The organism is Alcanivorax xiamenensis (assembly GCF_009846745.1).
Taxonomy (GTDB): domain Bacteria; phylum Pseudomonadota; class Gammaproteobacteria; order Pseudomonadales; family Alcanivoracaceae; genus Alloalcanivorax; species Alloalcanivorax xiamenensis.
Genome location: NZ_AQPF01000003.1, coordinates 172,278 through 229,777, shown reverse-complemented (window position 1 = coordinate 229,777; position 57,500 = coordinate 172,278). Strand labels below are relative to the sequence as shown.

General features: G+C 61.4%; 49 protein-coding genes, 1 tRNA gene and 1 riboswitch (2 of these 51 cut by a window edge). Of the genes, 23 read left to right on the top strand and 27 right to left on the bottom strand.

Features of this window, described 5'->3' with window-relative positions:
* The 4 genes from A6D6_RS03860 to A6D6_RS03845 all read right to left on the bottom strand — a co-directional run.
* Positions 1-231 carry the 5' portion of an ElaB/YgaM/YqjD family protein gene (locus A6D6_RS03860; RefSeq protein ID WP_133491693.1) on the bottom strand. It extends 39 nt beyond the left edge of the window, so 231 of the gene's 270 nt are visible here — the first part of the coding sequence; it begins with the start codon at positions 229-231; the stop codon falls past the left edge of the window.
* A gap of 356 nt (positions 232-587) precedes the next feature.
* A complete protein-coding gene (locus tag A6D6_RS03855; protein WP_133491694.1) occupies positions 588-1,601 on the bottom strand; it encodes an isocitrate dehydrogenase in 1,014 nt (337 codons plus the stop codon).
* Positions 1,602-1,941: 340 nt separating this feature from the next.
* Positions 1,942-3,036 (bottom strand): NADH:flavin oxidoreductase/NADH oxidase, encoded by a 1,095-nt coding sequence (locus tag A6D6_RS03850; protein WP_133491695.1) that lies wholly within the window; start codon positions 3,034-3,036, stop codon positions 1,942-1,944.
* A gap of 68 nt (positions 3,037-3,104) precedes the next feature.
* Positions 3,105-4,070 (bottom strand): AraC family transcriptional regulator, encoded by a 966-nt coding sequence (locus A6D6_RS03845; RefSeq protein WP_166643040.1) that lies wholly within the window; start codon positions 4,068-4,070, stop codon positions 3,105-3,107.
* A gap of 845 nt (positions 4,071-4,915) precedes the next feature.
* Between A6D6_RS03845 and A6D6_RS03840 the strand changes: the two genes are divergently transcribed.
* The 6 genes from A6D6_RS03840 to A6D6_RS03815 all read left to right on the top strand — a co-directional run bounded on the left by A6D6_RS03840 (position 4,916) and on the right by A6D6_RS03815 (position 13,994).
* Positions 4,916-6,034 carry an efflux RND transporter periplasmic adaptor subunit gene (locus A6D6_RS03840; protein WP_439647235.1) on the top strand — a complete coding sequence of 373 codons (1,119 nt, stop codon included), beginning with the start codon at positions 4,916-4,918 and terminating at the stop codon, positions 6,032-6,034.
* Between the two features lie 334 nt (positions 6,035-6,368).
* Positions 6,369-9,554, top strand: coding sequence for an efflux RND transporter permease subunit (locus A6D6_RS03835; RefSeq protein ID WP_159659985.1), 3,186 nt, complete (start codon positions 6,369-6,371; stop codon positions 9,552-9,554).
* A complete protein-coding gene (locus A6D6_RS03830) occupies positions 9,547-10,983 on the top strand; it encodes an efflux transporter outer membrane subunit (protein WP_159659984.1) in 1,437 nt (478 codons plus the stop codon). The genes A6D6_RS03835 and A6D6_RS03830 overlap by 8 nt, the downstream gene beginning before the upstream one ends.
* 103 nt (positions 10,984-11,086) lie before the next feature.
* Positions 11,087-11,980 carry a hypothetical protein gene (locus tag A6D6_RS03825; protein ID WP_133491699.1) on the top strand — a complete coding sequence of 298 codons (894 nt, stop codon included), beginning with the start codon at positions 11,087-11,089 and terminating at the stop codon, positions 11,978-11,980.
* A gap of 399 nt (positions 11,981-12,379) precedes the next feature.
* Positions 12,380-13,306: a bestrophin family protein gene (locus A6D6_RS03820; protein ID WP_159659983.1), complete on the top strand. Its 927-nt coding sequence runs from the start codon at positions 12,380-12,382 to the stop codon at positions 13,304-13,306.
* A 70-nt stretch (positions 13,307-13,376) separates the two neighbouring features.
* Complete coding sequence (locus A6D6_RS03815) at positions 13,377-13,994, top strand: flavin reductase family protein (protein WP_201303695.1); 618 nt, start codon at positions 13,377-13,379, stop codon at positions 13,992-13,994.
* A 143-nt stretch (positions 13,995-14,137) separates the two neighbouring features.
* On the opposite strand, the gene A6D6_RS03810 is transcribed toward A6D6_RS03815, so the two are convergent.
* Positions 14,138-14,923: a siderophore-interacting protein gene (locus A6D6_RS03810; protein WP_133491702.1), complete on the bottom strand. Its 786-nt coding sequence runs from the start codon at positions 14,921-14,923 to the stop codon at positions 14,138-14,140.
* Between the two features lie 92 nt (positions 14,924-15,015).
* On the opposite strand from A6D6_RS03810, the gene A6D6_RS03805 reads away from it, so the two are divergent.
* Positions 15,016-15,447, top strand: coding sequence for a MarR family winged helix-turn-helix transcriptional regulator (locus A6D6_RS03805; protein WP_236563967.1), 432 nt, complete (start codon positions 15,016-15,018; stop codon positions 15,445-15,447).
* Between the two features lie 410 nt (positions 15,448-15,857).
* On the opposite strand, the gene A6D6_RS03800 is transcribed toward A6D6_RS03805, so the two are convergent.
* Positions 15,858-17,054, bottom strand: a complete 1,197-nt coding sequence (locus A6D6_RS03800) for an alkane 1-monooxygenase (protein WP_159659982.1) — start codon at positions 17,052-17,054, stop codon at positions 15,858-15,860.
* 163 nt (positions 17,055-17,217) lie between these two features.
* Here A6D6_RS03800 and A6D6_RS03795 point away from each other — a divergent pair, with 163 nt between their 5' ends.
* A complete protein-coding gene (locus A6D6_RS03795; RefSeq protein WP_159659981.1) occupies positions 17,218-18,240 on the top strand; it encodes an AraC family transcriptional regulator in 1,023 nt (340 codons plus the stop codon).
* A gap of 24 nt (positions 18,241-18,264) precedes the next feature.
* On the opposite strand, the gene A6D6_RS03790 is transcribed toward A6D6_RS03795, so the two are convergent.
* Both A6D6_RS03790 and hemH read right to left on the bottom strand, forming a co-directional pair.
* Positions 18,265-18,846, bottom strand: a complete 582-nt coding sequence (locus A6D6_RS03790) for a gamma-glutamylcyclotransferase (RefSeq protein ID WP_159659980.1) — start codon at positions 18,844-18,846, stop codon at positions 18,265-18,267.
* Entirely contained in the window at positions 18,843-19,928 is a 1,086-nt protein-coding gene (gene hemH / locus A6D6_RS03785) for a ferrochelatase (RefSeq protein ID WP_159659979.1), read from the bottom strand. Before hemH ends, A6D6_RS03790 begins: the two co-directional genes overlap by 4 nt.
* 494 nt (positions 19,929-20,422) lie before the next feature.
* Here hemH and pdxH point away from each other — a divergent pair, with 494 nt between their 5' ends.
* From pdxH to A6D6_RS03735, 10 genes are all read left to right on the top strand, one after another.
* The gene (gene pdxH, locus A6D6_RS03780) at positions 20,423-21,052 is read left to right on the top strand and encodes a pyridoxamine 5'-phosphate oxidase (protein ID WP_159659978.1); all 630 of its coding nucleotides are present in this window, start codon (positions 20,423-20,425) and stop codon (positions 21,050-21,052) included.
* A gap of 123 nt (positions 21,053-21,175) precedes the next feature.
* A complete protein-coding gene (locus A6D6_RS03775) occupies positions 21,176-21,769 on the top strand; it encodes a class I SAM-dependent methyltransferase (protein ID WP_097057516.1) in 594 nt (197 codons plus the stop codon).
* A gap of 1,011 nt (positions 21,770-22,780) precedes the next feature.
* Complete coding sequence (locus tag A6D6_RS03770) at positions 22,781-23,347, top strand: DUF1993 domain-containing protein (protein ID WP_159659977.1); 567 nt, start codon at positions 22,781-22,783, stop codon at positions 23,345-23,347.
* Between the two features lie 157 nt (positions 23,348-23,504).
* Positions 23,505-23,783 carry a hypothetical protein gene (locus A6D6_RS03765; RefSeq protein WP_133491709.1) on the top strand — a complete coding sequence of 93 codons (279 nt, stop codon included), beginning with the start codon at positions 23,505-23,507 and terminating at the stop codon, positions 23,781-23,783.
* A 55-nt stretch (positions 23,784-23,838) separates the two neighbouring features.
* Positions 23,839-24,294, top strand: coding sequence for a GFA family protein (locus A6D6_RS03760; RefSeq protein ID WP_159659976.1), 456 nt, complete (start codon positions 23,839-23,841; stop codon positions 24,292-24,294).
* Positions 24,295-24,418: 124 nt separating this feature from the next.
* A complete protein-coding gene (locus A6D6_RS03755; protein WP_159659975.1) occupies positions 24,419-24,892 on the top strand; it encodes a GNAT family N-acetyltransferase in 474 nt (157 codons plus the stop codon).
* A 342-nt stretch (positions 24,893-25,234) separates the two neighbouring features.
* Positions 25,235-25,477, top strand: a complete 243-nt coding sequence (locus tag A6D6_RS03750; protein WP_133491712.1) for a type II toxin-antitoxin system Phd/YefM family antitoxin — start codon at positions 25,235-25,237, stop codon at positions 25,475-25,477.
* Positions 25,474-25,737, top strand: a complete 264-nt coding sequence (locus tag A6D6_RS03745) for a Txe/YoeB family addiction module toxin (protein WP_133491713.1) — start codon at positions 25,474-25,476, stop codon at positions 25,735-25,737. Before A6D6_RS03750 ends, A6D6_RS03745 begins: the two co-directional genes overlap by 4 nt.
* A gap of 148 nt (positions 25,738-25,885) precedes the next feature.
* Positions 25,886-26,401, top strand: coding sequence for a GNAT family N-acetyltransferase (locus A6D6_RS03740; RefSeq protein WP_159659974.1), 516 nt, complete (start codon positions 25,886-25,888; stop codon positions 26,399-26,401).
* 59 nt (positions 26,402-26,460) lie between these two features.
* Complete coding sequence (locus A6D6_RS03735) at positions 26,461-26,826, top strand: NIPSNAP family protein (RefSeq protein ID WP_439647234.1); 366 nt, start codon at positions 26,461-26,463, stop codon at positions 26,824-26,826.
* Between the two features lie 101 nt (positions 26,827-26,927).
* On the opposite strand, the gene urtE is transcribed toward A6D6_RS03735, so the two are convergent.
* The 10 genes from urtE to A6D6_RS03685 form a co-directional block, all read right to left on the bottom strand.
* Positions 26,928-27,623, bottom strand: a complete 696-nt coding sequence (urtE, locus tag A6D6_RS03730; protein WP_159659973.1) for an urea ABC transporter ATP-binding subunit UrtE — start codon at positions 27,621-27,623, stop codon at positions 26,928-26,930.
* A 33-nt stretch (positions 27,624-27,656) separates the two neighbouring features.
* Complete coding sequence (urtD, locus tag A6D6_RS03725; RefSeq protein ID WP_159659972.1) at positions 27,657-28,487, bottom strand: urea ABC transporter ATP-binding protein UrtD; 831 nt, start codon at positions 28,485-28,487, stop codon at positions 27,657-27,659.
* Positions 28,474-29,646 (bottom strand): urea ABC transporter permease subunit UrtC, encoded by a 1,173-nt coding sequence (gene urtC / locus A6D6_RS03720; protein ID WP_159659971.1) that lies wholly within the window; start codon positions 29,644-29,646, stop codon positions 28,474-28,476. The genes urtD and urtC overlap by 14 nt, the downstream gene beginning before the upstream one ends.
* On the bottom strand, positions 29,646-31,262 hold the full coding sequence (gene urtB, locus A6D6_RS03715; RefSeq protein ID WP_236563965.1) for an urea ABC transporter permease subunit UrtB: 1,617 nt from the start codon (positions 31,260-31,262) through the stop codon (positions 29,646-29,648). Before urtB ends, urtC begins: the two co-directional genes overlap by 1 nt.
* 94 nt (positions 31,263-31,356) lie before the next feature.
* Positions 31,357-32,655 (bottom strand): urea ABC transporter substrate-binding protein, encoded by a 1,299-nt coding sequence (gene urtA / locus A6D6_RS03710; protein WP_159659970.1) that lies wholly within the window; start codon positions 32,653-32,655, stop codon positions 31,357-31,359.
* A gap of 60 nt (positions 32,656-32,715) precedes the next feature.
* A complete protein-coding gene (locus A6D6_RS03705; RefSeq protein ID WP_159659969.1) occupies positions 32,716-33,444 on the bottom strand; it encodes a GntR family transcriptional regulator in 729 nt (242 codons plus the stop codon).
* Positions 33,441-37,109, bottom strand: a complete 3,669-nt coding sequence (uca, locus tag A6D6_RS03700; RefSeq protein ID WP_159659968.1) for an urea carboxylase — start codon at positions 37,107-37,109, stop codon at positions 33,441-33,443. Before uca ends, A6D6_RS03705 begins: the two co-directional genes overlap by 4 nt.
* Positions 37,110-37,123: 14 nt before the next feature.
* Complete coding sequence (gene atzF, locus A6D6_RS03695; protein ID WP_159659967.1) at positions 37,124-38,905, bottom strand: allophanate hydrolase; 1,782 nt, start codon at positions 38,903-38,905, stop codon at positions 37,124-37,126.
* Positions 38,906-39,116: 211 nt separating this feature from the next.
* On the bottom strand, positions 39,117-41,531 hold the full coding sequence (locus tag A6D6_RS03690) for a glycerophosphodiester phosphodiesterase family protein (protein ID WP_159659966.1): 2,415 nt from the start codon (positions 41,529-41,531) through the stop codon (positions 39,117-39,119).
* Positions 41,532-41,680: 149 nt separating this feature from the next.
* On the bottom strand, positions 41,681-42,172 hold the full coding sequence (locus tag A6D6_RS03685) for a 6,7-dimethyl-8-ribityllumazine synthase (protein WP_133491723.1): 492 nt from the start codon (positions 42,170-42,172) through the stop codon (positions 41,681-41,683).
* Positions 42,173-42,273: 101 nt separating this feature from the next.
* Positions 42,274-42,464, bottom strand: a riboswitch (FMN riboswitch).
* 280 nt (positions 42,465-42,744) lie between these two features.
* Between A6D6_RS03685 and A6D6_RS03680 the strand changes: the two genes are divergently transcribed.
* Positions 42,745-44,055 (top strand): peptidoglycan DD-metalloendopeptidase family protein, encoded by a 1,311-nt coding sequence (locus A6D6_RS03680; RefSeq protein ID WP_133491724.1) that lies wholly within the window; start codon positions 42,745-42,747, stop codon positions 44,053-44,055.
* Positions 44,056-44,135: 80 nt separating this feature from the next.
* On the opposite strand, the gene A6D6_RS03675 is transcribed toward A6D6_RS03680, so the two are convergent.
* The 4 genes from A6D6_RS03675 to A6D6_RS03660 form a co-directional block, all read right to left on the bottom strand.
* A tRNA-Phe gene (locus tag A6D6_RS03675) sits at positions 44,136-44,211 on the bottom strand.
* A gap of 51 nt (positions 44,212-44,262) precedes the next feature.
* A complete protein-coding gene (locus A6D6_RS03670) occupies positions 44,263-44,547 on the bottom strand; it encodes an oxidative damage protection protein (RefSeq protein WP_133491725.1) in 285 nt (94 codons plus the stop codon).
* Positions 44,548-44,578: 31 nt separating this feature from the next.
* Positions 44,579-45,649 (bottom strand): A/G-specific adenine glycosylase, encoded by a 1,071-nt coding sequence (mutY, locus tag A6D6_RS03665; RefSeq protein ID WP_159660019.1) that lies wholly within the window; start codon positions 45,647-45,649, stop codon positions 44,579-44,581.
* The gene (locus A6D6_RS03660; RefSeq protein WP_159659965.1) at positions 45,646-47,886 is read right to left on the bottom strand and encodes an AsmA family protein; all 2,241 of its coding nucleotides are present in this window, start codon (positions 47,884-47,886) and stop codon (positions 45,646-45,648) included. The genes mutY and A6D6_RS03660 overlap by 4 nt, the downstream gene beginning before the upstream one ends.
* 309 nt (positions 47,887-48,195) lie before the next feature.
* On the opposite strand from A6D6_RS03660, the gene A6D6_RS03655 reads away from it, so the two are divergent.
* Positions 48,196-50,106, top strand: coding sequence for a sensor histidine kinase (locus A6D6_RS03655; protein WP_159659964.1), 1,911 nt, complete (start codon positions 48,196-48,198; stop codon positions 50,104-50,106).
* 15 nt (positions 50,107-50,121) lie between these two features.
* Here A6D6_RS03655 and asd read toward each other — a convergent pair whose 3' ends face one another.
* From asd to rsgA, 3 genes are all read right to left on the bottom strand, one after another.
* Positions 50,122-50,982 carry an archaetidylserine decarboxylase gene (gene asd, locus A6D6_RS03650; protein WP_159659963.1) on the bottom strand — a complete coding sequence of 287 codons (861 nt, stop codon included), beginning with the start codon at positions 50,980-50,982 and terminating at the stop codon, positions 50,122-50,124.
* Positions 50,983-51,007: 25 nt separating this feature from the next.
* Positions 51,008-51,826, bottom strand: coding sequence for a sulfurtransferase (locus tag A6D6_RS03645; RefSeq protein ID WP_133491729.1), 819 nt, complete (start codon positions 51,824-51,826; stop codon positions 51,008-51,010).
* 125 nt (positions 51,827-51,951) lie between these two features.
* Positions 51,952-52,977, bottom strand: coding sequence for a small ribosomal subunit biogenesis GTPase RsgA (gene rsgA / locus A6D6_RS03640; RefSeq protein WP_159659962.1), 1,026 nt, complete (start codon positions 52,975-52,977; stop codon positions 51,952-51,954).
* Positions 52,978-53,278: 301 nt separating this feature from the next.
* Here rsgA and orn point away from each other — a divergent pair, with 301 nt between their 5' ends.
* Both orn and A6D6_RS03630 read left to right on the top strand, forming a co-directional pair.
* The gene (gene orn, locus A6D6_RS03635; protein WP_159659961.1) at positions 53,279-53,821 is read left to right on the top strand and encodes an oligoribonuclease; all 543 of its coding nucleotides are present in this window, start codon (positions 53,279-53,281) and stop codon (positions 53,819-53,821) included.
* A gap of 60 nt (positions 53,822-53,881) precedes the next feature.
* Positions 53,882-54,532, top strand: coding sequence for a cytochrome b/b6 domain-containing protein (locus tag A6D6_RS03630; protein WP_159659960.1), 651 nt, complete (start codon positions 53,882-53,884; stop codon positions 54,530-54,532).
* Between the two features lie 47 nt (positions 54,533-54,579).
* On the opposite strand, the gene A6D6_RS03625 is transcribed toward A6D6_RS03630, so the two are convergent.
* The gene (locus A6D6_RS03625) at positions 54,580-55,020 is read right to left on the bottom strand and encodes a c-type cytochrome (RefSeq protein ID WP_133491733.1); all 441 of its coding nucleotides are present in this window, start codon (positions 55,018-55,020) and stop codon (positions 54,580-54,582) included.
* A 113-nt stretch (positions 55,021-55,133) separates the two neighbouring features.
* A complete protein-coding gene (queG, locus tag A6D6_RS03620) occupies positions 55,134-56,222 on the bottom strand; it encodes a tRNA epoxyqueuosine(34) reductase QueG (RefSeq protein WP_159659959.1) in 1,089 nt (362 codons plus the stop codon).
* A gap of 64 nt (positions 56,223-56,286) precedes the next feature.
* Between queG and A6D6_RS03615 the strand changes: the two genes are divergently transcribed.
* A protein-coding gene (locus tag A6D6_RS03615) for an NAD(P)H-hydrate dehydratase (RefSeq protein ID WP_133491735.1) crosses the window boundary here: on the top strand, positions 56,287-57,500 show its 5' portion. It continues 277 nt past the right edge of the window; the window shows 1,214 of its 1,491 coding nt (coding positions 1-1,214); its start codon is at positions 56,287-56,289; the stop codon falls past the right edge of the window.

The following is a 57,500-nucleotide window of genomic DNA, read 5'->3' as shown; positions in this document are numbered from 1 at the left end:
GAACGCCGTGAGCACGCTGGTAAAAGGGCGGGCCTTGATCTCCTCTCCCAGATGCTCGGCTTGCCGGGACGCGCTTTGGCGGGCACCTTCGAAGGTCTCGCGGGCGCTGTTGAGATGTTCCTGCGCGTGTTCCTGAGTGGATTGCTTGACTGCGTCGGCCAGGGCTTTGAGGTCCCGGCGCAACTGCTCAAGGTCTTTTTTCAGGGCTTCGGTTTCCGCTGATTGGCTCATGACGCCTCCTTGGTATCTACCGTGTTCCGACATGAACAACGAAGCTTCAGCATATAGAGCACATGGCCATGGCGCCTAGAGGGCAGGCCGTTAAAAATGCAAAACCATCGGGTTTCTTGATCCGGCTCACGAGCGGGCCGGGAATGGCGGGTCGTGAGCCGCTGCCTCACCGTTTCCCTCAAACCGAACTACGAAGCCGCTGTGGGAGCTTTTATGGTGCCCTGCAATGCTTCCTTGCAAGCGAATAGGCTTTCGGGCCCAAGAGATTCGCTTGCAAGCAAGCTTCCCACAGCGGCTTCGTGGCAGGCTTTGGATTTGGCGTGCCGGCGTGGTCCGTGTAAGCAGACAGTCCCTTATTACAGCGCCAGCTTGCGAATCACCTCATCGGTGAATTCCGTGGTGCTGCTGCGTCCACCCAGATCGGGGGTGACTTTGTCCCCTTCGCCTACCACCGTGCGCAGGGCATTGCGCAGGCGTTCGGCCTCGCTGTTGAGATCCAGATAGTCGAGCATCATGGCGGCGCCGAGCATCAGGGCGGTGGGGTTGGCGACCCCCTTGCCGGCGATGTCCGGGGCGCTGCCGTGCACCGCTTCAAAGATGCCCTTGTCTTCTCCGACGTTGGCGCCCGGTGCCAGTCCGAGGCCGCCCACCAGGCCGGCGCAGAGATCGGAAAGAATATCACCGAACAGGTTGGTGGTGACGATGACGTCGAAACGGTGAGGGTTCATCACCAGTTGCATGGCGCAGTTGTCGACGATCATTTCCTCGTGCTCGATATCGTCGTATTCCTTGGCCACGCTGCGTGCCACATCCAGGAACAGCCCGGAGGTGGACTTCATGATGTTGGCTTTGTGCACCACGGTGACTTTTTTGCGGCCCAGCCGGCGCGCGGCTTCGTAAGCGAAGCGGATCAGACGCTTGGATTCCTTGCGGGTGATCACGCTGCGCAACTCGGCCCGTTCGCCGTCGTCGCTGACCATCTGGCCTTCACCGGAGTAAATGCCTTCGATGTTTTCACGCACGGTGAGGATATCGACATTGTCGTAGCGGGAGCGGACACCGGGGATGGAGAGGGCGGGGCGGACGTTGGCGAACAGGTCGAAATATTTGCGCAGGGTAACGTTGACCGAGCGGAACCCCTTGCCCACCGGGGTGGTGATCGGCCCTTTCAGTGCCACCGGGTTCTTGCCGATCATGTCGAGGGTTTCCTGGGGGACCAGGTCCAGGCCCTTGTCCAGGGCGGTTTGCCCGGCGATGGCGTAGTCATAGGCCAGGCCGCAGTCCAGAGCATCCAGGACTCGAACGGTGGCATCGACGATGTCCGGGCCGATGCCGTCGCCCGGGATGATGGTCACGCGTGTTTCCGCCATGGTTTCCTCTCCTTCTGGTCTTTTGGAATGCAGAAAAGTTGTGGTGGGTCCATTGCCACGTTGTGGGTGGGAGGACCTTCGTGGTCGGACACCGGGGTGGGTATCCGGCCGAGCTGTCCGGGCCGATAGGCGGGAAGCTTAATTCGCGCCCTATATGGGGGCGGGATGGTTCTGATTCAAGCAGAGGCCCGCCGGGGGGCCGGCAAGCGGACCGCCTAGTGTATTCAAGTTCCGTGCCGTGACGAAACCGTGTCAGCATGGACAATGGTGCAGGGCGGGGGCGCTGGAATGGGGCGGGCACGGCGGGTGGCCCGGTGAGTGTGCACCGGGCCGGGGCGGTTTACTGTTTGAACAATCCCCGCGCGCCGTAAGGCTCGCTGCGCAGATACTGCGGGGAGGCCTGGGCCGTGGCGCCGAGACGGGCGGCGGCGTGCCACGGCCAGCGCGGGTTATACAAGATGCCGCGGGCCAGGCCGACGGCATCCGCCTGACCGGACGCCAGCAGCGTTTCCGCCTGTTCCGGTTCGGTGATCAGGCCCACCGCGATGGTGGTCAAACCGCTTTCAGCCTTGATGCGCGCGGCCAGGGCGGTTTGATAGCCGGGGCCGACGGGAATCTTCTGCGCCGGTGTCAGGCCACCGCTGGAAACATGGATGAAATGGCAGCCGCGTGCTTTGAGGGCTTTGGCCAGTGCCACGGTTTGCTCCAGGTCCCAGCCGTCCGCAGCCCAGTCGGTGGCGGAGACCCGCACCCCCACGGCCATTTCCGGCACCGCGTCGCGTACCGCCTCGAACACCTCAAGCAGCAACCGCATGCGGTTCTCAAGGCTGCCGCCATAGCGGTCCTGGCGCTGGTTGGAGAGCGGCGACAGGAACTCGTGCAGCAGGTAGCCATGGGCGCCATGAATCTCGATCAGATCCAGACCCAGACGGTGCGCCCGCTTGGCGGCGGTGACGAACGCTTCGATCAACTCGCCGATGTCATCTTCGGTGAGCGGCTCCGGCGCTTCTTCACCGGCCTGGAAAGGCAGATCGGAAGGCGCGCGGGTGCGCCAGCCGTGGTCCTGATCCGGTTTGATCTGGGCACCGCCTTGCCAGGGGCGCAGGGTGGACGCTTTGCGGCCGGCGTGGGCCAACTGAATACCCACCGGCATCGTGGACCAGGCACGCACCTGGTCGAGCACGGTTTTCAGTGCGGCCTCGTTGTCATCGTTCCATAACCCCAGATCCTCGGGGCTGATGCGCCCTTCCGGTCGCACCGCGGTGGCTTCCAGAATCAATAGCCCGGCACCGGACTGCGTCAGCGTGCCCAGGTGGATGGTGTGCCAGCTGCTGGCGTTGCCGTGTTCCGCCGAGTATTGGCACATCGGCGCAATGATGATGCGGTTGTCCAGGGTCAGAGGGCCCAGGCCAAGCGGTGTGAACAGATGATTCATCAACCTCTCCGGGAACAAAACGGGACGGGGCAGGGGCGGCGTGGCGCCCCTGCCCACAAAAAACGGACTCAGGCGGGGGCGCCAACGGCTTCGCCGCTCAGCAGGCTCTGCACATGGGCCCGTGGCGGCGCGCCGAACATGCGGCTGTATTCGCGGCTGAACTGGGACGGGCTTTCGTAGCCCACCCGGTAGCTGGCGGTGGCCGCTTCCAGGCCTTCGCTGAGCATCAGACGACGCGCCTCGTGCAGACGCAGCTTCTTCTGGAACTGCAGCGGCGACATGCGCGTCACCTGTTTGAAACTGTGGAACAGGGACGACTCGCTCATATTGACCTGGTCGGCGAGATCGCGAACCCGCAGCGGTTGGGTATAGCGATCCTTGAGCAGGGCGATGACCTTGGAAACCCGGTGGGACTGGCTGTCCGCGGCGGCGAACTTGCGCATGCGCGCGCCCATCTCGCCGATCAGGGCGCGATACAGGATCTCACGCCGGATCAGTGGCGCCATGATTGGCACATCGGCGGGCTTGTCCAGCAATTCCACCAGCCGGGTGGTGGCGTCCAGCATGGCGGTGTCGATGGGGGCCATGCACAGGCCGCAATTGATCTCCGGGCAATGATCCTCGTCACTCAGCGCCTCGCCCAGTTCGAACACCAGATCCGCCACTTCCTGGGAATCCACATCCAGGCGAATGGACAGAAACGGCTCTCCGGGGCTGGCCACGTTGATTTGCCCGAGCACCGGCAGATGGACCGAGGACACCAGGTAACTCAAGGGGCCATAGACGATCTCCCGGTCACCAAGCCAGATCGTCTTGCTGCCCTGGACGATGACGCACAGGCAGGGTTCATAGATGGCTGAGGTGCATTGCGTGGGTGTGTCGGCCCGGCCCAGATGCAGACCCGACAACGAGGACTCCTCGATGCCATCCTCCGGGGAGTGCCGCAGCACGGTTCGGGTCAACCGGGAACGGAGCTGATCGAGTTCGTTGTCCTGCCCGGACGATGCAAAAGAAGAAAAGGAGTGATGCGCCACGATAGTGCCCTCCGTGTGTTTGCCCGCAGTATACGCACTGCCCGTGACCGGGTAAGCGTGGCCTCCGGAATGCTGCAGGATCGTGCAATTACTGTGGAGTAACAAGCAATTTCAGGCAAGCCGGAGGGATTGTCATGGTGATCCGCGACAATCCGGAATCTAGCCTGATCCGGGTTGGGGCAGGGCCTGCATGACATCGAGCCAGTGTCGGTTTTATGACGCGGCAATATGGTGCAAAGCCCTTTGTTTCAACAGCCTTGTCCTTTTTTCGGTGTGAGGGGTGGGCTGCGTGATGCTGTTCTCACTTGCCGGATAGTGGGGCGTCGGCTCAGTCCGGGGTCTGTCCTGTCTGACTGCCTGATTCTGTGCGCCTCACAGAATCAGGCAATTATTCCGCAGTAAACGGATATCACCTGCTGGCCGTGGCGCCCTATGGTATTGGCCGTGGAAGGGACCCGCCGCCAAGGGCTGGCATGGCCCCGTCAGGCGGCAAGCGGGGGCCGCCGACCCGCGTCGCTGTCGAATAGGCCGTGCCTATGTCGACCATCGGTAAACCCATCAAGAAACGCCGTTGACCTCAACATTGGTTGAGGAATTAATGTTCGCGGCCAGGGGAAGAACGAGCCTGATGCCCGGGGCATTGCCCGTTTGACCTCTCTTGGTGGTGCCTCGTTATTGACTGACGGTCAGTCAGTTTTATAGTTTTGAAAATGGGAACCATTATCAATTGAGAGCAGGCGTATTGCCTGCAAGGCCCGAACAGCAGGAGCGAGCGCAACATGGATTCAATCAATACCCATTACGCCAGCGGGGGAGAGCTGATCATCGGGCTCGCCCTCCTACTCATGGTGGCCGTTGGATTGGCCGGCTGCGATGCTCGTGGCGAGCAGGAGCAGGCGCAAATGCCGCCGCCGGCGGTCAAGGTGGCGAAGGTGCTGGACGATCCGGTGACCCTCTGGGATGACTTCACCGGCCGGGTGGCAGCGCCGGAAACCGTGGACCTGCGTCCCCGTGTCAGCGGCTACATCGATAAGGTGAGCTTCGAGGAAGGGGAACTGGTGGAACAGGGCGATGTGCTGTTCGTCATTGACCAGCGCCCTTACCGTGCCCGTGAACGGGCCGCCGCCGCCGACCTGGCCCAGGCCCGCAGCCAGTATCAATTGGCCAGGAGCGAGGCCTCCCGGGCGGAACGGCTGGGGGGCAGCCGCGCCATCTCCCGCGAGGAATACGACCGCCGCGCGTCGGCGATGGTGTCGGCGCGTGCGGCCATGAATGCCGCCGAAGCGGCGCTGGAAACCGCCCGTCTTGATCTGGAGTACACCGAGGTGCGCTCTCCGATCACCGGCCGTGCCGGCCGCGCCATGGTCACTCGCGGCAACCTGGCCAACGCCGATCAGACTCTGCTGACCACACTGGTGTCGGTGGATCCGGTGTACGTGTACTTCGAGAGCGACAGCGATTCCTACCTGCGCGGCCGGGAGCTGCTGGGCAGTGGCGAGGACACCGAAGTGCGTATCGGCCTGAGCGGTGAAAACGGCTATCCGCATCGCGGCAAGGTGGATTTCATCGACAACCGCCTCAACGCCGGCACCGGCACCTTGCAGTTCCGCGCCGTGGTGCCGAACCCGGACGGCTATTTCAAACCGGGGCAATTCGCTCGGGTGGAACTGCCCGCCGAGCGTCTCGACACCGCGTTGCTGATTGACAGCAAAGCGCTGCTTACCGATCAGGATCGCCGTTACGTCTACGTGGTGGACGATGAGAACAAAGCCTCTCGCCGTAACGTCGACGCTGGCCGCACCGTGGATGGCCTGGTGGTGATCCGCGACGGCCTGAAGCCCGGTGAGCGGGTCATCGTCAACGGCGTGCAGAAAGTGTTCATGTCCGGCATGCCGGTGGCGCCGACCCTGGTGGAAATGCGCGTGGCGGCCACCCAGGAGCCCGAGGTGGCGGCGGCGCCCTGATCAACTGACACCGGTATAACTCAAGTCCATGGATCGAGCGCGCTCAGCGGAGCGCGCCAAGAGGGCATTGCTGTCCCATAAATTTTGATGGTTCTGACGTTTGACCGCGGAATCCATGGCCGTGGCCAGTCTATTGGTCTTGGAGATATGAAGTCGCGCTGCATTCGCTGCCAAGGCAGTTTCCCACAAAGGAAGCTACGGAGCCGCTGTGGGAAGCTGCCTTGGCAGCGAATCAGCGAATCAGCGAATCAGCGTGTAGGCGTGCCAGCGTGTTGCGTGTAAACCGCCTGTTCCACATCTGTGGGACACTAGTGGCCAAGAGGGTACTTTTGTCATGAATTTCTCTCGTTTCTTTGTCGACCGCCCGATTTTTGCCGCGGTGCTGTCGATCATCATCCTCGCGGTGGGCGCGATCTCGATCCCGCTTTTGCCGATCAGCGAGTATCCGGAAGTGGTGCCGCCTTCGGTGGTGGTGCGCACGGTATATCCCGGTGCCAACCCCAAGGTGATCGCCGAAACCGTGGCGACGCCATTGGAAGAAGCGATCAACGGCGTCGAGGGCATGATTTACATCAAGTCGGTGGCCGGCTCCGACGGCGTGTTGCAGATGACCGTGACGTTCAGTCCCGGTACCGACGCCGACGACGCCACGGTACGGGTGCAGAACCGGGTCAGCCAGGCGCTGGCGCGGTTGCCCGAGGACGTGCGACGCCAGGGGGTGACCACCCAGAAACAGTCTCCCACCTTCCTGATGGTGGTGCATTTGACTTCGCCGGACGGTCGTTACGATACGCTCTACCTGCGAAACTATGTGCGGCTGCACGTGAAGGACGTGCTGGCAAGGATCCCCGGGGTCGGTGACGCGCAGGTGTTCGGTGGTGGTGACTACGCCATGCGGGCCTGGCTGGACCCGGACAAAGTGGCTTCCCGGGGGTTGACCGCCGGCGATGTGGTGCGCGCCATTCGTGAACAGAACGTGCAGGTTTCCGCCGGGCAGCTCGGTGCCGAGCCGATGCCAAGCAGTGACTTTCTGACGTTGATCAACGCACAGGGCCGTCTGCGGACGGTGGAAGAGTTTGGCGACATCGTGCTGAAAAGCGGGGACCAGGGGGAGATCGTCCGGCTCTCGGACGTTGGCCGTTTGGAGTTGGGGGCAGGTGATTACACCCTGCGCTCGCAGCTGGACGGTAACGATGCCGTTGGCGTCGGTATTTTCCAGTCGCCAGGTGCCAATGCTCTGGAGATCCGGGATCAGGTCATCGCCGCGATGGATGAATTATCCACCCGTTTTCCGGAAGGGGTGAAATACGAGGCGGTGTACGACACCACGATTTTCGTCCGGGATTCCATTCACTCGGTGGTGAAGACCCTGCTTGAAGCGATATTGCTGGTGGTACTGGTGGTCACGCTGTTCCTGCAGACCTGGCGTGCCTCGATCATTCCGCTGCTGGCGGTGCCGGTGTCGGTGATCGGTACCTTCGCGGTGCTGCTGATGCTCGGTTACTCCATCAACACCCTGACGCTGTTCGGGCTGGTGCTCGCTATCGGCATCGTGGTGGATGATGCCATCGTGGTGGTGGAGAACGTGGAGCGGAACATCGAGGATGGGCTCAGTCCGCTGGCCGCCGCCCATCAGGCGATGAAGGAAGTGTCCGGACCCATCGTCGCCATCGGTCTGGTGCTGTGCGCGGTGTTCATTCCCATGGCGTTTTTGTCCGGAGTCACCGGTCAGTTTTATCGGCAGTTCGCGGTGACCATCGCCATCTCCACGGTGATTTCCACCATTAACTCCCTGACCTTGTCTCCGGCGCTGGCGGCCATGTTGCTGCGCGGTCACGACGCGCCGAAGGATCGGCTGACTCGCATCATCGATGGGCTGTTCGGTTGGTTGTTTCGCCCCTTCAACCGGTTCTTCAACAGCAGCTCCGAGAAGTACCAGAGCGCGGTGGGGCGCTCATTGAGCCGGCGCGCGGTGGTGTTCATGGTCTATCTGGTGTTGTTGGTCAGCACCGGGTTGATGTTCAAGGTGGTGCCGCCGGGCTTCATTCCGACACAGGACAAGCAGTATCTGATCGCCGGCGTGAAACTGCCGGAAGGCGCTTCACTGGAGCGTACCGACACGTTGCTTAAAACAGTGACGGACATCGCCATGGAGACCGAGGGCGTGGCCCACTCGATCTCGTTCCCCGGGCTCAATGCGCTGCAGTTCACCAACACCTCCAATACCGGCCTGGTGTTTCTGCCGCTGGATCCATTCGATCAGCGTGAACGTTCCGCCGAGGAAATCAACGCCGAGATCAACGGCAAGATTTCCGCCCTGAGCGAGGGGTTCGCGTTTTCCTTCATGCCGCCGCCGATTCTTGGCCTGGGTAATGGCGCCGGCTATCAAATGTTTATCGAGGACCGGGGCGGCCTCGGGTATGGCGCTTTGCAGAATGCGGTCAGCGCTTTCCAGGGGGCGATCTCGCAAACTCCGGGCATGACGTTCCCAATCACCAGCTACCAGGCCAATGTGCCGCAGTTGGACGCACTGGTGGACCGTACCAAGGCCAAGGCGCAGGGTGTACCACTCACTGGACTGTTCGACACCTTGCAGACCTACCTGGGCTCCACTTACGTCAATGACTTCAACCGGTTTGGCCGCACCTGGCAGGTGATTGCCCAGGCCGACGCGCCGTTCCGCGACAGTGTCGAGGACATCGCCAATCTGCGCACCCGCAACGAGCGCGGCGAAATGGTGCCGATTGGTTCCATGGTGAATATTCGCCAGACCTTCGGTCCGGATCCGGTGCTGCGCTTCAACGGCTACCCGGCCGCGGATCTGGCTGGCGAGGCCGATCCGAGAGTGCTGTCCTCGGCTCAGGCCATGGATAAGCTGACGGAACTGGCGGATCAGATCCTGCCCAATGGTATGAGCTTCGAGTGGACCGATCTCAGCTATCAGCAATATACCCAGGGCAATGCCGCTTTGGTGGTTTTCCCGCTGGCAATCCTGTTGGTGTTCCTGGTGCTGGCGGCGCTGTATGAAAGCTGGGTGCTGCCATTGGCGGTCATCCTGATCGTGCCGATGTGTATGCTCTCCGCGCTGATCGGTGTGTGGTTCGGCGGTGGCGACAACAACATCTTCGTGCAGGTCGGGCTGGTGGTGCTGATTGGTCTGGCCTGTAAGAACGCCATCCTGATCGTGGAGTTCGCCCGTGAGCTGGAGCTGCAGGGCATGGAAACCGTGAAGGCTGCTCTGGAAGCTTGCCGCCTGCGTTTGCGTCCGATCATCATGACGTCCATCACGTTCACCGCGGCGGTGGTGCCGCTTGTGTTGGGGACTGGTGCTGGCGCTGAAGTGCGGCAGGCGCTGGGTACGGCGGTGTTCGCAGGCATGATCGGTGTCACCCTGTTCGGATTGTTCCTGACACCGGTGTTCTATGTTGGCCTGCGTAAACTCGCCGGGCCGCTCAAGCACTCCCACGCTTCCACCATGGACGGCGAAGCCCACGGTCATTCAGGAGAAAGCCATGCATAAGTATGTCCTGAGCGTTGTGCCTCTGATGTTGGCCCTGGCTGGTTGCGCGGTGGGACCGGACTATCAGGAGCCGGAGACGTTGTTACCGGAACGGTTCGTTGGCGCCGACCAGGTGCGGCCTTTCGATGAAGACGCTGAACGCCGGTTCTGGTCCGGCTTCGACGATCCGTTGCTGGCGGACCTGATCGATCAGGCCCTCAATGCCAACCATGACTTGCGCGCCGCGCTGGCGCGCTACCAAAGAGCGGAAGCGCTGTTACGCGGCGCCCGCCGGGAGCAACTGCCGAGCGTCACCATCAATGGCAGCGCCGCCGAGCAACACCTGGCGGAAGTGGAGCAGAACCCTCCAGGTGGCATGGAGCGGGTGGAACTGTACCAGGCCGGCGTTGCCGCCGGCTGGGAGCTGGATCTGTTCGGGCGTCTGCGGCGGGCCACCCAGGCACAGGCGGCGGAGCTGGATGCCGCGGAAGCGGATCTGGGCGCCTTGCAGGTGGCCATGGCCGGCCGCATCGCCAACAGCTATTTCCAACTGCGCGGTCTGCAGCAACAGCTGCAGGTTGCCCGCCGCAATGTGGAAAATCAGCAGCAGGCGCTGGATATCGTTCAGGCTCGCATGGAAGACGGCAACGCCACCCGGCTGGACGAAGCCCGGGCCCGTGCCCAACTGGAAGTCGTGCGGGCCACCGTGCCGGAACTGCAAACCGCGATTCGGACTTACATGTACCGTATCGCGGTGCTGACCGGGCGCACCCCGGACAGTCTGGTGACCACCCTGACCGAGCCCGGTGACCTGCCGGCGCAGATTCCGGATCTGGCCACTGGCACGCCGTCCGGTGTGTTGCGCCGGCGCCCGGATATCCGCGCCGCCGAGCGTCGCGTGGCCGCCGCCACCGCCCGCATCGGCGTGGCTACCGCCGACCTGTTTCCGCGCTTCACCCTGGAAGGGCTGATCGGCAGCGTCGCCTCCCGTGACGGTGACCTGTTCAGTGGCCCGGCGGAAAGTCGCCGCGTTGCCCTGGGCGTGGACTGGACCTTCCTCGACTTTGGCAAGGTCCGCTCGCGCATCGACGCCGCCGATGCCGAGACTCAGGCCGTCATCGCCGAGTACCAGCAAGCCGTGCTGTCGGCACTGGAAGAAACGGAAACCCAACTGGTTCGTCATCAGCGGGCCCGTGAACGCACCGAACTGCTGCGCCACGCCACGGACGCCGCGCAACAGGCCGCCGAACTGGCCCGCTTGCGTTACCGGGAAGGTTTCATCGGTTTCTTCGAAGTGCTGGACAGTGAGCGGGAGCTGATGGACACCCGCGACGCCTTCATCCGCAGTCGCACCGAAGTGACCCTGGCGATGGTGGATCTTTACCGTGCTTTGGCCGGTTCACCGGTGCCGTCGGAGCAGAATCCGGCAAGAAGAAGCGCGGCTCGTTGATTGCCGGTATGATGTGACACGTATGGAAATATAAGGAAGTCGAACGCCCCTCGGGAGGGGCCTGGGATGGGCGTTCGACACATCAAGATAGGGATGACATTTTATGTTCACATCTTTCCGGGGCGTGCTCGACAGTCTCACCAGCATCTTCTTTAGTAAAGCACTGTTTTTATTCATTTCGATATTCTTATCCGCTTGGCTGGTCGGGTGTTCCACTATCCCGAGGGCGGATTTCGAGGCGGATAAGATTGGCAATGTCGGAGTGGTCTCTCTGATAGGTGACAAAGCCGTACTGTGTTACCGGGGAGCGACGATGTTTGGTAACAAATCCTGGGTTCTCGATATGGCGCCATTCGATCCGGATGAAATGCTACAACGACAGGTTGAAACTGTTTTATCCCGTGATTTCGGATATCAGGTCGTTCATGTGGATTACAACCAGGAGGAATGGTGGGGCGACGAGGGCGCTGTTACAGAGTCACTTTGTCAGCGCTATGGAGAGCGACGGAATAAGATTTATATCGAGAAAGCAGCGGACCTTGGCGTGCGGTTGGGGTTGGATGCGGTCTTTGTCATTCTTCCTTTGCAGCTTTATACCCACTACACCGTTGAGCCCCATGGTCTTTTGGTCTACTCGTTTGGATTCAATGAACAGGTTACACGGACATGGGCCGGGATATCAGCGTATATCGATCTGGTGAGTGTCAAGGACCGGAAGTCGGTGGTGACCGCCCTGCTCGAGAACGAACAGCGATCGTTGAATTCCTTCTCCTCAAGACCTTTGGTGCGTTTGATGGATAACCCTTTACGAGAGGTTGCTTTGAAGGGGCCGAGTGACTCTGATCGTGAAAAATTGGAGGAGGCGTTCGGGCGTGCTGTTGATGACAGCCATATACAGCACGCCGTCCGTTATATGTTCCGTCCTCCGTACAGTGCAAGAAACGAATCTGACCAGTTGGAGTTGGCTCCATCCGGCCAGGCAGAATCGGGCAAGTGATCTGGAGCCTTGGGTATTCGCGAAACGGCCTCTGCCACCGATAATAGTCAGCCATAAAGGACACAACGCGACAGGAGGAACCGACATGCTCGATACCCGTGCTTTGCAGCGTTCGACACGAACCACCAATCCGGCGATCCAACGTTTCCTGGCGCTCACCGCCTGCTATTTGCGTACCCCGCTGGCGCAGTGATCTTCACGCGATGCCGCGCTTCCGACTGATTTACTGCCAACAGACCCGTTAGTGGTCTCTCGTTAAATCGGCGGTGCTGGTCCACCGCTCCGGTTTCTTACCCCCAAGAGGTCAGGGACGACCTTCTTTTTTTTCCGTTTCGTTTGATGGCGATTTGCCATCGGATTCCCTATCATCGGCGCGCTCTGCCTTGATGGATTCCCCCGATGATCGTTCGTGACCGTCCCAATCCCATTGCGCTGTTGTTCGCCCTGCGTGGCTCGGTGGTGCCGGATATCCTGCCGCACATCCTGCTGGTGGCGTTGTTTGCCTCCGCGATGACCCTGGTGAGTCAGTATCACGTGCTGGATGTCAGCCATTACACGGTGATGCCGGTGACATTGCTGGGGATCGTGCTGTCGATCCTGCTCAGCTTCCGCAACAACGCCGCCTATGACCGTTGGTGGGAAGCGCGAAAGCAGTGGGGCCAGATGGTGTATGAGATCCGCAGCCTGGCCAGGACCAGCGCAACCTTACTTGGTAATAAAGAGCTTGGTAATGAAGAGCCGGACCGTCGGGAACTGCTGGGGCTGGTTCTGGCGTATGCCCATGCCCTGCGCGGGCAGTTGCGTGATGAGGATGTACGCGAGGACCTGTTGAAAGTGCAGTCGCCGGCGGTGGTGGAGCAGGCCCTGGACCATCACAACGGTGCCGACTGGTTTCTACGTCGGGCCGGCGATTGGGTGGGGGAACGCTATCGGGAAGGGCGTCTGGACAGCATCGGCGTGAGCCTGCTGGACCAGAGGTTGACTGCTTTGGCCGGTGTGCAGGCCGCCAGTGAGCGTATCGCGCAGACCCCGTTGCCGTTTGCCTACGCGCTGTTGGCCCATCGTACCGCCTATGTGTACTGCTATTTGTTGCCGTTTGTGTTGATCGGCTCGTTGGGCTGGGGCACGCCTTTGTTCGTGGCGGTGGTGGCCTACACCTTCTTCGGGCTGGATCGACTGGCGGAACATCTGGAGATGCCATTCGGCCGCGAAGCCAATGATCTGCCACTGGACACCATCTGCCGGATCCATGAAATCTCCGTGGCCGAAGCCCTGGGCGATCCGGCGCCGGAACCGCTGCCGGTGGTCAACCACCAGTTGCAGTAAACGGGGGCGACGGCTTGCCCGGCGGCGCCCGCTGGCTCAACATGACGGCTTCCCGCTGTGGAGACGGTTGATGCAAGACGCCTACTTCTATGAGCCCGCCAAGGGTCACGGTTTGCCCCACGATCCGTTCAATGCGCTGGTGGCGCCGCGCCCGATCGGCTGGATCGGCTCCCGCGGTGCCGAGGGTGTCCTCAACCTCGCGCCCTACAGCTTCTTCAATGCCTTCAATTACCATCCGCCGATCATTGGCTTTTCCAGCATCACTTATAAGGATAGCGTGCGGAATATCGAAGCCACCAAGGAGTTCACCTGGAACCTGGCCACCCGCCCGCTGGCGGAAGCAATGAACCAAAGCTGCAAGGCGGTCCCGCCGGAAGTGAATGAGTTCGAACTGGCGGGACTGACCGCCGAGCCGTCGCGGTTGGTGTCAGTGCCGAGAGTGGCGGAAACTCCGGTCTCCTTCGAGTGCCGGCTCAGCCAGATTCTGCGTCTGAACACCGCCGCCGGTGAAGCGGTGGATACCTGGGTGGTGTTCGGGGAAGTGGTGGGCGTGCACATCGCCACTCATTTGCTCAAGGACGGCATCTACGACACCGCCGCCGCCGAGCCGATCCTTCGTGCCGGCGGCCCGGCCGGATACTTCTCCGTGGATCCCTCCCAGTATTTCGAGATGTACCGGCCCCGCTGATCCGCGCCGAAGGCCGGTGCTTCATGAGTTCCGCGAACCACGGCGCCGCCATGGGAAGCGAGCTTGCTCGCGAATCGGCGTGTTGGTGTGCCGGTATGCAGAGTGATGTAGGCATTCCAGCTCCTTGTGGGACACCAATGACCTCAGTCATTTTTCTCCTGGCGCTTGGCTACCTGATGAGCGTCCTCGGTCAAGCCGATCTGCCAGTAACCGCTGGCGTACAAGCGGCGCCGGTCCACCTGGCGCTCCTGGACCAGATAACGGCGAATGGCGCGCACCGCGCCGCTTTCCCCCGCCGCCCATACCGCCGGGGATCCCTCCAGCCAGGGTAGGGACAGGACCTTGTCCACCAGCCCCAGGGCAGGTTGCTCCGGGTAGGGATTGATCCGCCAATGCACCTCCAGGCCGGAAGGGAAAGGCAATGGCTGCTGATCCTCGGGGGAGAGAATATCCAGTACCGCGTAGCCCCGGGCACTGGCCGGCAAGCGTTCGATATTGGCGCTGATCGCCGGTAACGCCGACATGTCACCGGCGAACAGAAACCAGTCGGCGTCGAAGTCAACGAACTTCGGAGCCCCCGGTCCGGCAAAGCCGATACGATCTCCCGGGCGGGCCTGGTCCGCCCAATGGGACGCGGGGCCATGGTCGGCGTGCATCATGAAGTCGACGAAAATCTCACCATGGTTTTTGTCGAAGTGACGCAGCGTATAGGTACGTACCACCGGTCGCTGCTCCGGTGGCGTATCGCCGTAAGGCGGCAAGGCGATGTCGGTTTGCCCTTCGCGGGGAACCAGTAGTTTGAAATTGGCGCTTTCATGATTCTCGGGAAAGTCACTGAGATCGCCGCCGCCCAGAACCACCCGCTTCATATTGGGGGTGAGGTTCTCGGTGCGCAGGACTTCCAGAATCCGGGGAGCGGGCCTTGGCATGGTCGGTCTCTCTGCTAGAAGAAGGTTGTGGTGTCGAAGTATTTGGTGGACAATATCAACCATATTTCCATCAATTGACAAAGTCAACAGTGATGTCAAAAGAATCTGATATCCGTAATGCGATCTGGCAACTGGCGTTTCAGTTCAAGGTCAGCAGTAAAAAGGCGATCCGCCAGTACGGTCTGCCATTGAACGGCATGCATGTGCGCATCCTGCATATGATCGGCGCCACCCCGGCGTGCACCGCCCACCGCATCGTGCAGGCATCCGGGCGCGACAAGGCGCAGATCACCCGTCTGTTGAAAGAGCTGGAAGGTATGTCGCTGATCCAACGCGCGCCGAATCCCGATGATAAGCGCAGTCAGATTGTCTCTCTGAGTGGGAAGGGTGAGGCTTTGATGGCCCGCGCCCGGGAGGCGGAACAGGATGTGGTGACGCGATTGTTGAAGGGAATGAAGAAAGACGAGATCGATACCTTTGTCGGCCTCGCCGGGCGCATGCTGGACAATCTGCGCGAGGAATAGAAAGGGGAGCTCCGGCGGGGACGCGGATCTGTACGAGGGCCTTCCGGGATCGCCGTGAATACGTCCATGTAGGCTCTCTGTTTGACGTCCCTGTCAAACAGAGTCCCGGAAGGCCCTCGTACAGATCCGCTTGGAGCGAACTCCCGTGTTCCGTGCTCCAGCAACGACGAACCTTCAAGAAAGGAGAACTCTCTCCATCCCTTTATAGGGGCTTGGTAGCGGTGGGAAAGACTCCTTTGCTCGTCAGTTACCTCGAAGCGGATCGGCGTTACGCTTTGCGGGACCCTGTCAAACAGGGACGTTCGACCGGGAGCCTACATGGACGTATTCACGGCGTTCCCGCAAAGGCGTAACGCTGATCCGGGGCCCCGATGGAGAGAAATTCCGTTCCCCTATAAACCGAAGACCCGTCACACGATCCGTGGCGGCGCATCGCCGTGCTGGATGCCGTATTTGCGAATCAGCGCATCGCGTTTGTCCGGATCGAAATTGATATTGCGGGCGTCGTAGCCGGCGTGTTCCAGCAGACGCTTGTCCATGAGCCGGTACCACAACGGCGGGATATAGCTGACCAGGAACATACCGAAATAGCCGTTGGGCAGGCTGGGCACGTCATCGAAATGCCGCAGGCTCTGGTAGCGCCGGGTGGGATGGGCGTGGTGATCGGAATGCCGCTGCAGGTGAAAAGTGGCCCAGTTGGAGAACATGTGGTTGCTGTTCCAACTGTGATACGGCTGGGTGCGCTCGTAGCGACCGGTCTTGGTTTTATGCCGCAGCAGGCCGTAGTGCTCGATATAGTTGGCGGAGGTCAACTGGAAGGCCCCCCAGAAAGCGGTGCCGAGGATATACGGCAGAATGCCGATGCCGAACAGCGCCAGCGTGGTGCCCCAGGCGACGGCGGTGATGATCGCCGGCTGAATGATCTCGTTGTCCAGGGACCACACCGATTTTCCCCGTGATTCCAGGCGTTCCCGCTCCAGCTTCCAGGCTCGGCGGGCGGCGCCTGGGATCTCCCGTAGTACGAATTTCCAGATGCTTTCGCCCATGCGCGAGGATGCCGGGTCCTCCGGCGTGGCCACGTCCCGGTGGTGGCCCTTATTGTGCTCAATGAAAAAGTGACCGTAGGCGCAGGGCGCCAGCACGAACTTGGCCAGCCAGCGTTCACCCTTGCCTTTCTTGTGGCCCAGTTCATGGCCCAGGTTGATGCCGACGCCGCAGGTGCCACCGAGCAGCAGAATCATCGCCAGCAGACCGTGCCAGGGCAGGTCCTGGGTACCGACGAACCAGGCGCCGAAAAACCAGGCGCCCCAGATCACCGGCACGAGGGCGTAGGTGACCCAGCGGTAATAGGGATCCTCTTCCAATTGCGGTACTACCTCTTCCGGCGGGTTGCTGCGGTCCTCGCCGATCAGCATGTCCAGCACCGGCACCGCCAGGTAATAGAACACCAGCGGGATCCACAGCATCAGGGCATTGCCGTTGGCCAGGTACAGCAGAGGCCCGATAAACACGATGGCGGGCACGAAGATGGATGAAAACCACAAATGGCGCTTGCGGTCCCGATAGACCACGCCGGACGGGCCGGTGAACTCACCTGCCTTGCTCATACCGCAATCCTCTTTTTGTTATCCGATCACCGGATGGTGCGCCCAAGGCGGTTTGTGCGGCACCGCCAGGAGTGGCAGAAAATCGTCATAAAGTGACAAGTGAGCGGGCGCGCCGGCAGGGTAAGCTGGGGATCATCCGCTTATGGCGGCGAGGGAGAAACCAATGAGCATCCAGGTGGCCGCCCGGCTCAGACCGGCGATTCATCCGACTTACCCGAGACTGCTGTGCGCCCATTTGCACTCCAGGGGCTTTGATAACGCCACCATCTTCGAGGGTACCCGGCTGCATTGGGAGCAACTTTTGGGCGAGCATCGCTACCTGAGTCTGGAGCAGATGTCCCGCCTGATCCGGCGCTCCATGGAGCTGACCGGCGAGCCCTGGTTGGGGCTGGATATCGGCGGTGTCACCTCGGTATCCGCCCATGGTCCACTGGGCTTCGCGGTGGTATCGGCGCCGGATCTGGGCGCGGTGTTGCGGGTGGTTTCCCGTTTCGTCGGCGTCCGTTTCCAGCCGGTAACGGTGCAGTTGCGCGAGGAACCGGAACGCATGGTGCTGACCATGGAGGAAAAAGAAAACCTGGAAGAGGTCCGGGAGTACGTCAATGGGGCGGTGCTGGCCACCTTCTTTCACCTGGTCGACACCGTGACCTCCCGGCGCCTGCGGGATCTGGTGGTGGCGATGCCGATTCCGGAGCCGGAATGGGCGGCGGTCTACACCGAAAAACTGGGCTGTCCGGTTCGCTTCGGGGCTTCGGCATTGACTATCGAAGTGCCCGCCGCGCTGCTGGACACCCCCTGCCTGACCGCGGATCCCGGTCTGCACCGCACCGCGCTGCGGGATTGCGAGCATCAACTGCGGCAACTCCAGGGCGGGGGGCCGTTGAGCCAGCGCATCGGCGTGCAACTGCTGGGATGTGAGGGGCACTACCCGAGTCTGGATGAGATGGCGGCACGCCACGCCATGTCCCGCCGCACCCTGATCCGTAAATTGAAAGAGGAAGGTTCCAGCTATCAGGAACTGCTGGATGAGGTGCGCCGGGAGCTGGCCGCCTGGTATCTGCTGGAAACCACGCAACCGGTGGAACGCATCGCCGAGAAGCTGGGGTACCAGGACCCGTCCAATTTCAGCCGCACCTTTCAGCGCTGGTTCGGCACCACGCCGTTGCGGATGCGCAGGGGGCAATAGCGCTATTCCCCGTGGGAAGCGGCTTCAGCCGCGAACAGCCTGCTCGCGCGCCAGCAGGTTCAGATGATGCTCGATCTCGAAGATGTGTTCGTCCTGCTCGCCCAGCTCGCGCAACGCCTCGGCCAGGTTCAGCAAATAGTCCCGGTTGGCGCCGCTGGGGCCGTGGCTGCGGTGGATGTGGGCGGCGACGTCCGCCACCGGCGCCGGGCCGAGAAAGGCGGCGTTGTCGGCGGTGGCGATATAGACCAGTCCGTCCTCCTGGCCGCCGTCCTCGAACGTCATCGGCGTGGAGAAACGCAGGTAGCCGTTTTTCTCACGCACATCCAGTTGCCCGAACACCGCCGGGCTGACGCGATAGGCCATGCCGGCGCAGCGCACGCCCGGCGCTTCTATCAGTGTCACCACCCGGCCAGGGTTTTCCGGCGTGCCGCGATGATCGTGGGAGCCCTGCCAGAAGCGCCGGGCCCAGCCCTGAATCGACGCCGGGCGCCGCTCCCGGAACGGAAAATCCACCTTGAAAATCAACGAGCCGTAACCGAACAGCCACACCGACTCCCGGTCCTGGAACAGGCTCCGCTCGCGGTTGATCGCGGTGGTATCGATCATGCCCGGGTGTCCTCCGCCCGGCGCTGACGCTCCGTCAGCGCGGCATCGCCATTGTCCTGATCCGGCCAGCCGCCCAGGTGGTCGTGTACCAGCGCCACCAGGGCATCCAGATGGGCCGGGCAGTCGTTCAGCGCCGGGATGTAATCGAACCGCTCGCCGCCGGCTTCCATGAAGTAACCGCGATTCTCCACGTCGATCTCTTCCAGCGTTTCCAGGCAGTCGGCGGAAAAGCCGGGGCAGAACACCTGCACGCTTTTCACCCCCTCGCCGGGCAGCGCCTTGAGCGTGGCGTCGGTGTAGGGTTGCAGCCATTCCTCGCGGCCGAAGCGGGACTGGAACGTGACCTGCCATTGGCTCTCGTTGAGACCCAGCCGCTCCGCCAGCAGGCGGCTGGTCTTATGGCATTCGCAAAAGTACGGGTCGCCTTCGGTGAGGTAGCGTTTGGGTACGCCGTGGTAGGAGAACAGCAGTTTCTCCGCCCGGCCATGCTGTGCCCAATGGCTGTGAATATGCTCCGCCATGGCATCCAGGTAGGGTGCGTAATCATGGTAATGACTGATGAAACGCAGATCCGGCAACCAACGCCGGGCGGCGAAATCCCGCGCCACGGCGTCGAACGTGGAGGCCGAGGTGCTGGCGGAATACTGCGGATACAGCGGCAGCACAAGCAGCCGGGTAACGCCTTGCTCGGCCATCCTCTGCAACACCGAAGGAATGGACGGGTTGCCATAGCGCATGGCGAATTCCACCACCAGATCCTCGCCATACTCGGCTTGCAGCCGCTGCCGCAGCCCCTCGCACTGGTTACGGGTATGCACCAGCAGCGGCGAACCCTGCTCCGTCCAGACCCCGCGGTAGGCGTGGGCGGAACGGGGCGGGCGGATCACCAGAATCACCAGATTCAGGATCAACCACCACAACGGGCGCGGCACCTCCACCACCCGGGGGTCGGACAGAAACTCACGCAAATAGCGGCGCAGCGCCGGCGTGGTGGGCGCGTCCGGGGTTCCCAGATTGGTGATCAGTACACCGGTGCGCAACGGCTGTCGGTGGCTGAAATCAGGCTGTCCAGTGAACTTCATAATGGTTCCGATGAGCCAGAGGTTGACCGGCGGCAAGGCACCGGATGTCGATGGCGCCATGATACCGGAACCGGAAGCAGGTAACAGATATGGCCCCGATAGATATGGGCCATCAACTCGGCCCATTGCCGGCAAGTGCGCTATATTACTTGCTGTTGGAATAATCACGGTCGGTTGAAGGCCGCTGTCCCTAAAATTGTGGTGGATCAGGTTGCCTCTTGCCAGGTAAGGCGAGTCGACGGGCAGCGTTCCAGGACACGCTACAAGCACGTCCATGTGGGCTCGGGTTTGGCCTTCCCTGGCCAAACACGGTCCTGGAACGCTGCCCGCCGACTCTCCACGAGCTCTGAAGCCGCCCGCTTCGAATCCCCCCAGGCTACCAAGCCGCTGTGGGAAGCTGCCGGGCGGCGCTCCGCTTTAGCAGCAAATGGCAGCGCGGAACAGTCATACAGAAAGAACCGCGATACGCACGCGGCAATCAATGGGAGCAGTAAATGCGCGACATACGCGAAGAATACCAAGGCAAAGGATTGAGCGAAGCGGACCTGCTCGCCGATCCGGTGGAACAGGTGCGTTTGTGGGTGGAAGAAGCAGTGAACGCCGGCCTCCCGGTGGCCAACGCCATGACCCTGGCCACCGTCAACGCCGAAGGGCAACCCTCCGCCCGAACCGTACTGCTGAAAGGCGTGGAGCAGGGTGGCTTCGTCTTCTTCACCCACTACGACAGCCGCAAGGGCGACGACATCGAAGCCAGCGACAAAGTGGCCTTCGTACTCTACTGGTCACCCATGGATCGCCAGATCACCGTGCAGGGCCGCGCCCGTAAAGTGGATGCCGAGACCTCCCGCGCTTACTTCAAAACCCGCCCCTACGGTAGCCAGATCAGCGCCGTCGCCTCGCCGCAAAGCCGGCCCGTGGACCTGGAAACCCTGGAAGCGGACGTCGCCCAACTGCGCCAGGAATACCCGGAAGGCAGCGACATCCCCATGCCGGAAAACTGGGGTGGCTACCTCATCGTTCCCGAAGAAATCCAATTCTGGCAAGGCCGCCCCAATCGCCTCCACGACCGGGTGCGGTATTTCCAGGAGGAAGGGAAATGGCTGCGGGAGCGGCTGGCGCCTTGAACGGCTTGAAGAGGCGGAACTTTCAAGCGTGTAAGCTGGGTTAAGTCCGAGGTGAGCTGAAGAAGAGGTTGGACTTGATCCCAAGGACCCCCAACGATTGGCGGGTAGAGTCAGGGAGGGTGAATGAGCGATGAAGGCTACTATGATAAGGCACTGGAAATGGAGGTGTACCCCCATCTCAGGGTGGTCCTTGATATGGTCGACACCTCTCTGCCCAGGATAGCTGTTGATGCTGGTTGTGGCGTGGGGCGTGACGCCCTGTTCTTGGTTGAACAGGGTTATGTGGTACATGCTTATGATAAGAGTGATGTGGCCATGGCTCGCTTACGGGAAATGGCAGGAAAGGTTTGCGGCGAGACGCTATTCCCAGAGGTGTCGAGTTTCGAAGCGTTTGACTATCCAAAATCCTCCTTGATCAGCGCTTGTTCCAGCTTGTTTTTCTGTGATCCTGGAGTGTTCCCGTTCGCTTGGGAGAAGATTGCCCGGTCACTGATGAGAGGTGGCATCTTTTGCGGGCATTTCATGGGGCCGAATGATTCCTGGGCGCGGATGGAGCGCGGTGACCTGACTATTTTCGACAGAGCCGAATTGGGTCGGCTCTTTGATCGCGATTTCCATGTCATCGACATCCATGAAAATGACGCTGCAGGTGTGACCCTGCTTGGTGCTAAAAAGCATTGGCACACCTACTCCGTTGTTGCCCGAAAGAATACTTAACATCTTCTGTTAGTCGGTGTAGATATTGAAGGCTTGGGTCCGCATGGCCGCGGCCATGCCTTTCTGCGTGATCGGGGTCAAATCTTGCCATTGGCCCTTGTGAGACGGTTCCTTTTAGGGGGGGAAGGCAAGATTTGACTCTCCGGCTGCTCCGTTGTCTTGTCGATCGATTAGTTGTTATTTTCTATGATTTGGAGAGTCAGGTGTTTAGGTTACTGTTCGTGTTGATTATAAATTTCACGATTTCCGGTTGTTCCATGACTTACTCAATGCAAGAGGCTCGCTCGCTCTCTGATGATGAGGTGGCGATTCTTATCATTGAAACACCCTTTATGAACCCCTATGTTTATGTTTCCGCCATTGATGGGGTAAGCAGGGGGTACGGAGAGTATAACACCTTCCGGCTTGTGCCCGGAGAGCGGCATATTACGCTAGTCGGTAATTCTCATTCAGGGTTTTATGAGGACCCCAAAGTCGTCGTTTTCGAAGCGAGGTCCGGACGCTATTATAAAATCATCCTTACTGAGATTAGCTATAGGCCATACTGGACGGCTGGCATTGCCGATTCGTCAACTGGGGAGCGGGTCGAGATCAGGGTATACTCTCCTGAATGTGATATGCATCCCTGGCGTGGTAGACGGTGTTATATTGAGCAGGGTGTCGAAGACGTGCACGCACCGAGTGATCTTTTGAATCAGTCAGATGAATAAGCTGACTTCTGAACCTGAATCCGGCATGGCGTGCATGCGCGTATGGGAGCACGGGCTGATTGGGGGCAGGTTTTGCCTTTTGACTTTGTGAGACGGTTCCTCCTAAGGGTAGAAAAAGGCAAGACTTGACCCCAATAGTCCCGTGAGTTGGGCTATTAACGATCACGGAGAGTGATTGGGAGCAGGTCTTGTTAATTACCTTTATGAAGACGTTCTGCCTAGCATTAGAAAAAAGCAGAAGCCAGCCACCGGGGGTGGGTTTGAGGTGATTCTGTAACCATCAATTTAGAAGGAAAAATCCATGTCGCTAACGAGATTGCTCGTCCCGACTTATACTCAGATGCTTGGGATGCTCTCGGGTTGGTTAAAGAAGGCACAGGCGCAAGTGGGGGAAGAAGATGCGGAAGCGCTGTTATCCGCGCGTCTCGCGCCAGACATGTTTCCTCTGTCGACACAGGTCCGGTTTGTTTGTGTGCAGGCTCGAGAAGCTGTCTTTCGGCTTAAAGGAGAAGCTTTTCCAGAATCTATCGAGGAACTGCTCGAAGAAGGACAGAATGCAGGCGACCGGCCAGGTTCGCTCCGGGATGCCCAAGCCCGGATCGATGAAACTATTGCGTTATTGGATGGTCTGGCTCCCGACGCCTTGGATATGGGCACGGAGAATCTCATTGTGCACGAACTTCCGAACGGAATGATTCTCGATCTGACCGCCGAGCAATATGCTCGAGACTGGGCTCTGGCCCAATTTTATTTCCATCTCATGACCGCTTACTCAATATTGCGCCGCGAAAAGGTCGAACTTGGAAAGGCTGATTACGTGGCGCACATGCTCCCATATATTCGTCCGGAAACGATACCTAAAGGTTGATGGCTGATTGAAGGCAGGCTTCGCCTTTATCTTTTCCACGATGGTTTCTCCAAGGTTATCAAAAGATGGTTTTATTCGGACGCGCTGCTTCGCTGCGCGCCAGCGCATTGAAACGTTGGGATCGGTGCGCACGTATGGATAGCCAGAGTGGTTTGGAATGAAAGTGATCGATCTGGACACGGAGACAGGCAACCAGCTTCTGGAAGCGCTGATGAGTGAGGGCTGGAAAAAGGTCAAGGAGTACCCGTCTCTGGCTTTTGATAAGGGAATCGATTTCGACAGTTTTACCCTCAGGAAAGACGGCTTGGAGCTGGTGCTTGAGTGGACCAATTGGGCCGAGTGGGAGATCCGTGGGGACGACGCGGCGCTTGAGGCGTTGGCTGATCGATATGCCTTGAAGGTCAGGGAGGAGCGCGGTACGGGAGGCGATTCGTGACCCTTCCCGGTTTTGGCTATGATGGTGCTTTTCCCGAACAGTGAGGTCCATTGTCATGCCGCAAGTTTCCTCAAGCGCAAAGGGGCGCTGCCGTTGCGGACGGGTTGAATTCGAAGTCCATTCCAAGCCCATGGTCACCATGGCTTGCCATTGCTCCGGGTGTCAGCGTATGTCGTCCAGTGCGTTCAGTCTGAGCGCGCTTTTTCCCGGCGAGGCATTCACTGTCACTCGGGGGGAGCCAGTGATCGGCGGGCTTCGCGGTGCCACGCGGCATTTCTTCTGCGATTATTGCATGAGCTGGTTGTTTACCCGCCCGGAGGGTGAGGTCGATTTGGTCAATGTACGTTCCTCCATGTTTGAGAATCTCGCCGACTATCGTCCATTTATCGAGACATTCACCAAGGCGAAGCTGGAGTGGGCGAGCACCGGGGCGGTCCACGGTTTTGATGAGTTCCCGCCCCAGGAGCAGTTTCCGTCGTTGCTTCAGCAATACGCGGACTCCGTGGAGTGATGATGGGCTCCTCGGTCAAACGCGGTAATACCGTTCCTGTTCCCTGAGGCCGCCGCTGCTAAGGTGGCATCCCGTTACCGCAAATGGGCCGCATGTATCCGGGCGTGCTCCTGAGTAATCCGACATGAGAAACATCGAGTTCGTTGGTCTTGACCAGGTTGATCCTGAAGCCCTTCTGGCATTGATGAACGAAGCGTCACTGAGAACGCATCTGGTCGACCATGACTACTTCGATTCCACTGGCGTTCGAGCCTGGGTAAAGGAAAAGGAAGCGCTGGATGCGTTGCCCGGTTGCCGGGTTCGTGGAATCCATGTGGACGGCAGGCTGGCGGGATGGTGTGGGATTCAACCGGATGAGGCAGGTTTCGAACTGGCTATCGTGCTTTCCCGGGCGTTTTGGGGAATTGGCCTCTCCGTATTCAGAAGCCTGATGAGCTGGGCCAGCGAGTTCGGTCATGAACAGGTCCTGTTTCACCTCCTCGGAAGCCGACCGCAATACCGGGCCCTGGAGAAAATGGCTGACAAGGTGCACAACAGCGAGCTGCTGGGCCGGCGTTTCACGACCTATCACCTGACCGTGGAGCAGCATGTTCAGTGATGCCCATCGGCGGGGGGAGGCAGTAGACCTCTTCTCTTTAGCCGGCCTGTATCAGATCTGAGAAAAGTGATTCGGGTCAGGTCTTGCCATTTGCCTTTGTTAGACGACTTCTCCTAAAGGGGAGAGAAAGGGCGGGCTGGAACTGGTGCTTGAGTGGGGCAACTGGTTCGGGCGGGAGATTCGTGGGGACGGCGCGGCGCTTGACGCGTTGGCCGATCGGTATGCTCTGAAGATCAGAGATGAAGAATGAACCGGGATGGATGAAGGACAATGGCGTTCGTGTTGACGTACGTCCGCAAAGGCGTACAATTGGACGAATATTGAACACTCTGGAGGTGCGTCATGACGGGTATTACCGCCACCGAGGCGCGCAGCAATCTTTACCGTTTGATTGATGAAACCGCCGAGTCCCATCAGCCGATCGTTATCCTGGGTAAGCGGAACAGGGCGGTTCTGGTGTCCGAAGAGGATTGGGCCGCGATTCAGGAGACCCTTTACCTGCTCTCGGTCCCCGGGATGAGGGAATCAATCCGCGAGGGAATGGATATCCCCGTGGATGAGTGCGATGAGGAGTTGGATTGGTGACATGGAAGTTGGTTTACACCCGGCACGCGCAGAAAGACGCAAGGAAGCTGGCCTCCAACGGTCTGAAGCCGAAAGCTCAGGAGTTGCTGACGCTGCTCGCGGAAGATCCGTATCGGAAGCCGCCCCCGTTTGAGAAACTGGTTGGTGATCTGGCAGGGGCTTATTCCCGCCGTATCAATATTCAGCACCGGTTGGTGTATCAGGTGCTGGAGGGTGAGCGGGTGGTGAAGGTGCTTCGGCTTTGGAGTCACTACGAATAGCACCTATCCCCAGGGGCGTCAGACGGTCAAGTATTCTTTCACCAACGTATCGTAATGCCATTCGGCTCTTGCCTTTTATCTGTTGTAGGCTGGCGGTGAGTCGAGGTGAAAATCGGCTAGACCCCAAAGGCCTGCGCACAGAGGCTCCATGACCAGTACTTACGAGATCAGGTCAATTCGCAGGGCGGATCTCACCTTGCTTCATTCGTGGCGCACCAGACCCCACGTTCGCCGTTGGTGGGGCGAGCCTGGTGTGGAGCCGGATATCGAGAAGTTTGATGATCCGGGTATCGCTCTTTGGATTGCCAGTCATGCCGGTTACCCGTTCGCTTTCCTGCAGGACTACGAGATCCACGCATGGCCGGACCATCACTTTCACTATCTGCCGTCAGGCTCGCGTGGCATCGACATGTATATCGGTGAGGCGCACATGCTCGGGGCTGGCCACGGGACGGCTCTGCTGCGCCAGCATGTGGATTATCTTTTCAGGCAGGGCGCACCGGCGGTGGGCATCGATCCGCACCCTGACAACATCGTGGCCATCCGGTGTTTTGAGAAAGCGGGGTTCGCCATAGCCCGGGAGAGGGTTGAAACCGATTGGGGGCCGGCGGCGTTGATGGATCGACGTAATATGGCTCTGATGGCACCCGGAAAACGCAGCTGAGCGCGTTTCAGAATGACCGCCGAGGTCAGTTTGACGGTCAGCGCCGTGGAAGAGGGGCCGTGTCCAACGCCATGCTTTTCGCATTTCCCTCTTACAAGCCGTACTTAAAAGGAGTTCAAGTGATCACCTGCTATCTCAACTATGTCATCGATCCCTACAAGGTCGCTGAGTTTGAGCGTTATTCGAAGATGTGGATACCGCTGGTCCGGAAGCTGGGTGGTCAGCATCACGGCTATTTTTTTGCGTCCGAGGGCGCCAATAACATCGCCATCGCTTTGTTTTCCTTTCCATCGCTGGCGAAGTACGAAGAGTACAGAAAGGCGTCTTTCAAGGATGCGGAGTGTCAGGCCGCGTTCAGGTATGCGGAGGAAACCCGCTGCGTAGTGAGCTGCGAGCGCAGCTTTATGAGACCGGTCTTTGAGTAGACTGACGCTGGTGTTCCGATAAGCCGGCTGGCTGGAGGGCCGGCGATGAAGGGCGCCGAATTGTGGCACCCCCAAAGCAGGACAACATTGGTGATCCGGCCTCAGACGGTCAGATACTTCTTAACCAACGCGTCATCCAATTCCCCGACGGCGCCTTCCGCCACGTTACGGCCACGATCGAGAATGGTGAAGCGGTCGGCGGTGGCGCGGGCGAAGTGGAGTTTTTGTTCCACCAGCAGCACGGTGAGGCCTTCTTCCCGGTTCAGGGTTTTGATGACGCGGCCGATCATGTCGACGATGTTGGGCTGAATGCCTTCCGTGGGTTCGTCCAGAATCAGCAGTTTCGGGTCCAGAGCCAGGGCGCGGCCGATGGCCAGTTGCTGTTGTTGGCCGCCGGACAGGTCGCCGCCACGGCGGTGACGCATTTCGTGGAGCACGGGGAACAGTTCATAGATCCGTTCGGGGATCTTGCGTTGGCGATCAGGGCGCGCTTGGAGACCGGTTTCCAGATTCTCTTCCACGGTCAGCAATGGAAAAATCTCCCGGCCCTGGGGGACGTAGCCGATGCCGGCACGGGCGCGGTCCTCGGCGGCTTTCTTGCGCAGGTCCTGATCAAAAAAGCGGATCTCGCCGGATGCCGACGGCAGCAGGCCCATGATGGTTTTCAGCAGCGTGGTCTTGCCGACGCCGTTGCGGCCCATCACGCACAGGCATTCGCCCTGTTGCACGGACAGGTCCAGATCCCAGAGCGTATGGGATTCGCCGTAGTATTGATTGATGCCTTTCAATGACAGCATGAGCGTTCCTGTTCATTGGTATGGGGCGGAGCGTTACTCGCCCAAATATACTTCGATCACTTTCGGGTCGTTCTGCACGTCCTGCATCTTGCCTTCGGCGAGGACGCTGCCCTGGTGCAGTACGGTGACAGTGCTGGCGATGCTGCGGATGAATTCCATATCGTGTTCCACCACCACCACGGAGTGCTCGCCGGCCAGTTGTTGAAGCAGTTCGGCGGTGCGCTCCACTTCCTGTCGGGTCATGCCGGCGATGGGTTCGTCCACCAACAGTAGTTTCGGTTGCTGCATCAGCACCATGGCGATTTCCAGCCATTGCTTCTGCCCGTGGGACAGCGCGCCGGCCACATGGTCGTGCCGGTCCAGCAGACCGACGGTGTCCAGGGTGGCGGCGATGCGGTCGCGCTGCTCGCCGTTGAGCGGGAGCACCAGGGTATGCCAGGTGGTTTTGGGGCCGGCCATGGCCAGTTCCAGATTCTCCGCCGCGGTGTGTTCCGGAAACACGGTGGGCTTCTGGAACTTGCGGCCGATGCCGGCGCCGGCGATTTCGGTTTCACTCATGCGGGTCAGGTCGAGGGTCTGGCCGAAAAAGCAGGTGCCCTGGTCCGGCCGGGTCTTGCCGGTGATCACGTCCATCATGGTGGATTTGCCGGCGCCGTTGGGGCCGATGATGCAGCGCAGCTCGCCGGGTTCGATGTACAGGGTCAGATCGTTCAGGGCTTTGAAGCCGTCGAAACTGACCGTGATGTTCTCCATGTACAGCAGATATTTTCCGCCGGTGTCCAGCTCTCCCGGATTGATGGTGCGGGTGCCGGGGCGGGCCACGTCGAACACGCGATCACGGCGGAAAGTGTCACGCAGGTTCATGGGACGCCTCCGGCTGGTTATCGTTGTCGGTGCCTTTACTGCCATTACTATTGCCGCTGTTTTTGCGCAGGCGCTGACGGACATTGTCCGCCAGGCCCACCAGCCCGCGCGGCAGGAACAGGGTCACCGCCACGAACAGACCACCCAGAGCGAACAGCCAGGCTTCCGGCATGATGCCGGTGAACACGGTCTTGCCATAGTTGACCAGAATGGCGCCGATCACCGCGCCATACAGGGTGGCGCGGCCGCCCACCGCCACCCACACCACCAGTTCAATGGAGTTGAGCGGCGAGAACTCACCGGGGTTGATGATGCCTACCTGGGGCACGTACAAGGCGCCGGCGATACCGGCCAGTACCGCGCTCAGGGTGAAGATCCACAGCTTGTAGTGCTCGGTGCGATAGCCGAGGAAGCGGGCGCGGGACTCACCGTCGCGGACCGCCATCACCACCCGGCCCATGCGGGAGCCGGTAATGTAGCGGCACAGCACAAAGGCCAGTGCCAGCGCGATGGCGGTTGCGATAAGTAGCGCCACGCGGGTGCTGTCCTCACGCAGTGAGAAGCCGAGGATGTCCTTGAAGTCGGTCAGGCCGTTGTTGCCGCCAAAACCCAGTTCGTTACGGAAGAACGCCAGCATCAGCGCATAGGTCAGCGCCTGGGTGATGATCGACAGGTACACTCCGGTGACGCGGGAGCGGAACGCCAGCCAGCCGAACACGAACGCCAGCAGCCCGGGCACCAGCGCGATCAACACCATGGTGAACAGAAACGAATGGGAGCCGAGCCAGTACCAGGGCAGTTCCTGCCAGTTCAGAAACACCATGAAATCCGGCAGCACCGGGTTGCCGTAGACGCCGCGATCGCCGATCTGACGCATCAGGTACATGCCCATGGCGTAACCGCCCAGGGCAAAGAACGCACCATGGCCGAGGCTGAGAATGCCGCAGTACCCCCAGACCAGATCCAATGCCATGGCCAGCAGCGCGTAACACAGATACTTGCCGAGCAGCGTGACCGTGTAGCTGCTCACATGCAGCCCGGAGTCCGCGGGGATCAGCTGATTCAACAGCACCACCAGGGCCACGGCGCCGAACAGGACGCCGATAAACCAGCGGGCGGCCCGGTCGGTCAGGGCGGTTCTCAAGTCTGAATGTCTCATTATTCCTCCGCGGCCCGGCCGCGCTGCGGGAACAGACCGCGCGGTTTACGTTGAATGAACAGGATGATGAACACGAGCACGAAGATTTTCGCCAGCACCGCGCCGGAGACCGGTTCCAGCAGTTTGTTGGCGATACCCAGGCTGAAGGCCGCTGTGAGCGTGCCCCACAGATTGCCGACGCCGCCGAATACCACCACCATGAACGAATCGATGATGTAGGCCTGGCCCAGGTTGGGACCGACGTTGGTGAGCTGCGCCAGTGCCACGCCGGCGACACCGGCGATGCCGGAGCCGAGTCCGAAGGTCAGTGCGTTGATGCGATCGCTGCGGATACCGAGGCCGCGGGCGGTTTGCCGGTTCTGGCTGACCGCCCGCACCTGCAGGCCGAGCCGGGTTTTCTTCAGCACCAGCAGCAGGCCGAGGAACACGGCGAGCGCGAAGGCGATGATATAAAGCCGGTTGAAGGTCAGGGAGAACACCGGATTGATTTGCCAGGCGCCGCTCATCCACTCCGGAGTGACCACCGACCGGTTCAGCGGCGAAAAAATCACCCGCACGGCCTGTTGCAGGATCAGGCTGATGCCGAAAGTGGCGAGCAGGGTTTCCAGCGGGCGTCCGTAGAGATAGCGGATCACGAAGCGCTCGATCAGCACGCCGACAAAACCGGAGATCAGGAACGCCGCCGGTATGGCAATGAGCAGGGACCATTCGTGTCCCTGGGGAAAAATCTGCTGCACCACGAAGGTGGTGTAGGCACCGAGCATGATCAGCTCGCCGTGGGCCATGTTGATCACACCCATGACACCGAAGGTGATGGCCAGCCCGATGGCGGCCAGCAGCAGCACCGAGCCCAGGCTGAGGCCAAAGAACAGAGTGTCGGCGGTCTGGTAACGGGAGGTCCGGGCATCGATACGCTGCAATGCGGCTTCCACCGCTTTGCGTTCGCTGGGCGCGTCGCTGTCGAGACGGCTGCGAAGGGCGTTGCGCACGGTCGGTTCAAGGCTGCCGGACAGTGCTTCAATAGCGTTGAGGCGTACGCTCAGGTCGCTGTCTTCGGAATACAGAGCGGCGGTGTTCAACGTGGTATCGATAGCCGTTGCCACCGAGGCATTCTCTTCCTGCGCTCGCCGTTCACGCAGGGCGCTCAACAGGTCGGGGTCTTTGGTGCCAATCAGGCTGATGGCGGCGGCCCGGCGCAGGGTGGCGTCCGGGTTGTTCAGGCCGACCACTGCTTGCAGATTCTGGATCTGCCGGCGCAAACGGTTGTTGATGGTAATTGGCGCGGCGGCGCGTGACTCCACCGTGCCCAGATCCGCCTCGCTGAGTGGATCATAGAGTTGCCAGCCGCCGTCGGCGCGTTCGCCGAGCACGATGCGGTCATTGGCGCGGTCCTGCAACAGACGCCGTTCCTGCAGTGCTTTGAGCAGTGCATCGGCCCGGGGATGTCCGGAATGGGCCAGCGCATCAATGCCGGCGGCTTTGTCGTCGAAGCTGCGGCTGCGCAGTTGCTGCAACACGTCTTCTATATTGGTTGTCGGTTCATTGGCCGGTGCTTCGGCCTGAGCCACACTCGTCAGACACAATAGGGCGAGTGCGAGCGCGAAAACCCTGAGCATGGTGGCTCCTCATTGCGTAAGTGTCGGAGGCCGGAAGCCGGCCCCGACGGCGTTTCCCATGGTGCTTCCCTTTTCTCCGGGATTACGGAAACGATTACTGCGCGGCCTGACCGCCGCAGGTTTTGGTCTTGCTGTTGTAGTTGCCGCAGTTGACCGGCTTGGTCCAGTCGGCGATCAGGTCCTTGGAGCCGGGCAGGAAGTCCGACCAGGCGTCGCCGGCCACCAGAGCGTCGGTCTGCCAGACCACGGCGAACTGGCCGTCGTCCTGGATTTCACCGATCAGAACCGGTTTGGAGAGATGGTGGTTTTTGTTCATCACCGCGGTGCCGCCGGTAAGGTTGGCGGTGGTGATGCCGATCATGGCGTCGGCGACTTTGTCGGTGTCGGTGGATTTGGCTTTCTCCACTGCCTTGGCCCACATGTTGAAGCCGATGTAGGTGGCTTCCATGGGGTCGTTGGTCACCCTTTGGTCATCACCGATGTAGTCATGCCATTGCTGGATGAAGCTGTTGTTCTCGTCGGTGTAGACGCTTTGGAAATAGTTCCAGGCAGCCAGATGGCCGACCAGCGGTCCGGTATCGATACCGGACAGTTCCTGCTCACCAACAGAGAACGCCACCACCGGGATGTCAGCGGCGTCAATGCCCTGGTTGCCCAACTCTTTATAGAAGGGCACGTTGGCATCGCCGTTGATGGTGGAGACCACCGCGGTCTTCTTGCCCTGGCTGCCGAATTCCTTGATGCGGGAGACGATGGACTGCCAGTCGGAGTGACCGAACGGGGTGTAGTTGATCATGATGTCCTCGTCCGCCACGCCTTTGCTTTTCAGATAGGCTTCGAGGATCTTGTTGGTGGTACGCGGATAAACATAGTCGGTGCCAGCCAGCACGAAGCGTTCGGCGCCCAGATCGTCGATCAGGTAGTCCACCGCCGGAATCGCCTGTTGGTTCGGCGCGGCACCGGTGTAGAAGACGTTCCTGGAGGATTCCTCGCCTTCGTACTGAACCGGATAGAACAGCAGGCCGTTGAGCTCTTCAACTACTGGTAGCACGGATTTGCGCGATACCGAAGTCCAACAGCCGAAGATAACATCGACTTTTTCCTTGCTGATCAACTCACGGGCCTTTTCCGCGAACAGCGGCCAGTTGGACGCGGGGTCGACCACCACAGGTTCCAGCTTCTTGCCGAGCAGGCCGCCTTTCTTGTTCTGTTCCTCCACCAGCATCAGCACGGTGTCCTTGAGCGTGGATTCACTGATCGCCATGGTGCCGGACAGGGAATGTAGAACCCCCACCTTGATGGTGTCGGCGGCATTGGCCAGGGTCGAGAGCGACAACGCCCCGGCGGCGATCCCGGCCTGAGCCAGCCGTTGCCAACGTTTTTTCATGATCATGGTTTTCCCCTCTGTATCATTGCCGATTTAAGTGCCAGGTTGCGCGCGGGATGCTCCGGGTCAGGAACCGGAGCTGGGCGCGGGCAGGGCGTTGTCGGTTTCTCCGCTACCTTGACGCCTTGCCTCGTAAAGCATGTGCAGGGTGATTTTGCGAACCTCGTTGCGGCTCGCCTCGATGTGCGCCTTGAGCATGATCTGCGCCGGCTCCACCCGCCGGTGCAGAATCGTTTCGAGAATCGCGTGATGTTCGTCGTAGGTGGCATCGATGCGCGCGCGCTTGGTGAAATCCAGGCGGCGAATGATGCGCAGCCGTTCGGTGATGTGGTGATGGATGCGCGTCATCTCGCTGTTGCCGGCGATGCGTACCAGCTCGCTGTGGAAGTTCTCATCCAGGCTGAGCACGCCGCTAATGTCCCGCAGCCGCTGGTCCTCCGGTACGCCCCAAAGAGCCATCAGCGCTTGCAGTGTATCGGCCGGATTCTCCAGCTCGCAGAGCCGCCGCACCGCCGCGCATTCGAGCACGGTGCGAACGTCGTAAAGCTCTTCAAAATAATGAAAGTCGAAGGGCTTCACCTGCCAGCCGTTACGCGGGGAGACTTCCACATAGCCTTCCCGCTCCAGCCGGAACAGAGCCTCCCGTACCGGGGTGCGCGAGGCGCCGGTACGCTGCGCCATCTCGTTTTCGCTGAAGCGGTCGCCGGGCAACAGACGGAATTCAAAGATGTCCTCCTTGATGTCCTGATAGACCTTGTCGGCCAACTGCTTGCCACGGCGCGGGGTGGTGATCATGCCGCACTCTCCGTATCGCTTCCCTTGGGATCAATAACGGCCACCGGATCGCCGGCGTTGATCAGGGTGCCGGGCTTGCAGTGAAGACCGGTGACGGTGCCGGCGGTGCTGGTGGTGATAGCGAATTCCATCTTCATTGCCTCCACCACCAGCAGGGTTTGTCCGGCTTCCACCTGGGCGCCTTCTTCCACCAGCAGTTTCCAGACGTTGCCGCTGATCTCGGCGCTGACCACGTGGCCGTCCAAGTCGCCCACGTCCGCTTTTTCGCCCAGCAACGCGGATTCCACCGCCGCGTCCTCGTCCTGCCAGCGCTGCACCTCCGCTTGATAGGCGTTTTGTTGGCGTTCACGGAACACTTCCATTTCCGGCTCGATGCGTTCCAGGAAGGCACGGTGCTCCGCCAGGCTGAACGGCTCCTCGGTGATCTCCACCTGCAGGCGGCCTTCACGGAAGGCGTCGCGCATCTCTCCCAGCTCCGCTTCGCTCACCGGGTAGTAACGCACCTGATCGAAGAATCTGAGCAGCCAGGGCTCGCCGGGTTTGAACTGAGGGTTCTTCAGATGCTTGTTCCAAATCGGCAGCGTGCGGCCCACCAGCTGATAACCGCCGGGGGAGTCCATGCCGTAAATGCACATATAGACGCCGCCGATACCGACGGTGCCTTCGGCGGTATAGGTGCGGGCCGGGTTGTACTTGGAGGTCATCAGGCGATGGCGCGGGTCCACCGGCACCGCGCAGGGGGCGCCTAGATAGACATCGCCAAGACCGAGCACCATGTAGCTGGCGTCATAGACAATGCGCTTCACCGCGTCGATGGATGCCAGGCCGTTGATACGGCGAATGAACTCCACGTTGTTGGGCAGCCAGGGCGCGTCCGGGCGAATGGTTTCCTGGTAGCGTTGTACCGCGTCGAGGGTCGCGCTGTCCTCGAACGCCAGTGGCAGGTGCAGTACCCGGGTCGGCACCACCAGATCATCCACGGAGCCTATCGCGGCTTCCCGTTCCAGCAGGGCGGCCACCAGATCCTGTTGATGCAGCACACGGGAATCGTAGTGCACCTGCAGGCTGCGCACGCCGGGAGATAACTCAAGAATGCCGTCCACCGGCGTCGACTTCAGTGATTCCATCAACGCATGGACACGGAAGCGCAAGGCCAGATCGAGCACGTTTTCGCCGTATTCGATCAGAATGTATTTGTCGCCGGCCTGGCGGTAAGTGATACGCGGTACATCGCCGTTCGCCTCCCGTTCCGCCAGCATGGTGGGAGAGGTGATGCCCTCCGGTATGACGGTGGCGGTAGTCGGAGCCGGCGTTACCGGTTCCAGACTCTCGATGCTTTGGTCCTGGGCCTGTTCCAGCGCCAGCGCCTGATCAAAGTCGATGGCCACGAAACGGATCGAGTCGCCGGGTTTGAGCTGGCCCACCTTCCACAGTTCGGCCTTGGCGATGGTCACCGGGCAGACGAAGCCGCCGAGGCTCGGGCCGTCCTTGGTCAGGATCACCGGGAAGTCGCCGGTGAAGTTGATCGAACCGATGGCGTACTCGTTATCGTGCAGGTTGGACGGATGCAGCCCGGCCTCACCGCCGTCGGTGCGCGCCCAGGTGGGTTTCGGGCCGGTCAGGCGAATACCCAGGCGGTTGGAGTTGTAGTGGACCTGATAGTCGGCGCCGAAGAAGGTATCGATGGCGTCCTGGGTAAAATAATCCGGCGCCCCGTGGGGGCCGTATAGCACTTTGATTTCCCAATGTTGCGGATAGTCAGGGATCAGCGCGGCGTCCGCCGGCGATGGTTCATGCATCGGCGCTGGGGTCGGGCAGCCGGGCAACTGAGGCTGGCACAGGGACAGCACATCACCCTTGCGCAAAGTACGGCCGCCATGGCCGCCGAACTGTCCAAGCACGAAAGTGGATTTGCTGCCCAGGTAATCGGGCACGTCGATACCATTACGTATGGCGATGTAGGTGCGGCAGCCGCTGGTCACCTTGCCGGTGACCAGGGTCTGGCCGGCACGGACCCGTATCGGTTGCCACAGCGCGACGGCTTCCCCGTCCAGGGTGGCGTCACAGGTGGCGCCGGTGAGGGCGACAATCGTTTCGCTATGGAAGTACAGCGTCGGGCCGATCAGCGTGGCTTCCAGGCCGGCGGCGCTGTCGTGGTTGCCGACGATGCGGTTGGCCAGACGGAACGCGTAATCATCCATCGGGCCGGAGGGCGGCACGCCGATATCCCAGTAGCCGGCCCGGCCGGGATAGTCCTGCACCGTGGTATAGGTCCCCGGTTCCTGTACCTCGAATACGCGGGGACGATATTCGAAGGTCTCCAGATAACGAGTGGAGACGCGGCCGGTCGCCACGTTCGGGTCGATCAGAATCTGCCGCAGGTAATCCAGGTTGGTGGCAATGCCGCTGAGGCGGGTTTCCGCCAGGGCGGTCTGCATTTTCCGTAGAGCGGCTTCGCGATCGTCGGCATGGACGATCAGTTTCGCCAGCAGAGGATCGTAGTGCGGGCTGACCACGGTGCCGGTGTCGACCCAGCCGTCCAGGCGCGCCGCCGCCGGGAAAGCCACTTCGGTAAGCTCGCCGGGGCTGGGCTGGAATGCCTTCAGCGGGTCTTCCGCATAAATACGAACCTCCATGGCGTGACCATTGACCTGATAGGTCCGGTCCAGCGGTGGCCGTTCCCCGCCGGCCAGCATCACCATCCAGGCCACCAGATCGACGTCGAAGATTTCTTCGGTGACGCCGTGCTCCACCTGCAGGCGAGTGTTGACCTCGAGGAAATAGAACTCGTCGCGCTCGTCGTCGTACACGTACTCGACGGTGCCGGCGGAGCGGTAGTTGACCGACTCGCCAAGGCGGCGCGCGCTTTCGCGCAACTGTTCTCGGGTGGTTTCGGGCAGATTCGGAGCCGGGGTTTCCTCGACCACCTTCTGGTTGCGGCGTTGCAGCGAACACTCCCGCTCCCCCAACGCCAGCACGGTGCCGTCGCCGTCACCGAAAATCTGTACTTCGATATGGCGGGCCCGGGCCACGAACCGCTCCAGGAACACGCCGCTGTCGGAGAAGAAACTTTCGCCAAGCCGGCGCACGGATTCAAACGCCGCCACCAGCTCCTCTTCGCTATTGCAGCGGGTCAGGCCGATGCCGCCGCCGCCGGCGGTGCTTTTCAGCATCACCGGATAACCGATCTCCAAGGCGGCTTGCCGGGCTTCGTCCAGATCCTTCAACAGCCCGGTGCCGGGAGCCAGTGGCACGCCGGCGGCTTCGGCCAGGGCGCGGGCCTCGTGCTTGAGTCCGAACTGGCGCAACTGTGTTGGCGTCGGACCGATGAAGGCAATACCTTCGGCATCACAGGCTTCGGCGAAGTCGGCGTTCTCGGAAAGAAAGCCGTAGCCCGGGATGATGCCGTCGGCGCCGGTTTCCCGCGCCGCCTTCAGAATGGCGTCGGTACGCAGATAGCTTTCGGCGGCGGTCTGGCCACCCAGGGCCACCGCTTCATCGGCGGCGCTGACGTGCTGACTGTTGCGGTCGGCGTCGGAGTACACCGCCACGGAGGCGATGCCCATTTGTTTCAGGGTGCGGCAGATGCGGACCGCGATTTCCCCCCGATTGGCGATGAGCACTTTTTGTAAACCGGTTGCCTGCTGCCCTGTTTCCGTGAACATGGTTCCGCTCTCTTTCAGTTTGCTGTGTTTTGCTGTTGGGCGATGTAGGCCCGCCAGCCCCCCAGTGCGGTGATGTCAGTGGCGTCGTCGATGGCCCAGCCCTCGCAGATGAACCCTTTCACCAGGCGGCCATCGGCGGTTTCAAGAGATCCGATCCCCAGTGGTGGCGGGATCAGTCCGACAAAGCTGCCGAACTCGCTGACCGGCAGTTGCCACAGTTCAATCTGAATGGCGGCGCCGTCATCGCTCTTGATCAGGCCGGGTTTCGGCGGCGTGGTATTGGCCAGGGCGTAAAGGCGGTAGCAGGGCGCGGTTTCGGTGGCTTCCAGCAAGACGCCGCCGCGTTCGGTCAGTTGGCCATTCAGAGGCATGCCACTGAGGTGGGCGCCCACCACCGCCACGGTGATGTGAGCGGCGTTGTCTTCGCTGGCTGGCGCCGGTGTGAGGTTCGGCAGATCTCTGCCCACGGCTCCGGCCCGCCAGGGCTGATGCTGTTGCCAGCGGCGCCCGAACTCGGCCAGGGCGGCGTCGTGCCAGGCCGGGCCGATCAGGGTGATACCGCAAGGCAGACCGTCCTTACGGAAGCCGCCGGGCAGGGCCAGGGCGCACTGATCGAGCAGATTGACGAAGTTGGTCCAGACTCCGAGCTGGCTGTTGAGGCGAATGGGATCGGCGTTGACGTCGTCGATGCGATAGATGCCCGGCGAGGTTGGCACCAGCAGTGCATCCACCTGGGACAGCAGCGCGTCGGCCTGGCGTTTCAGATCCGCCAGTTTGTACTGGGCGCGGAACGCATCGACCGCGCTCATGCCCTCGGCCACGCCGATGACATCGCGGATCACCGGCAGCAGCGTGTCCTGTTCTTGCATCAAGGGTTCCGCCACGGAGTAACGCTCGGCTACCCAGGGGCCTTGATAGAGGAGGGCGGCGGTGTCGTGCAGCACCTGCGGATCCAGCGGCACTAATTCGGCGATTTCGGCCATGGCGTCGAGCTGTTGTTTCCAGGCTTGCTCCGCCTGTCTGTCGCCGAACCAGGGCAGCTGATCGGGAATGCCGAGCTTCGGCCGCGCCGGCAGGGCCTTGGGGCGCGAAGCCGGATCAGGGCGGCTGTAGCTGTCCCCGGCATCGTAGCCGCGATACAGGTCGTAAACGGTTTCCGCGTCCGCCACTGACAGGGCGAATACACTCACGCAATCCAGAGTGCGGCAAGCCGGTACCACGCCGCGGGTGCTCATGCTGCCCTTGGTGGGTTTCAGGCCAACGGTGTTGGTAAAACCGGCGGGTATGCGGCCGGAACCGGCGGTGTCGGTGCCCAGCGCGAACGGCACCAGTCCCAGGGAAACCACCGCGGCGGAGCCGGAACTGGAGCCGCCGGTGATGTAATCCGGATTGAAGGGATTGGGCACCGCGCCGTAGGGCGAGCGCACGCCGACCAGCCCGGTGGCCAACTGATCCAGATTGGTTTTACCGACCAGAATGGCGCCGGCAGCCAACAGTGCCTGTACCACCGGGGCGGTATGGTCAGCGGTATAAGTGAAAGCGGGACAGGCGGCGGTGGTCGGCAGGCCGGCCACGTCTATGTTGTCTTTTACCGCGAAAGGAACGCCAAACAGCGGCAGGGAAGGATCGGTCAATTGCTCGGCCCGGGCCACCAGATCGGACTCGTCCAGCAGATGGATCCACAGACTCCGTTCGCTGTCACGCAGTGTCGTGTACAGCGTTTTTATTGCTGAGACCGGCGTGTAGTCCCCGGTCTGATAGGCGTCACGCCATTGTTGCAGAGTCCAGCCAAGCACGTTCGCATACCTCGTTGTATACCAATAGGTATGCGAGTCAGTGCAAAGGCGGTGCCAACCTGGAACAAGATGTCATGAGACCCGCTATTCAGCGGTTTCGAAGCGACCTTCCAAGACAGACAGCGGATCAGGGCTGGCTGTGTGTGCCCCGTTCCAGGGCATAAGCCCAAGAACGGGGCGCCGGATTGCCTGGGGATATTCAGATACGCCGTTAATGAACGCTGACTGAAACCGGTGAGGAGTAGATACGGTATTCGCGGCCATCGCCCAGGCTTTCGACATGGCCCACCAGTACCGTGGCATGGCCGGTACCGTTGAAAACCACCTGGCCGTTGGCGCTGGTGTAGTCGATGGTGCTGTCGACCACCAGCATCTGGTCGCTCTGGGCCGCTTGCTGACGGCCATCCTGCAGCGTCAGGGTTATCGGCGCGCTGGCGGTTTCTCCGGCGTTGACGATGATCTGCGTATTGTCGCTGGCGACGTTCACCGGATAGGCGCTGAACCATTGCGCGTAGTCGGTGGTCAGGCCGTGAGTGCCGGCGGCGTAGAACGTTTCGGCGATGGTCTGATCACGGAATGTCCAGGGCCAGAAGGTGGTGCCGCGATGTTTGGCGGCTTCCATCAATGTATTGTTCAGACCACCGTAGGAAGGGTTGAAGGTGGAAGACAGGGTCTGCGTGGCGGACAGTATCCGGCGCAGCGATTTACGCAGATCGCTGTCGGCGCCGAGACTGTTGAGATAGCCGACGGTGACTTCCGGCATGATCTCACGCATTCGTAGCAGTTGGCTGTCGGAGAAGGAGATCACCACGACCTGGTCGGCCACCCCATATTCATCGATGGCGGTCTTCAGATGGTCGACGATTTCCGGTTTGCCGCTTTTGATCTCGACGAAGTGCATCACGGGCTTGCCCTTGAACGCTTCGAAGAACTCGTTCAGGGTCGGGACTTTCAAGCCGGTCAGGGAATCGTGCTCGATATTGAGTGCCTTGAGCTGTTCCAGCGTCATATCCTCGACGTTTCCGGTGCCGTCGGTGGTCCGGTCCACGGTGCCATCGTGCATGATCACCACATGATTGTCGGCGGTCAGATAGATGTCGTTCTCGATCGCGTCGGCCCCCAGTTCCCAGGCGTGTTGCGCGCCTTCGAGAGTGTTTTCCGGGTACAGGGAAGGAACGCCCCGGTGGCCAACCACCAGCGGTTTGCGTAGCAGCGTGTGTTCCGGGAAGCGACCCAGCAGGTCAACGTAGAGCGCGGTATCGGCGCTGACGATACCGTTGACTCCGGTGGTGAGCAGTTCCGCCGCCCGGGTGGCGGAGGTATTGGTGGAACCGGCCCAGACCGTGATCAGCATCCGTTGCAGGTACGCCACGTTGTCAGCGGTGATCAGGTTGCTCGGCAGCAACGCGATCTTGGCGCCGGCACGGTTGGTGGCGTGAACCACGCCAAGCAGGTCCTGACGTGTATTGCCGAGGGAGGCGCCACTGAGATCCAGCGCGGCTCGCACCATTGGCATGGCTTCGCGGGCGGCGGCCAGCAGTTCGGCGTCGTCGGACAACACTGTCAGATCCATCAGGTTGCGCTCACTGACCAGCGTGCTCAGAGCGTTGATTGTGTCCGCCTCGCGAATGCGCAGGGTGGGAATGGCCGTGACCGTGTCCTGGCCCAGATAATCCGCCAGTGTGGTGATGACCTGATCGCTGTCATCAAGCAGGTTCAGGTTTTTATCCAGGGTGAACAGTACATTGCTGGCCTGTAGTCCGGACAGGTCGGTGTCCGCGTCGGCGGTTCGCACCAGTGTTGGCGCCATGGCGACGCCGGTTTCCGGCTCGTTGACGGTGAAGACGGTGGGCAGGTTCGGCAGGGCCTCGAGCTGCTCGGTGACGGTGATCCGGTCCACCCGGAACAGGGTGCCCGCGGCTTGCAGGGCAAGACCGCCCTGGCTGTACTGGCTGTCCAGCTCGCCGTTTTCCAATAGTTCGCCGTTGATGAACTGCTGTACCCGCCCACCCTGAACGATGATGGTGGCGTTGTAGCTTTTTTCGGCGTCGATGGCCTCGGAATAAGGCCCCTTTTCAAGGATGGTCCAGCCACCCGAGCGAAATGCCAGTTCGGTACCGTTGCTGGCGGTGGCGTCCTGGCGAATCGCCATCTGGTAGTAGGGTTCCAGGGATTGCCCGGCACGGTAAATGAACCCGACCCAGCGCGAAGCGGTATTGGCGCTGGCGATGGTGAATTCCGCATCGATGCGGTAGTCGCCGGTGACCCCCAGTTCCGCGGGCAGGGTGACGGCGGTGGCGGTGTAATTGTCGCCCCGGCCGTCGACGAACAAACTGCCGTCCTGTACATAGACGGCGTTCTCGACGCCATTATATTGCGCCCACCCCTCCGGGAGAGTGTCCCCTTCGAAGGTCTCGTCCAGTAGTACCCGGGGTTCCGGTTCAGGCTCGCCCGGTTCTCCAGGCTCTTCCGGTTCTCCGGGTTCTCCCGGCTCGCCAGGGTTACCGGGTTCGGTGGGTGGGGTTTCAGGATCCGGGGCCGGATCGTCGTGGTTGCTGGAGGAGTTACAAGCCGCGATAAATAAAGAAAGACACAGTAGCGTCAGACGCCAAATCCGTTGTGACATGGTTGGGTTCCCTTGATGAGAAGAAGCCCAGCGAGTCTAGGTTCGTCAAATGACAACCGGCTTGCAGTTTGGTGAAACGGATTATGACGATGGCGTGCCATTATCAGCCGGCCCGCGGCGTCACCGCGAAGCCGGCCATGACACTGGTTTTACAGGAAGGATTTTGCGTCGGAGGTGCGTCGCATGGCGCCGTCGGCGGCGTTCGCCAGCTCCCGTCCCTTGGTGACGAAGTGCCGGAAAAAATAATCATGGTGCTCGGTATGTTCATGGAAATGGTGGGGGGTGAGCACGGCGGTGAGAACCGGCACTTCGGCTTCCAACTGCACTTGCATCAGGCCGTTGATGACCGCCGTGGCGACGAAGTCGTGGCGATAGATGCCGCCATCCACCACCAGGCCGCTGCAGGCGATCGCCGCGTAACGGCCGGATTTGGCCAGCAGTTTGGCTTGCAGGGGGATTTCGTAGGCGCCGGGGACCGCGATCACGTCGATCTGATCGGCGCCGTAGCCGAGGCGGGCGAGTTCTTCGCGGAACCCGGTCAGGCACTGAAGCACGATGTCCTGATGCCAGCTGGCATGGATAAAGGCCAGGCGCTGTTGTTCGGGATGGTAAGGCTGGGTGGAACTCTGGGTCTGATTCATGCCGTGTTTCCTGAGTGGCGTTGAGATGAATCAGGGCGAACGTGGGCCGGTGCCGGCGTGGAGGCGACGCACGGGCGTGCCGCCACGGAGGCAGGGAGCCATCGCGTTCTCTCTTATCCGGACTATCACCGTCGGCTCTGGAATCACACCAGATCTGCTGACCCCGTGGCCGTGAGGAAGGCCGGATCACCAAAGCTGAGTATGGCGATGGCCTGTGGCCGCGGGCGCTCGCGGGCTTGGGAGAGGCTCCCTCACCGCCGGTGGGGACTTTCACCCCGCCCCGAGAACGATCCGGCGGCTGGGCCGCCGGGCCAAGCAATATAGAAAGTCTGTTGCCCTGAGTCAAAAGCGGATTTGCAACCAAATCGTCATGCGGTTGTCGATAACCGGGATGCCTGCTGGCCGAGCGGCCTCCAACCCGGTGTTTCCGGCGCTTGGGCCTGACGTCGGGATCGGGTATGGTGGCGCCCTTGTTCGCGCCCTGGCCGGGTCACGGCCGCTTGGTCCTGAACCCTTGTTCATGAATATAGAAGCAGACCGACCGGCAAGGTCGGTCCCGGATCACGGTTGTCATGACGGAATCCACCGCCACAACACGGACCTCAAGACCGCCCCTGCTGCGCGCTTTGGTGCCCGCTCTGGCGGCCGCCATCGCGCTTGCCTCCTGGTGGTGGGCGCCCTCCGGTGACGCTGCCTTGATGACCGACCGGGCTCTGTTGGGCCTGATCGAGGACTCCGACCTGTACGCCGTCGATGTGGACCCCGCCCCCACGGTCTGGGAGCACTACACCATCGCCCAGGGGGACTCCCTGGCCAACCTCTGGACCAATCAGTGGCAGCTGCCGGAAGCCGCCCTGTACACCTTGCTCAATGACCCCAAAAGCGCGGACATTCTGCGGCAGGTCAGTCCTGGCCAGCACCTGGAGTGGCGCGCCGATGGCGAGGGCCGCTTGCTGGCGCTGAGGTTGTGGACGGATCCGTCCAGGGGTTGGGAATGGAATCTGCACAATGGCCAGATGCACCGGAGCGCGCTGACCTATGAGCGGAATCTGCATCAAGTGGCGGTGCGTGGTGAGATTCGTTCCTCCCTGTCCGCCGCGCTGGCGGAGGTGCCTTCCCTGGGCGGTCGTGCCCAGGCCATTGCCGCGGAGATGGGGGAATTACTGCCTTTGGCAAGCAAGGCCCGCAAGGGCGACCGCTTCTCTCTGTTAGTGGATCTGGAGTATATCGACGATGCCGAAGGGGCCTATTCGGCCCGGTTGGCGGGTTTTGATTACGAGGGGGAACTGATCTCGGTGCGGGCCGCCCGCTTCGATGATGACCGCTTTTATACGCCGGAAGGCAAGAGCCTGCTGCCGGGCTTTCGTCGTACTCCCTTCAACAGCGAATACCGCATCAGTTCGCCGTTCAATCTGCATCGTCATCACCCCATCACCGGACGGGTGACCCCTCACCTGGGTACGGATTTCGCCATGCCGGTGGGGACCCGGGTGTTGGCGCCGGCCAAGGGCGTGGTGCGCACGGTCTCCTACCATCCGTTGGCGGGGCGTTTCGTGGTGATCGACCACGGCCAGGGTTACCAGACCCGCTACTTGCATCTGCAAAAGGCGCAAGTGCGGCCCGGGCAGGAGGTGACGCAGGGTGATGTCATCGCGCTGAGTGGCAATACCGGCCGCAGCACCGGTTCCCATCTACACTACGAACTGCGCCTCAATGGCCGACCGCTGAACCCGATGACCGCCTCGCTGCCGTCCCGCGAACGGCTGCAAGCGGACGAATTGCGCCGCTTCCAGCACCAGTACGCCGCCTATTTTGATCTTACCGAGCAGGAAAACGGCACCGCCGTGGCTCGCAACGACAACGGCCGCGATAACGCCGGCTGATTTCTCCTGGAGCGAAACTTCCCGCTAAACCGCGATGAACCAAAAAAAAGCCCCGCTCTTGCGAGCGAGGCTTTTTTGTATGGTGCCCGGAGGCGGAATCGAACCACCGACACGGGGATTTTCAATCCCCTGCTCTACCGACTGAGCTATCCGGGCGTCAGGGCGCGTATTAAAGCGACTCCGTTGGGCGTCGTCAAGTGCGGTTATTTATTGGTCATTTTCTTCCGAAGGCGGGGTGTAGCCTTCCGCTTGTTCCACGTTTTCGTTGTTGAAAAAACGATCACGTTGTTCGTCGAGGAAGGCGCGCGCCTTGGGGTCCATCACGTTGAGATGTTTCTCGTTGATCAGCAAGGTCTGATGTTGCAGCCATTCCTGCCAGGCCTTGCGTGACACATGGTCGTAAATGTCCTGGCCCTTGGCGCCAGGAAAGGGAGGCCGGTCCAGGCCTTCCAGACGTTCCTGATATTTACGACAGAATACGGTGCGGGTCATGGCATCCTCAAGATGGTTCAGGGTTTTCAGGTTACAGCATGCTCTGTTGGCGCGGTTGACGCAGCCCACTGAGCAATTTTTTTACCGGGGCGGCCAGGCCCAACTCGCCGGGAGCATCGGGATCCACCCAGCGCCCATGCTCTTCCTCCAGTCGGGCACCGGTGCCCGCCACCTGAATCAGCGCCGGCTCCACGTCCAGGTGAAAATGGCTGAAGGTGTGCCGGAACGGCGTCAGGGTTTCCCGATGGCGTTCGGTCAGGCCCCGTTGTGTCAGCACGTTCTCCGGTGATTCCTCCGGGTCCTGCTGGGGGAAACACCAAAGGCCGCCCCAAATGCCGCTGGGTGGGCGCGGCTCCAGCCAGACGCTGCCATCGTCACTTTGCAGGATCAGCATACGGGCCTGGCGAACCGGCTTGGTCTTGGCCGGCTTGCGTCCGGGAAACTGCTCGGGGTTGCCGTCGGTGTGGGCCTGGCAGCGCCGGTGCAGCGGACATTCGCCGCAGGCCGGACGTCGCCGCGTGCACAGCGTGGCGCCCAGATCCATCATCGCCTGGGTATAGTCCGCCAGGCGCTGATGCGGCGTATAGTGCTCGGCCAGTTCCCAGAGCCGGTTCTCCACCGCTTTCTGGCCGGGCCAGCCGGCCACCGCGTGCAGACGGGTCAGTACCCGTTTCACGTTGCCATCCAGGATCGGCGCGCGCACGCCACGGCTTTGCGCCAGGATGGCGCCGGCGGTGGAGCGGCCGATACCGGGCAGGGTGGCCACGTCCTCCACGGTTTGCGGGAACTCGCCACCATGGTCATCGACCAGTTGCCGGGCCGCTTTGTGCAGATTGCGGGCACGGGCGTAGTAGCCCAGCCCGGTCCACAGATGCAGCACCTGATCCACCTCGGCGGTGGCCAGGCTATGCACATCCGGGAAAACCTCCATGAAACGCTGGAAGTAGTCGATGACGGTGATCACCTGGGTCTGCTGCAGCATGATTTCCGACACCCACACCCGGTAAGGGGTGCGGGGATGCTGCCAGGGCAGATCCTTGCGGCCGTGCTGGTCGTACCAGGCCAGCACGGCGTCACTGAAGGCGGTGGTCGCGGTACTCAGTTGAACAGCCCCTTGAGTTTGTCGCCCAGTTTTTCGTTGAGTTTGTCGCGCTGCTTCTCGATTTCCTCCCGGGCTTTTTGCCCGGCGGCGTTTTTCAGCACTTCCTCGGTGGTATCGCCTTCGGCATCGATGCCGAGTTTGTCCTTCAATTTGCCCTTGGCGGCATTGGTGGCGGCTTGCTGGGCGATCTTGCGGAAGCCGTCTCTGTCCGGGCCGCACCATTTGGCCGGGCTGCTTTCCAGGCTGCCCTGGCAGCGCAGGGGCCAGGTGGCGTCGCCCAGATACTTGCCGCCGTCCAGTTCAGGGGACTTCATGCCAATGCGCATGTCGAACTGCTGGGTCAGGATGTTGAACCAGCCATTACCGGAGAGGGTGCCTTTCTCCAGCGTGGCGTCCAGGCTTTCCAGATAGGCGACCTGTTTGTCCAGCCGCGTTTTACTGGTCAGGTCGATGATCTTGGTGTCCTCGGAAAGCACCGGGGGCAGCTTGCCGGATTCCTGGTTGGGAATCAGCGCGGTCAGTCCCTTGAGCCCGCCAAGGGTATCGTTGATGCCGCCCACCAGGGTGTTGTACAGATTCAGGCCGCGCACGGTACCGTCGGCCAGGCCCAGACTGACGTTGCCCTTGGCGGATTCCACCAGCGCCTTCTGGCTGTTGCCGCTGGCGTTGAAACTGCCGTCCATGCTGAACAGCCCGGTGGCCAGGTCGTCCTTCATGGCCATCTTGGCGATGGGCTGGATCTGCATGCGATTCACCTTGGTGCGCGCGCTGATCCGAGGGGTTTTGCCGGCCACGTTGAGGGTGCCGCTGGCGTTGAAATCCCCGTTCAGGGTCTTGCCGCTGGCCTGGGTCAGTTTCAGTACACCATTGGCGGCGGACACCGCGAAACTCAGGTCGCTGGCCTCGATTTGTTCGAAGGTCAGATGGCCGATGCGGAATTTGCCGTCCAGCAGTAACGGGCGCAGGGTCTCCACCGGAATCAGTTCCGCTTCGGTGAGGTTGGAGGCGCCGCCGCTCTTGCCGGCGTCACCTCCGGCGACGGGTTTGTCCTCGGCGGGGCTTTCCGGCGGCAGATACGGGTCCAACACGATCTTGTCCATGGTCAGATCGAAGGCGATCTTGCCGGTTTCCAGGTTCCGCAGTCCGGCGCTGCCGTTAATCGTGCTGTCATCGAGAGTAACGGTGAGAGGGTTGGCGACGACGCTGTTGGCCGGGCCCGACAGGGTGGCGCTCATCGCCACTTTGTTGAGGGCGCTGTCGCCGCGGGTCTCGATGGCCGGCTCGCCCAGCGCCTTCAATACCGTGTTGAGGTTGAAGGGCTCGGTGTCGAGTTGGCCGGCCACCACCATGTCGCCGGTGAGTCCGGTAATTCGCGCTTCGCCGGTGGTGCGCGTGCCGGCGGCCTGCAGCACCAGGTTGGTGAGACTGGCGCTGTCCTCCTCCAGGTTCACGTCCAACGCTTGTTCCAGGTGCACATCCACGGGCTGGGTGGTGGCGCCGGCGATATTGGCGTCCAGCACCATGGGGGCCAGCACGAAGTGGTTGGCATCCAGGTCGGCGGCCAGCGTGGTTTTCAGGTTCAGATCCACGCGCAGGTCGCTCTGGTCCTGATAGCGAAGCGACATTTCCAGCGGAAATGGCTCGTCCAGGCTGACATCGCGGGCGTTGAAATTGAAATGCTCGACGCGAATATCGGTGCCATCGGTGGCGTTGCGATAGCTGATGCGGCCGTTGGTGATGTCCACGGAAGGAATCGTCAGAGGAATATCGAGGGTACTGCTCTCCTCGCCGCCGTTGGCGGTTTCCTGTTCCTCGCCGGCCTGATCCTGGCTGGCCTCGCCCCGGGGACCGATCCTTTCCCAGTTGCCGCCTTGCTGATCCTCGCGCAGATTCACTTCCAGGCCGTCGATCAGTACGCCGTCCATCTCCACCTTGCCGAGCAGCAGGGGCCACACGGCGACGCTGACACTGGCATTGTCGAGAGCCGCGAACAGTTCTTCCTCATCGGCGATGCGGGCCTCGGTGCGGCCCAGGCTGACGCCCAGGGAGGGCCAGAACTGCCAGGAGAGATCGCCGGGAATGGCGAGGTCCAGGTTGGCGTTCTGGCGCGCCTGCTCCTCGATCTGCGGCTTGAAATCGTTGGGGTCGATCACCTGGGTGACGACGAAAATCGCCGCGGCCAGGAGTACCACGACGGCCAGGATTACGATGACAATGATCTTGATTGCACGTCCCATGACGGTGCTCTCCTTGCGCCCGGGCCCTCGGGCCCCGATGATAACGAGTTGGTGTAATCGTAACGAAGCCCAGGCCCGTTCGACACCATGATAACGATGATAACCTTTTGAGCCCGGGCCGTGGCGTTTGTGCCGCCGCGGTGGAGCGATTTTTGCCTGATGGCCGCCGTGGGCCATTGAGAAAATCGCCTTCGGCACTTTTGAGGTATTGGACAAGACGGCGGTGACGCGCTGCCGGTATTCTACCTCCAATACGGGCAAGGCGGTGGCGTAATGGCCAGGCTCTTATGACCATTTGGGGAACGACGATTGGTAAAGTTCCGTAACTTCCTGCTGTTCCTGGGGCTGGCTCTGTGCGCCGCGCGGCTTTGGGCCGCGCCGGTGGTGGTGCCGGATGGCCACCGGAATGAGGTGGCGGTGGCCAAATCCATGGATGTACTGGTGGATCCCGAGGGGCAGTGGGATTTGTCTCAAGTGCGTGAGGATTTTTCCAGCCGCTTTACCGTCAATACGGCGGAGGAGCCCAACTTCGGTTTTACCAGCAGCGTGATCTGGCTGCGGTTCACGCTCGACACCAGCAAGGTGACGGACCAGAGCTGGTATTTGGTGGAGCGCTACCCGATTCTCGATCACATCACTCTGTACGCACCGCGCCCGGATGGTGGCTACGATGAAGTGGCCATGGGGGACACGTTGCCGTTCCACATGCGGATGATGAATCACCGGGCCTTTATCTTTCCACTGGACACCGACCAGACCGGGCCGCGCACCTTTTATGTGAAAGTCAGCGGCAAGGGAGCGATCAATCTGTCGCCGGTGCTCTACAACAGCACCGGGCTGGTGGAATACACCTATCGGGATACCCTGCTCTACGGAGTGTTCTATGGGTGTTTGCTGATCATGGTGATCTACAACGCGCTATTGGCATTGTCGCTGCGGGAGCCGGTGTATCTGTATTTCGTGGCTTTCCTGGTGGGGATGGTGATCTTCATCCTCAATATCAATGGCTTCGGTTTGCAGTTTGTCTGGCCGATGTGGCCCAAGCTCAATGAATATTACTGGCTTGGCATTTACATCAGTTGTCCGGCGCTGGCCATGTACTCCCGGGCCTTCCTGGAATTGCGCGTGCGCTTTCCGCGCTACGACCGTGTGTTGCGGCACTATCTGATCGGCGCGCTGGTGCTGCTGGTGGTGCAACTGATGATCGCGCCACCCTGGTCCTATTATTTGTCCACCGCTCTGGTGGGGGTCACCGTGGTGTTGTTCAGCTGGCTTGGCTGGATGGTTCTATCCCAGGGATACCGGGCGGCGCGCTTGTTCGTGCTGGCCTGGTGGGTGTTCATGCTGCTGGTGTTTATTTTCATCCTCGGTATCGTCGGCTGGCTGCCCTATACCTCCTTCATCACCATCCTGCCGCATCTGGCCACGTTGTGGGTGGTGGTAATGCTGTCGCTGGCGCTGGGGGACCGCATTCGCTTCCTGGAACGTGAACGCAACAGTCTGTTCGAGGAATCCCGCCGCAACCTGGAACGCCATGTGGCGGAAATGGAACGTGTGAACCGGGACAAATCCACCTTCCTGCAGTACGTCAGCCACGAATTGAACACCCCCATCAACTGGCTGGGCGCGGCGGATACTCTGAGCGAAGAGGATGACCGCCGTGATACCTGGAATCTGGTGCGCAAGGGGCAGCAGCGTTTGATGGGACTGGTGAGCACGTCGTTGCGCTATTTCGACCTGTCGGACCGGGAGAGCCCCACGCTGATCACCGTGTGCGACCCTTACTGGTTAGTGGAAGCGCTCACCACCAGCCGTGTCGAGTGTCTCGAGCAGCGCGGACTGACGGTGCGGAACCGGGTGTCGGAGAGGCTGCGAGTGCGTGCCAACGAGAGCGAGCTGCAAGAGGTGCTGGCGATGGCGCTGGACAACGCCATCCGTTTCAGTCCCGCCGGAGAGGACATCGATATCAGTAGTCAGCGCCTGGATGGCGTGGGCGAAATCCGCATGCGTGATAACGGAAGCGGTGTCGGCACGGATCAGTTGGAGAGTCTGTTCGAACCCTTCTTCATCATGGGTTCACGCCATCACGAGGACGGGTTTGGCCTGTCTCTGGCGATGGCGCGGGTGATGATCGAACAGAGCGGCGGACGGATCTGGGCGGAAAGCGCCGGCGAAGGGCAGGGCTTCACCCTGGTGATCCGCCTGCCGCTGGCGGAATAACCGGGCCGTGGGGCGCTAGCGCAGCGTCCCCATCATCTGTCCCATGCGCACCGGGCTTTCGGCGCTCAGGGCGGCATCGAATTCCGCGTGGCCACGGGCGAACAGCACAATGGCGGTGGAGCCCAGCAGGAAACGACCCAGTTCCTCGCCGCGTTGCAGCGTGATCGGCTGACGATTCCGGTAGTCGCCGTGCGTCACCCGGCGGGGCAGGGGCGTGACCTGGCCGGAGAACACCGTCTCGATGCCGGCGACGATCATGGCACCCACCAGAATCACCGCCATCGGGCCTTGCCCGGTATCGAAAACGCACACCAGCCGTTCGTTGCGGGCGAACAGGCCGGGCACCCGTTCGGTGGTGGCCTGATTCACCGAGAACAGTCGACCCGGCACATAGCGGGTTTCCCGCAGGGTGCCGGTGGCGGGCATATGCACCCGGTGATAATCCTTTGGCGATAAATAAACGGTGGCGAACTGGCCGCCGAGGAATTCCGTGGCCAGGTCATGGTCGCCCCCCAGTAGCTGGAACAGGCTGTAGTTGTGTCCCTTGGCCTGGAAGATACGGTCGCCTTCGATGGCGCCAAGTTGGCTGATGGTGCCGTCCGCCGGGCAGGCGATGGCATCGGCCTGTTCCGGCAATGGTCTGGCGCCGTCGCGCAGGGCTCGGGTAAAGAACGCGTTGAAATGGGGATAGCGCCCGGCTTCGGTGATCTCCGCCTCGGACAGATCGACCTGAAAACGGCGGATGAACAAACCAATGAAAGTGTCCTTCACCCAGGGTGTTTCACTGCGGGCCAGAATGCCCACCAATCGTGACAAGGCGTGGTGGGGCAGCAGATATTGCAGAGCGACGAACAGACGTTGCCATAAGTCCTTCAAGAGCACCTCGGAATGCGGTCGGTTGTTATTCGGACTTTTCGAACGGGGTGTCGGGGTGATTGCCCCATTCCGCCCAGGAACCGGCGTAGCCGGCGATATGAGGGAACCCCAGCAGCTTGCCCACCAGCCAGGTAAAGCTGGAGCGGTGGTGGGTCTGGCAGTGGGTGATCACCCGGCGGTCGGCGGTGATACCCTGGGCGGCCAGTTCCCGGCGCAGGGTATCCAGGTCGCGCACCCGCAGGTGATCGTTCTTGTCCATGGCGTCGGTCCACTCATAGTGCACCGCGCCAGGAATGTGGCCGCCTTTCTGGGCAAAGGCGCGGATGCCCGCGTACTCCTCCTCGGAGCGGGCGTCCCAGATCACCACGTCGGGGTTCTGGTATTCGGCCAGCACCGTCTCCAGGTCCACGTTGACGCCGGCCTTGTGCAGGCTGACCTCATAATCGCTGGGTGTGGGGGTATGGGGTTCGCTGCTGGTGGGCAGGTCCGCCGCCAGCCAGGCGTGGATCCCGCCGTTGAGGTAGGAGTAGTGGGCGTGGCCAAGGTAGTCCAGGGTCCACAGCAATCGCCCGGCCCAGCCGCCGCCTTCGTCATCGTAGGCCACCACCTGGGTGTCCGGGGTCAGCCCCAGTTCGGAGAACAGGTCGGACAAGGCATCGTCGTCGGGCAGTAGCCCCGGGGCCGGCTGGGTGCCCTTCTGCAGGCGTTTGAAGTCCAGGTGCACGGCACCGGGCACATGGGCCTGGGCGTAAACCTGCTCTTTACTCAGATCAACGATCAACAGCCCGGCATCATCAAGGTGATTGGCCAGTTCGGCGGGTTCCAGCAACAGGGGCAGGGGCATAAGTCAATCAAACAGTCGTGGGTCGGGAATTTGGAGGAGTGAATAAATTTTCACCGCCTCATACAGGGTTTCATTGTCCAATATCCGCCGGCCTTTATCCAGGAGGGGGAATCTCGAGGCATCGCTCAGTAGCGCGCGCGGGCCTCGTCGTCCAGGGTGTCGGCGATCTGGAAGTAGTTGTGCAGGCGTTCGTGTATGAACGCATCGTTCTGGGCGGCCGCGAGCAGTGCGCAGCCGGGTTCATGCCGGTGAGTGCAGTTACGGAAGCGACAATGGCCAGCCTGCTCGGACAGTTCCCGATAGCCGTGCAACAGCTCCTGCTCATCGATGTGCCAGAGGCCGAATTCGCGAATTCCCGGAGAATCGATCAGGTGGCCGCCTTTGGGGAAATGGAACAAACGGGCGGTGGTGGTGGTGTGCTGGCCCAGCCCCGACATCTCCGATATCTCGCCCACCGCCAGATCCGCCTCCGGCAGGATGGCATTCACCAGGGAGGATTTGCCGACCCCGGACTGGCCGACGAAGACGCTGGTGGCATCCGCCAGGGCGGCGCGCAGGGGGGCCAGCTGCTGGCCGTCGCCATGGGCGGACAAGGTGATCACCTGGTAGCCGAGGTGGCGGTAGAGCGCGCAGATGTGCTTGGCCTGATCGCGGTTGTCGTCCAGCAGATCGGTCTTGTTCAGCACCAGCACCGGTTCGATACCGGACAGCTCCGCCGCCACCAGATAGCGGTCGAGCAGGGCGCTGGAAGGCGCCGGGCGCGGGGCGAACACCACCAGAAGGCGGTCCACGTTGGCGGCCACGGGCTTCAGGTTGCCGTAGTTGTCCGGGCGTTTCAGTACCGTATGGCGCGGCTCCACGGCGGTGACCACGCCGGTGCCCTCGCTGCGTGGCGGGTGCCAGAGCACCCGGTCACCGACCACCAGTTGTTCCAGATTGGCGCGGAAATGACAGCGGGCCGGGGTGCCGTCCTGGGCTTCCACCAATACCTGGCCACCGAAGTGGGCGATCACGGTACCCCACTGTTCCTCACCGAGGTTGGTGGCCACCGGCTGCTCTTTTTCCGCTTTGCGCTGCATGCGATCGCGGCGCTCGGCCTGGATCTTTTCAATGCGCCAGCGCTGTCGCCGGTTGAGATTGCGTTTCGCCATGCGTTCGCGAGGAGGTCGGTTGAGGTGGCGCCATTATGGCACGGTTGAGAGGCGAGTGCGCTTGCACGCATGCACGCAACACGCTTGCACGCCAGGATAGAACCTGGGAGCAGAAGCGTCGTGGTGCTCTCTGTGGCAGCAGTAGGGCTTTAAGCGTTTGTCCGTGGACCTCGCTGCTTTTGATTTTCCGCGTGTTGCGTGCAAGCGTGTTGCGTGTGAGCGCTCCAGGCTTTCGGCGTCAAGCGTCAGGGTCATTCTGGTACCATGGCGTTTAAATTTATCTCCATACAGGACCCGTGAGATGCCTTCGAAAGACAACCTGATCTGGATCGACCTGGAAATGACCGGTCTGAGCCCCGAGCAGGATCGCATCATTGAGATTGCCACTATCGTTACCGACGCCAATCTGAACGTGCTGGCGGAGGGGCCGGTGCTGGCGGTGCATCAGAGCGACGAACGTTTGGCGGCCATGGACGAATGGAATACCCGCCACCATGGTAACTCCGGGTTGACCGAGCGGGTGCGCGCCAGCCGCGTGGACGAGGCGGAGGCGGAGCGGCAGACGCTGTTGTTCCTGGAGCAATACGTGGATGAAAAGATGTCACCGATGTGTGGCAACAGCATCTGCCAGGACCGCCGTTTCCTGGCACGTTACATGCCCGCCCTGGAAGCGTTTTTCCACTACCGTAATCTGGATGTCTCAACCTTGAAGGAACTGGCCACGCGCTGGAAACCGGGGATACTGTCCGGTTTCAAGAAAGAGAACAAACATCTGGCGCTGGATGACATCCGTGAATCGATCGCCGAGCTGGCCTACTACCGGGAACATTTCATCCGCGAATAGCGTCCCTTGTTAAGCCGGGTGTTGGCCGGCCACGGAGTGCGCTGATCGAAAGGAGAAAATATGGACACCATTCGGGTCTGGGACCTGCCCACCCGCCTGTTTCATTGGTTGCTGGTGGCGGGTATCGGTTTCCTCTGGTATTCCGGGGGCAAGGGTGAGCAGTTGATGGTCTGGCACATGCGCGCCGGCTATCTGGTGCTGGGCCTGGTGATTTTCCGGATTATCTGGGGGCTGTGGGGTTCCCGCCATAGTCGTTTCACGGCGTTTCTGGCCGGGCCCAGACGTACCCTGGAATATAGCAAGGCCTTGGTTCGTGGGCGGGCCCCGGTGTTTACCGGCCACAATCCGCTGGGCGGCTGGATGGTCATGCTGATGTTGCTGTCTTTGCTGGTGCAGACCGTTACCGGCCTGTTCGCCACCGACGATATTTCACTGGAGGGGCCTTTGAGCAACCAGGTTGGCGGCGCCACGGCCCGCGCGCTCACCGATGTGCACTTTCTGAATTTCGATCTGCTGTTGATTCTGATCGTGGCGCATGTGGCGGCGGTGCTGCTGCATCGGCTATTGGGGGAGCCGTTGCTGGTGGCCATGCTGACCGGGCGTAAGCGGGTGCCTGATAAGGCCGGCCCGGACCAGGCTTTCGTGCCTTGGTGGCGGGCATTACTGGTGGCCTTGCCGGTGGCCGGGGCGATTTACTGGTTGGTGAGCTGACCGGGCCGCCAGTGGCGGCCCGGTGGCGCAAAGGTCACACACAGACTCTAACGTTCGCGATATTCGGTGTGGCAGGCGCGGCAGGTTTCTCCGACCTTGCCCACTTGCGCGAACAGGGCCTGCTGATCGGCGCTTCCGGCCATCTCCGCCAGTTCGGCGGCGGCATTCTGGAAGTCCCGGGCTTTGCCATCAAAGTCGGCGCGGTTCTCCCAGATCGCCGGTTTGGCGTGGCTGCCATCGGCGGAGCCGGCGTCCGCGAAGCCTTCCCAGGGCAGACCTGACAGTTGCGCCACGATGTCGGCTTTTTCCTCGAACACCGCTTGATCGAAGGGCTGCTCGCCCTTGGCCATGGCCCCCAGAGTGCCGAAGTGCCAGGCCGTGGCCTTGAATACGGATTCACGATATTCCGCCGCCTCGTTTGGGCCCTTGCCGCAGGCACTGAGTAGGCCGGCGGCCAACACCGGGATCAACAGACTGACTTTCCTCATTGGACTCTCCCTGACAGAACGTCACTTGATTGTCGGATAAAACGTAGGGTCTTTACACAGGAAAAAGGTTCCCCGATCCAGAGACTGTTCGGCCCCGGGAGCCTCTGAAAACGTCATGCGGGACTTGATCCGGCATCCCCTTCGGCGACGTTGTGCCCCATCAACAGGCGATTCAGGGCCCAGTTCACATGCTCACGTACCAGCTCGCTGGGATCCGCCTGCCGCGAGCGCAAGGCCGCGATGGGCGCCGTGCTGGCCGGGCCATTACCCAGCGCCACCGCCAGATTGCGCAGCCAGCGCTGATAGCCGGCGCGGCGGATTGGCGAGCCTTCGGTGCAACGCAGAAACGTGGCTTCGTCCCATAGAAAAAGAGTAACCAGATCGCTGTTTTCCAACTGATGTCGAGGGTGGAAGTCGCTCTCGTCGGTGAACCGCGCGAACCGGTTCCAGGGGCACATGAGCTGGCAGTCATCGCAGCCGAAGATGCGGTTGCCAATGCCGGGGCGCAGGGACTCCGGGATGGCGCCCGGGTGCTCAATGGTCAGGTAGGAGATACAGCGCCGGGCGTCCAGTTGATAGGGGGCAACGATGGCGTCAGTGGGGCAGACCGTCATGCAGGCGGAGCATTTGCCGCAGCGGTCTTCCACCGGCTGGTCCACCGGCAGAGGCAGGTCGGTATAGATCTCGCCAAGAAAAAACCAACTGCCGGCTTCCTGATTGAGCAGCAGCGTGTGTTTGCCTTGCCAGCCCAGTCCGGCTTTGGCGGCCAGCGGCTTTTCCATTACCGGTGCGCTGTCAACGAACGCCCGGGCCAGCTCGCTGTCGCTGACTTGCTCGCGGATCCAGCGCGCCAGTGTCGCCAGCCGCTTGCGCACCAGTTTGTGGTAGTCCCGGCCCAGGGCGTAGCGGGAGACATAGGCTTTCTCGCCCTGCCTGAGCAGTTTTACCGGCTGGGTGTCCGGTGGCAGATAATTCATGCGCAGGGAAATCACCCGCAGGGTATCGGGTTCCAGCTCCCGCGGCCTTGAGCGTTTGTGCCCATGGGCTTCCATCCACTTCATTTCGCCGTGGTATCCGGCGTCCAGCCAGCGCCGCAGTCTCGCCTCGGCGTCACCGAGGTCAATGTCGGCCACGCCCAGTTGCTGGAAGCCCAACAGCCTGGCCTGTTCGGCCAGTTGTGTTTTGAAATGAGTGAAATCCATGGAGTGATCGAGAACTGTACGTGGTCAACGTATAATAGAGGCTGTTCGCCACAGGATAGCAGCGATGACCCTGGCACCGTTACCCAATCGACTCTACAGCGCCGCCCAAACCCGGGAGTTGGACCGTCTCGCCATCGCCGGCGGTGTCAGCGGTGCCAGCCTGATGGCCCGGGCGGGTCAGGCTGCCTTTGATCTGATGTTGCAGCGCTGGCCGGAGGTGCGTGAACCGGCGATCCTGTGCGGCGCCGGTAATAATGGCGGTGACGGCTACGTGGTGGCGCGTCTGGCCCAGGAGGCCGGGTTGCGCCCCGTGGTCTATCAATGGCGTCCGCTGGACCAGCTTGGCGGCGATGCCCTGGTGATGGCGGAGGCGGCGCGCGACGCCGGGGTGCCGATGCTGCCGCTGAATCTGGACAACCTGCCGGGGTCCGCGCCGCTGTTGGTGGACGGCCTGCTGGGAACCGGTATCAGCGGGACGTTGCGCGAAGACATGCGGGCCTTGCTGCAGGCCATTGATGCCCTGGGCAAACCGGTGTTGGCTCTGGATGTTCCCTCCGGTTTGTCGGCGGACTCCGGGGCCAGCGCCGGTGCCGTGTTGAGCGCGGATTGCACCATTACCTTCATCGGCGTGAACCGCGGGCTGCTCACCGGGGTGGGGCCATGCCACAGTGGTGATCTGCTGTTCTCCAGTCTCAACGTGGGCGAGGCCGTGTATCAGGCGATACCGGATCCGGTATGGCGGCCGACGCCATTGGATCTGCGGCGCTGGCTGCCGCCTCGGCGCCGTGACGGGCACAAGGGGCATTACGGTCACGTGCTGGTGGTCGGCGGCGACCATGGTTTCGCCGGCGCGCCCTCCATGAGTGCCCAGGCCGCCGCCCGCTGCGGCGCCGGTCTGGTCAGTCTCGCCACCCGCGCCGAGAATCTGACGGCGGTGCTGGCCCGGCAGCCGGAGATCATGGCGCGGGCGGTGGATGACGTCGCGGATCTGGAGCCCTTGCTGGAACGTGCCACGGTCGTGGCGGTGGGGCCGGGGCTGGGCACCGCCGAGTGGGGGCAAACATTGCTGAAGCGTGTGTTGATGACGGACCTGCCGCTGGTGCTGGATGCCGATGCCCTGAACTTGCTGGCCGAGTGGGGGGTGGACGCCAGCGATCATTGGGTGTTGACGCCCCATCCCGGCGAGGCCGGGCGGCTGTTGGGCAGCGACAGCGCCGCCGTGCAACAGGATCGCTTCGCCACCGTGGAAGCGCTGGCCAGCCGTTACGGCGGCACCGC

Excerpts from the sequence above, each read along its gene's own strand:
- A6D6_RS03755 (WP_159659975.1), top strand. The coding sequence starts at position 24,419 with ATGAGAAACATCGAGTTCGTTGGTCTTGACCAGGTTGATCCTGAAGCC.
- A6D6_RS03625 (WP_133491733.1), bottom strand. The coding sequence starts at position 55,020 with ATGAGGAAAGTCAGTCTGTTGATCCCGGTGTTGGCCGCCGGCCTACTC.
- A6D6_RS03750 (WP_133491712.1), top strand. The coding sequence starts at position 25,235 with ATGACGGGTATTACCGCCACCGAGGCGCGCAGCAATCTTTACCGTTTG.
- A6D6_RS03685 (WP_133491723.1), bottom strand. The coding sequence starts at position 42,172 with ATGAATCAGACCCAGAGTTCCACCCAGCCTTACCATCCCGAACAACAG.
- A6D6_RS03835 (WP_159659985.1), top strand. The coding sequence starts at position 6,369 with ATGAATTTCTCTCGTTTCTTTGTCGACCGCCCGATTTTTGCCGCGGTG.
- urtD (WP_159659972.1), bottom strand. The coding sequence starts at position 28,487 with ATGAACCTGCGTGACACTTTCCGCCGTGATCGCGTGTTCGACGTGGCC.
- A6D6_RS03855 (WP_133491694.1), bottom strand. The coding sequence starts at position 1,601 with ATGGCGGAAACACGCGTGACCATCATCCCGGGCGACGGCATCGGCCCG.
- uca (WP_159659968.1), bottom strand. The coding sequence starts at position 37,109 with ATGTTCACGGAAACAGGGCAGCAGGCAACCGGTTTACAAAAAGTGCTC.
- A6D6_RS03820 (WP_159659983.1), top strand. The coding sequence starts at position 12,380 with ATGATCGTTCGTGACCGTCCCAATCCCATTGCGCTGTTGTTCGCCCTG.
- A6D6_RS03790 (WP_159659980.1), bottom strand. The coding sequence starts at position 18,846 with ATGATCGATACCACCGCGATCAACCGCGAGCGGAGCCTGTTCCAGGAC.
- A6D6_RS03690 (WP_159659966.1), bottom strand. The coding sequence starts at position 41,531 with ATGTCACAACGGATTTGGCGTCTGACGCTACTGTGTCTTTCTTTATTT.
- queG (WP_159659959.1), bottom strand. The coding sequence starts at position 56,222 with ATGGATTTCACTCATTTCAAAACACAACTGGCCGAACAGGCCAGGCTG.
- urtE (WP_159659973.1), bottom strand. The coding sequence starts at position 27,623 with ATGCTGTCATTGAAAGGCATCAATCAATACTACGGCGAATCCCATACG.
- orn (WP_159659961.1), top strand. The coding sequence starts at position 53,279 with ATGCCTTCGAAAGACAACCTGATCTGGATCGACCTGGAAATGACCGGT.
- A6D6_RS03775 (WP_097057516.1), top strand. The coding sequence starts at position 21,176 with ATGAGCGATGAAGGCTACTATGATAAGGCACTGGAAATGGAGGTGTAC.
- A6D6_RS03805 (WP_236563967.1), top strand. The coding sequence starts at position 15,016 with ATGTCAAAAGAATCTGATATCCGTAATGCGATCTGGCAACTGGCGTTT.
- A6D6_RS03765 (WP_133491709.1), top strand. The coding sequence starts at position 23,505 with ATGAAAGTGATCGATCTGGACACGGAGACAGGCAACCAGCTTCTGGAA.
- A6D6_RS03740 (WP_159659974.1), top strand. The coding sequence starts at position 25,886 with ATGACCAGTACTTACGAGATCAGGTCAATTCGCAGGGCGGATCTCACC.
- A6D6_RS03815 (WP_201303695.1), top strand. The coding sequence starts at position 13,377 with ATGCAAGACGCCTACTTCTATGAGCCCGCCAAGGGTCACGGTTTGCCC.
- A6D6_RS03680 (WP_133491724.1), top strand. The coding sequence starts at position 42,745 with ATGACGGAATCCACCGCCACAACACGGACCTCAAGACCGCCCCTGCTG.
- A6D6_RS03825 (WP_133491699.1), top strand. The coding sequence starts at position 11,087 with ATGTTCACATCTTTCCGGGGCGTGCTCGACAGTCTCACCAGCATCTTC.
- A6D6_RS03795 (WP_159659981.1), top strand. The coding sequence starts at position 17,218 with ATGAGCATCCAGGTGGCCGCCCGGCTCAGACCGGCGATTCATCCGACT.
- A6D6_RS03830 (WP_159659984.1), top strand. The coding sequence starts at position 9,547 with ATGCATAAGTATGTCCTGAGCGTTGTGCCTCTGATGTTGGCCCTGGCT.
- A6D6_RS03705 (WP_159659969.1), bottom strand. The coding sequence starts at position 33,444 with ATGATCACCACCCCGCGCCGTGGCAAGCAGTTGGCCGACAAGGTCTAT.
- A6D6_RS03670 (WP_133491725.1), bottom strand. The coding sequence starts at position 44,547 with ATGACCCGCACCGTATTCTGTCGTAAATATCAGGAACGTCTGGAAGGC.
- A6D6_RS03800 (WP_159659982.1), bottom strand. The coding sequence starts at position 17,054 with ATGAGCAAGGCAGGTGAGTTCACCGGCCCGTCCGGCGTGGTCTATCGG.
- hemH (WP_159659979.1), bottom strand. The coding sequence starts at position 19,928 with ATGAAGTTCACTGGACAGCCTGATTTCAGCCACCGACAGCCGTTGCGC.
- pdxH (WP_159659978.1), top strand. The coding sequence starts at position 20,423 with ATGCGCGACATACGCGAAGAATACCAAGGCAAAGGATTGAGCGAAGCG.
- A6D6_RS03660 (WP_159659965.1), bottom strand. The coding sequence starts at position 47,886 with ATGGGACGTGCAATCAAGATCATTGTCATCGTAATCCTGGCCGTCGTG.
- A6D6_RS03840 (WP_439647235.1), top strand. The coding sequence starts at position 4,916 with ATGGTGGCCGTTGGATTGGCCGGCTGCGATGCTCGTGGCGAGCAGGAG.
- A6D6_RS03630 (WP_159659960.1), top strand. The coding sequence starts at position 53,882 with ATGGACACCATTCGGGTCTGGGACCTGCCCACCCGCCTGTTTCATTGG.
- A6D6_RS03645 (WP_133491729.1), bottom strand. The coding sequence starts at position 51,826 with ATGCCCCTGCCCCTGTTGCTGGAACCCGCCGAACTGGCCAATCACCTT.
- A6D6_RS03770 (WP_159659977.1), top strand. The coding sequence starts at position 22,781 with ATGTCGCTAACGAGATTGCTCGTCCCGACTTATACTCAGATGCTTGGG.
- A6D6_RS03810 (WP_133491702.1), bottom strand. The coding sequence starts at position 14,923 with ATGCCAAGGCCCGCTCCCCGGATTCTGGAAGTCCTGCGCACCGAGAAC.
- A6D6_RS03760 (WP_159659976.1), top strand. The coding sequence starts at position 23,839 with ATGCCGCAAGTTTCCTCAAGCGCAAAGGGGCGCTGCCGTTGCGGACGG.
- urtA (WP_159659970.1), bottom strand. The coding sequence starts at position 32,655 with ATGATCATGAAAAAACGTTGGCAACGGCTGGCTCAGGCCGGGATCGCC.
- A6D6_RS03850 (WP_133491695.1), bottom strand. The coding sequence starts at position 3,036 with ATGAATCATCTGTTCACACCGCTTGGCCTGGGCCCTCTGACCCTGGAC.
- rsgA (WP_159659962.1), bottom strand. The coding sequence starts at position 52,977 with ATGGCGAAACGCAATCTCAACCGGCGACAGCGCTGGCGCATTGAAAAG.
- urtC (WP_159659971.1), bottom strand. The coding sequence starts at position 29,646 with ATGAGACATTCAGACTTGAGAACCGCCCTGACCGACCGGGCCGCCCGC.
- urtB (WP_236563965.1), bottom strand. The coding sequence starts at position 31,262 with ATGCTCAGGGTTTTCGCGCTCGCACTCGCCCTATTGTGTCTGACGAGT.